General features: G+C 65.7%; 54 protein-coding genes (1 of these 54 cut by a window edge). 26 read left to right on the top strand and 28 right to left on the bottom strand.

Features of this window, described 5'->3' with window-relative positions; genetic code table 11:
• Positions 1-5 precede the first annotated feature (5 nt).
• The 5 genes from ACK4S9_RS04145 to garD form a co-directional block, all read right to left on the bottom strand.
• On the bottom strand, positions 6-383 hold the full coding sequence (locus ACK4S9_RS04145; protein WP_409721840.1) for a cupin domain-containing protein: 378 nt from the start codon (positions 381-383) through the stop codon (positions 6-8).
• A gap of 56 nt (positions 384-439) precedes the next feature.
• Positions 440-2,875 (bottom strand): family 43 glycosylhydrolase, encoded by a 2,436-nt coding sequence (locus tag ACK4S9_RS04140; protein WP_409721837.1) that lies wholly within the window; start codon positions 2,873-2,875, stop codon positions 440-442.
• Positions 2,872-3,747: an aldose 1-epimerase gene (locus ACK4S9_RS04135; RefSeq protein ID WP_409721834.1), complete on the bottom strand. Its 876-nt coding sequence runs from the start codon at positions 3,745-3,747 to the stop codon at positions 2,872-2,874. Before ACK4S9_RS04135 ends, ACK4S9_RS04140 begins: the two co-directional genes overlap by 4 nt.
• Before the next feature lie 15 nt (positions 3,748-3,762).
• The gene (locus tag ACK4S9_RS04130; RefSeq protein WP_409721831.1) at positions 3,763-4,581 is read right to left on the bottom strand and encodes an NAD-dependent epimerase/dehydratase family protein; all 819 of its coding nucleotides are present in this window, start codon (positions 4,579-4,581) and stop codon (positions 3,763-3,765) included.
• A gap of 163 nt (positions 4,582-4,744) precedes the next feature.
• On the bottom strand, positions 4,745-6,286 hold the full coding sequence (gene garD / locus ACK4S9_RS04125; RefSeq protein WP_409721828.1) for a galactarate dehydratase: 1,542 nt from the start codon (positions 6,284-6,286) through the stop codon (positions 4,745-4,747).
• Positions 6,287-6,456: 170 nt separating this feature from the next.
• On the opposite strand from garD, the gene ACK4S9_RS04120 reads away from it, so the two are divergent.
• The 4 genes from ACK4S9_RS04120 to ACK4S9_RS04105 all read left to right on the top strand — a co-directional run bounded on the left by ACK4S9_RS04120 (position 6,457) and on the right by ACK4S9_RS04105 (position 14,001).
• Complete coding sequence (locus tag ACK4S9_RS04120; RefSeq protein WP_409721825.1) at positions 6,457-7,872, top strand: glycoside hydrolase family 105 protein; 1,416 nt, start codon at positions 6,457-6,459, stop codon at positions 7,870-7,872.
• A 23-nt stretch (positions 7,873-7,895) separates the two neighbouring features.
• Positions 7,896-9,110, top strand: a complete 1,215-nt coding sequence (locus tag ACK4S9_RS04115) for a DUF4861 family protein (RefSeq protein ID WP_409721822.1) — start codon at positions 7,896-7,898, stop codon at positions 9,108-9,110.
• An 8-nt stretch (positions 9,111-9,118) separates the two neighbouring features.
• Positions 9,119-10,933 (top strand): glycoside hydrolase family 28 protein, encoded by a 1,815-nt coding sequence (locus tag ACK4S9_RS04110; protein WP_409721819.1) that lies wholly within the window; start codon positions 9,119-9,121, stop codon positions 10,931-10,933.
• 122 nt (positions 10,934-11,055) lie between these two features.
• Positions 11,056-14,001, top strand: coding sequence for a TonB-dependent receptor (locus ACK4S9_RS04105; protein WP_409721816.1), 2,946 nt, complete (start codon positions 11,056-11,058; stop codon positions 13,999-14,001).
• A 74-nt stretch (positions 14,002-14,075) separates the two neighbouring features.
• On the opposite strand, the gene ACK4S9_RS04100 is transcribed toward ACK4S9_RS04105, so the two are convergent.
• The gene (locus ACK4S9_RS04100) at positions 14,076-15,032 is read right to left on the bottom strand and encodes an IS1595 family transposase (RefSeq protein ID WP_409721813.1); all 957 of its coding nucleotides are present in this window, start codon (positions 15,030-15,032) and stop codon (positions 14,076-14,078) included.
• Positions 15,033-15,229: 197 nt separating this feature from the next.
• Here ACK4S9_RS04100 and ACK4S9_RS04095 point away from each other — a divergent pair, with 197 nt between their 5' ends.
• The 3 genes from ACK4S9_RS04095 to ACK4S9_RS04085 all read left to right on the top strand — a co-directional run bounded on the left by ACK4S9_RS04095 (position 15,230) and on the right by ACK4S9_RS04085 (position 16,720).
• Positions 15,230-15,595 (top strand): multiprotein-bridging factor 1 family protein, encoded by a 366-nt coding sequence (locus ACK4S9_RS04095; protein WP_409721810.1) that lies wholly within the window; start codon positions 15,230-15,232, stop codon positions 15,593-15,595.
• A 76-nt stretch (positions 15,596-15,671) separates the two neighbouring features.
• The gene (locus ACK4S9_RS04090) at positions 15,672-16,046 is read left to right on the top strand and encodes a hypothetical protein (protein ID WP_409721807.1); all 375 of its coding nucleotides are present in this window, start codon (positions 15,672-15,674) and stop codon (positions 16,044-16,046) included.
• Positions 16,043-16,720 (top strand): hypothetical protein, encoded by a 678-nt coding sequence (locus ACK4S9_RS04085; RefSeq protein ID WP_409721803.1) that lies wholly within the window; start codon positions 16,043-16,045, stop codon positions 16,718-16,720. Before ACK4S9_RS04090 ends, ACK4S9_RS04085 begins: the two co-directional genes overlap by 4 nt.
• A 91-nt stretch (positions 16,721-16,811) precedes the next feature.
• On the opposite strand, the gene ACK4S9_RS04080 is transcribed toward ACK4S9_RS04085, so the two are convergent.
• The 11 genes from ACK4S9_RS04080 to ACK4S9_RS04030 form a co-directional block, all read right to left on the bottom strand.
• Complete coding sequence (locus tag ACK4S9_RS04080; protein WP_409721800.1) at positions 16,812-17,495, bottom strand: OmpW/AlkL family protein; 684 nt, start codon at positions 17,493-17,495, stop codon at positions 16,812-16,814.
• A 56-nt stretch (positions 17,496-17,551) separates the two neighbouring features.
• Positions 17,552-18,919 (bottom strand): SGNH/GDSL hydrolase family protein, encoded by a 1,368-nt coding sequence (locus ACK4S9_RS04075; protein WP_409721797.1) that lies wholly within the window; start codon positions 18,917-18,919, stop codon positions 17,552-17,554.
• A gap of 240 nt (positions 18,920-19,159) precedes the next feature.
• Entirely contained in the window at positions 19,160-20,203 is a 1,044-nt protein-coding gene (locus ACK4S9_RS04070) for an L-threonylcarbamoyladenylate synthase (RefSeq protein ID WP_409721795.1), read from the bottom strand.
• 2 nt (positions 20,204-20,205) lie between these two features.
• Entirely contained in the window at positions 20,206-21,426 is a 1,221-nt protein-coding gene (locus ACK4S9_RS04065; protein WP_409721792.1) for a 5-(carboxyamino)imidazole ribonucleotide synthase, read from the bottom strand.
• On the bottom strand, positions 21,419-21,928 hold the full coding sequence (purE, locus tag ACK4S9_RS04060; protein ID WP_409721789.1) for a 5-(carboxyamino)imidazole ribonucleotide mutase: 510 nt from the start codon (positions 21,926-21,928) through the stop codon (positions 21,419-21,421). Before purE ends, ACK4S9_RS04065 begins: the two co-directional genes overlap by 8 nt.
• Before the next feature lie 4 nt (positions 21,929-21,932).
• Complete coding sequence (locus ACK4S9_RS04055) at positions 21,933-22,829, bottom strand: phosphoribosylaminoimidazolesuccinocarboxamide synthase (RefSeq protein WP_409721786.1); 897 nt, start codon at positions 22,827-22,829, stop codon at positions 21,933-21,935.
• 292 nt (positions 22,830-23,121) lie between these two features.
• Positions 23,122-24,186: a class II fructose-bisphosphate aldolase gene (gene fba, locus ACK4S9_RS04050; protein WP_409721784.1), complete on the bottom strand. Its 1,065-nt coding sequence runs from the start codon at positions 24,184-24,186 to the stop codon at positions 23,122-23,124.
• Between the two features lie 19 nt (positions 24,187-24,205).
• The gene (pyk, locus tag ACK4S9_RS04045) at positions 24,206-25,666 is read right to left on the bottom strand and encodes a pyruvate kinase (RefSeq protein ID WP_409721882.1); all 1,461 of its coding nucleotides are present in this window, start codon (positions 25,664-25,666) and stop codon (positions 24,206-24,208) included.
• An 84-nt stretch (positions 25,667-25,750) separates the two neighbouring features.
• The gene (locus ACK4S9_RS04040; RefSeq protein ID WP_409721781.1) at positions 25,751-26,956 is read right to left on the bottom strand and encodes a phosphoglycerate kinase; all 1,206 of its coding nucleotides are present in this window, start codon (positions 26,954-26,956) and stop codon (positions 25,751-25,753) included.
• Positions 26,957-26,998: 42 nt separating this feature from the next.
• Complete coding sequence (locus tag ACK4S9_RS04035) at positions 26,999-27,343, bottom strand: AzlD domain-containing protein (protein WP_409721778.1); 345 nt, start codon at positions 27,341-27,343, stop codon at positions 26,999-27,001.
• Positions 27,336-28,097, bottom strand: a complete 762-nt coding sequence (locus ACK4S9_RS04030; protein WP_409721776.1) for an AzlC family ABC transporter permease — start codon at positions 28,095-28,097, stop codon at positions 27,336-27,338. The genes ACK4S9_RS04035 and ACK4S9_RS04030 overlap by 8 nt, the downstream gene beginning before the upstream one ends.
• A 223-nt stretch (positions 28,098-28,320) precedes the next feature.
• Between ACK4S9_RS04030 and ACK4S9_RS04025 the strand changes: the two genes are divergently transcribed.
• Genes ACK4S9_RS04025 through ACK4S9_RS04015 form a run of 3 tightly spaced genes read left to right on the top strand, consistent with a single transcriptional unit; the run spans position 28,321 to position 30,140 of the window.
• Positions 28,321-28,515: a zinc-finger domain-containing protein gene (locus ACK4S9_RS04025; RefSeq protein WP_027865446.1), complete on the top strand. Its 195-nt coding sequence runs from the start codon at positions 28,321-28,323 to the stop codon at positions 28,513-28,515.
• A gap of 34 nt (positions 28,516-28,549) precedes the next feature.
• Complete coding sequence (locus tag ACK4S9_RS04020) at positions 28,550-29,548, top strand: YheT family hydrolase (RefSeq protein WP_409721772.1); 999 nt, start codon at positions 28,550-28,552, stop codon at positions 29,546-29,548.
• Between the two features lie 4 nt (positions 29,549-29,552).
• Positions 29,553-30,140 carry a DUF2946 family protein gene (locus ACK4S9_RS04015; RefSeq protein ID WP_409721769.1) on the top strand — a complete coding sequence of 196 codons (588 nt, stop codon included), beginning with the start codon at positions 29,553-29,555 and terminating at the stop codon, positions 30,138-30,140.
• A 59-nt stretch (positions 30,141-30,199) separates the two neighbouring features.
• Here the strand turns inward: ACK4S9_RS04015 and ACK4S9_RS04010 are convergent, their stop codons facing one another.
• Positions 30,200-31,744 carry a M48 family metalloprotease gene (locus ACK4S9_RS04010; protein WP_409721767.1) on the bottom strand — a complete coding sequence of 515 codons (1,545 nt, stop codon included), beginning with the start codon at positions 31,742-31,744 and terminating at the stop codon, positions 30,200-30,202.
• A 135-nt stretch (positions 31,745-31,879) separates the two neighbouring features.
• On the opposite strand from ACK4S9_RS04010, the gene moaC reads away from it, so the two are divergent.
• Entirely contained in the window at positions 31,880-32,383 is a 504-nt protein-coding gene (moaC, locus tag ACK4S9_RS04005; RefSeq protein ID WP_409721764.1) for a cyclic pyranopterin monophosphate synthase MoaC, read from the top strand.
• An 18-nt stretch (positions 32,384-32,401) separates the two neighbouring features.
• Here moaC and ACK4S9_RS04000 read toward each other — a convergent pair whose 3' ends face one another.
• A complete protein-coding gene (locus tag ACK4S9_RS04000) occupies positions 32,402-33,301 on the bottom strand; it encodes a MerR family transcriptional regulator (protein ID WP_409721761.1) in 900 nt (299 codons plus the stop codon).
• 185 nt (positions 33,302-33,486) lie between these two features.
• Between ACK4S9_RS04000 and ACK4S9_RS03995 the strand changes: the two genes are divergently transcribed.
• From ACK4S9_RS03995 to ACK4S9_RS03985, 3 genes are all read left to right on the top strand, one after another.
• Complete coding sequence (locus tag ACK4S9_RS03995; RefSeq protein ID WP_409721759.1) at positions 33,487-33,942, top strand: fasciclin domain-containing protein; 456 nt, start codon at positions 33,487-33,489, stop codon at positions 33,940-33,942.
• Between the two features lie 170 nt (positions 33,943-34,112).
• Positions 34,113-34,823 (top strand): flagellar brake protein, encoded by a 711-nt coding sequence (locus tag ACK4S9_RS03990; protein ID WP_409721756.1) that lies wholly within the window; start codon positions 34,113-34,115, stop codon positions 34,821-34,823.
• A 50-nt stretch (positions 34,824-34,873) separates the two neighbouring features.
• Positions 34,874-35,548: a hypothetical protein gene (locus ACK4S9_RS03985; protein WP_409721753.1), complete on the top strand. Its 675-nt coding sequence runs from the start codon at positions 34,874-34,876 to the stop codon at positions 35,546-35,548.
• 114 nt (positions 35,549-35,662) lie between these two features.
• On the opposite strand, the gene ACK4S9_RS03980 is transcribed toward ACK4S9_RS03985, so the two are convergent.
• The 6 genes from ACK4S9_RS03980 to recA form a co-directional block, all read right to left on the bottom strand.
• On the bottom strand, positions 35,663-36,136 hold the full coding sequence (locus tag ACK4S9_RS03980) for a pilin (RefSeq protein ID WP_409721750.1): 474 nt from the start codon (positions 36,134-36,136) through the stop codon (positions 35,663-35,665).
• A 322-nt stretch (positions 36,137-36,458) separates the two neighbouring features.
• Positions 36,459-37,340, bottom strand: coding sequence for a succinate--CoA ligase subunit alpha (gene sucD / locus ACK4S9_RS03975; protein ID WP_027865436.1), 882 nt, complete (start codon positions 37,338-37,340; stop codon positions 36,459-36,461).
• Between the two features lie 18 nt (positions 37,341-37,358).
• Positions 37,359-38,528, bottom strand: a complete 1,170-nt coding sequence (sucC, locus tag ACK4S9_RS03970; protein ID WP_409721746.1) for an ADP-forming succinate--CoA ligase subunit beta — start codon at positions 38,526-38,528, stop codon at positions 37,359-37,361.
• Positions 38,529-38,607: 79 nt separating this feature from the next.
• Positions 38,608-39,183, bottom strand: coding sequence for a DUF2889 domain-containing protein (locus tag ACK4S9_RS03965; RefSeq protein ID WP_409721743.1), 576 nt, complete (start codon positions 39,181-39,183; stop codon positions 38,608-38,610).
• Between the two features lie 500 nt (positions 39,184-39,683).
• A complete protein-coding gene (recX, locus tag ACK4S9_RS03960; protein ID WP_409721741.1) occupies positions 39,684-40,142 on the bottom strand; it encodes a recombination regulator RecX in 459 nt (152 codons plus the stop codon).
• Between the two features lie 22 nt (positions 40,143-40,164).
• On the bottom strand, positions 40,165-41,247 hold the full coding sequence (gene recA / locus ACK4S9_RS03955) for a recombinase RecA (RefSeq protein ID WP_409721738.1): 1,083 nt from the start codon (positions 41,245-41,247) through the stop codon (positions 40,165-40,167).
• Between the two features lie 235 nt (positions 41,248-41,482).
• Between recA and ACK4S9_RS03950 the strand changes: the two genes are divergently transcribed.
• From ACK4S9_RS03950 to ACK4S9_RS03930, 5 genes are all read left to right on the top strand, one after another.
• Positions 41,483-42,184, top strand: coding sequence for a response regulator (locus tag ACK4S9_RS03950; protein ID WP_409721734.1), 702 nt, complete (start codon positions 41,483-41,485; stop codon positions 42,182-42,184).
• Complete coding sequence (locus tag ACK4S9_RS03945; protein WP_409721731.1) at positions 42,181-43,764, top strand: sensor histidine kinase; 1,584 nt, start codon at positions 42,181-42,183, stop codon at positions 43,762-43,764. The genes ACK4S9_RS03950 and ACK4S9_RS03945 overlap by 4 nt, the downstream gene beginning before the upstream one ends.
• Positions 43,754-44,059: a DUF4212 domain-containing protein gene (locus ACK4S9_RS03940; RefSeq protein ID WP_409721728.1), complete on the top strand. Its 306-nt coding sequence runs from the start codon at positions 43,754-43,756 to the stop codon at positions 44,057-44,059. Before ACK4S9_RS03945 ends, ACK4S9_RS03940 begins: the two co-directional genes overlap by 11 nt.
• Positions 44,056-46,116, top strand: a complete 2,061-nt coding sequence (locus ACK4S9_RS03935; RefSeq protein ID WP_409721725.1) for a sodium:solute symporter family protein — start codon at positions 44,056-44,058, stop codon at positions 46,114-46,116. The genes ACK4S9_RS03940 and ACK4S9_RS03935 overlap by 4 nt, the downstream gene beginning before the upstream one ends.
• Positions 46,117-46,260: 144 nt before the next feature.
• Positions 46,261-48,306, top strand: a complete 2,046-nt coding sequence (locus ACK4S9_RS03930; RefSeq protein WP_409721722.1) for an alpha/beta fold hydrolase — start codon at positions 46,261-46,263, stop codon at positions 48,304-48,306.
• A gap of 70 nt (positions 48,307-48,376) precedes the next feature.
• Here ACK4S9_RS03930 and purM read toward each other — a convergent pair whose 3' ends face one another.
• The gene (purM, locus tag ACK4S9_RS03925) at positions 48,377-49,420 is read right to left on the bottom strand and encodes a phosphoribosylformylglycinamidine cyclo-ligase (RefSeq protein ID WP_409721719.1); all 1,044 of its coding nucleotides are present in this window, start codon (positions 49,418-49,420) and stop codon (positions 48,377-48,379) included.
• A gap of 223 nt (positions 49,421-49,643) precedes the next feature.
• On the opposite strand from purM, the gene hda reads away from it, so the two are divergent.
• From hda to thpR, 7 genes are all read left to right on the top strand, one after another.
• Entirely contained in the window at positions 49,644-50,327 is a 684-nt protein-coding gene (gene hda, locus ACK4S9_RS03920; protein ID WP_409721716.1) for a DnaA regulatory inactivator Hda, read from the top strand.
• Positions 50,324-50,998 (top strand): HAD family hydrolase, encoded by a 675-nt coding sequence (locus ACK4S9_RS03915; RefSeq protein WP_409721714.1) that lies wholly within the window; start codon positions 50,324-50,326, stop codon positions 50,996-50,998. The genes hda and ACK4S9_RS03915 overlap by 4 nt, the downstream gene beginning before the upstream one ends.
• Positions 50,991-52,388 (top strand): polynucleotide adenylyltransferase PcnB, encoded by a 1,398-nt coding sequence (gene pcnB / locus ACK4S9_RS03910; RefSeq protein WP_409721711.1) that lies wholly within the window; start codon positions 50,991-50,993, stop codon positions 52,386-52,388. The genes ACK4S9_RS03915 and pcnB overlap by 8 nt, the downstream gene beginning before the upstream one ends.
• Positions 52,385-52,858 carry a 2-amino-4-hydroxy-6-hydroxymethyldihydropteridine diphosphokinase gene (gene folK / locus ACK4S9_RS03905; protein WP_409721708.1) on the top strand — a complete coding sequence of 158 codons (474 nt, stop codon included), beginning with the start codon at positions 52,385-52,387 and terminating at the stop codon, positions 52,856-52,858. The genes pcnB and folK overlap by 4 nt, the downstream gene beginning before the upstream one ends.
• A 2-nt stretch (positions 52,859-52,860) precedes the next feature.
• Positions 52,861-53,208 (top strand): DMT family protein, encoded by a 348-nt coding sequence (locus ACK4S9_RS03900; RefSeq protein WP_409721706.1) that lies wholly within the window; start codon positions 52,861-52,863, stop codon positions 53,206-53,208.
• A 66-nt stretch (positions 53,209-53,274) separates the two neighbouring features.
• Positions 53,275-54,123: a 3-methyl-2-oxobutanoate hydroxymethyltransferase gene (panB, locus tag ACK4S9_RS03895; RefSeq protein ID WP_409721703.1), complete on the top strand. Its 849-nt coding sequence runs from the start codon at positions 53,275-53,277 to the stop codon at positions 54,121-54,123.
• A gap of 9 nt (positions 54,124-54,132) precedes the next feature.
• A complete protein-coding gene (gene thpR / locus ACK4S9_RS03890; protein WP_409721700.1) occupies positions 54,133-54,648 on the top strand; it encodes an RNA 2',3'-cyclic phosphodiesterase in 516 nt (171 codons plus the stop codon).
• Positions 54,649-54,709: 61 nt separating this feature from the next.
• Here the strand turns inward: thpR and ACK4S9_RS03885 are convergent, their stop codons facing one another.
• Positions 54,710-54,976 (bottom strand): hypothetical protein, encoded by a 267-nt coding sequence (locus tag ACK4S9_RS03885; protein WP_409721697.1) that lies wholly within the window; start codon positions 54,974-54,976, stop codon positions 54,710-54,712.
• 9 nt (positions 54,977-54,985) lie between these two features.
• Positions 54,986-55,186 carry the 3' end of an MFS transporter gene (locus ACK4S9_RS03880; RefSeq protein ID WP_409721695.1) on the bottom strand. It continues 957 nt past the right edge of the window, so the window shows 201 of its 1,158 coding nt (coding positions 958-1,158); its start codon lies beyond the right edge, outside the window — the gene reads right to left on this strand; it ends in the stop codon at positions 54,986-54,988.

Genomic DNA, 55,186 nt, shown 5'->3' with positions numbered 1-55,186 from the left:
ATCGGTCAGGCCGGCCGGTTCTCGGTCCCTTCGCCACGCGTCACGTGCAGCATGCGGCTGGGCGCGCGCACCTTGGCGGTATGCCAGACGCCGCGCGGCACCACGACGGCGCCACTCCCCTCCAGCACGATCGACTCCACCCCGCTGTCGCGCTCGAGCAGCAGCTCGACGCTGCCTGCCAGCAGGTAGACGAACTCGTCGCCATGCGGGTGCATTTCCCAGCTCGGCCAGTCTTGCGTGAACGAGAATTCGCTGACCAGCCAGCCCTTGCCGAAGGCGTCGAGTTCGGATGGCGGCAATTGCCAGAAGGATTCGCCGGGAACGCTGCGTGCGCTGCCGTCTTCGGCAAGGTGGACATAGGTCTGCTGCGGGTCGATTGGCATGACGGCTCCTTCATCGAGAACGGAAGTCTGCCGATGCTATCACCCGCGATGCGGGCTCAAGGGGTGATGCGCAGGTAGTCGACGTCGGCAAAGCTGCCGGCAGCGCCGGTGGCGAACAGGCCGACCTGCGCGCCGACCCAGCGGCCCATGGCGGCGTCGAACGGCGCCCCGACCTGCGTGTAGCGCAGGCCGTCCACGCTGTACGAGAAGGCGACGCGGGCGCCGGCCGTCACGTGCACGCGCAGGTGGGCCGCGAAGCCGGGCAGTTCCGCACCCACCTCTTCGGCGCACTTGCCGTCCTGCGCGCAGCGCACCAGCACCATGCGCGGCTTGCCCGCGACGCGGCGCAGGCCGAACCAGTGGCTGGCCAGGCCCATCGTGCCCAGGCCAAGCTGGTCGCCGTCGCGCTGCGCCCGCAGTTCGACCTTGGCGGTGACGCCGAAGGCCGGCGCCGGGAACTTCTGGGTCAGCACCGACGGCAGCGAACGCACCGGCAACTCGGGCTGCGCGAACAGGCGCAGGTGGCCTGGGCGGGCACCGAGCGCATACCAGCGCGCATCCGCGTTGGCAGCCCATTGCCACTGCGGTCCCAGGGCTCGCCCATCGAATTCGTCGCTGGTGGCCGGCACGCGCTGCGGGAAGACGCCGGCCACCGGCTTGGCATGCTCGATCACCGGCTGGCCCACGCCTGGCTTGCTTGACGGCGCGCCGATCAGCGGCCAGCCGTCCTCCCAGCGCATCGGCTGCAGGTGCACCACGCGTCCATAGGCGCGCTTGTCCTGGAAGTGGAAGAACCAGTCGCTGCCCTGGGGGGTGTTGACCCAGGCGCCCTGGTGCGGTCCGTTGATCTCGGTGGCGCCCTGCTCCATCACGATGCGCGACTCGTACGGACCCTCGATGCTGCGCGAGCGGAACACCGACTGCCAGCCGTGCTCGACCCCGCCCGCCGGCGCGAACACGTAGTAATAACCGTTCGCCTTGTACAGCTTCGGCCCTTCCAGCGTGCGGTAGCCGGGCAGCCTGTCGCCGTCGATGACCACCTTGCCTTCACTGTCGAGCAGGCTGCGGCCGTCGGGCGCCATCTTGCGCAGCGTGAGCACGTTGTTGAAGCCGGCCCGGCTCTTGGCCCAGGCGTGGATCAGGTAAGCCTGGCCGTCCTCGTCCCACAGCGGGGCCGGATCGATGATGCCCTTGCCCGGCAGGAGCAGGTGCGGCGCGCTCCAGGGACCGCCGAAGTCTTGCGCGGTAGTGACGTAGATGCCGTTGTCGGGGTCGGGATAGAAGATCCAGAACTTGCCGTCGTGGTGGCGCAGCGACGGCGCCCACACGCCCTTGCCGTGCTGGGGCGCGGCGAACTGCGCGCCCGGCACCAGCTGGGGCAGCGCATAGCCCCGCAGCTCCCAGTTGACCATGTCTTTCGAGACCAGCAGCGGCAGGCCGGGCGCATTGGCGAAGCTCGAGGACACCATGTAGTAGGTGTCGCCCACGCGGATCGCGTCCGGGTCGGAGTAGTCGGCATGCAGAATCGGGTTGCGGTAGCGGCCGTCGCCGAGGTCGGGCGACCACGGCGCGCGTGCAGGCACGGGGCCGAACACGCGCTCGAGAAAAGCCGCCATCGCGTCGACGGTCGGCGACACCCAGGGATCGAACAGCCAGAACGAATGCGGGGTGCCGGCCAGCGCCACGGTATCGGAATGGATGCCGTGCGTGGCCAGTTTGGCCGCCATCGCCTCGCGCCCCACCGAGAAGCGCGGCACGCCGCTGGTGATGAAGAGCACCGGCGGGCTGTTCTTGCCTACATGCTGGATGGGCGAAGCGGCGCGCCACAGCGCTTCCTTCTCGGCGTAGCGGCCGCCGAACCAGGCGCCCGCGGCGGAGGGATTTTTCTTCGGGTCGTCCTCGTGCCTGCGCGCTTCCTCCGAGGTGAAATCGGACAGGCCGTCGATGTTCACCACCGCACGGATGGCTTGCGGCTCGAGCATGCCGACCAGCGATGCGATCTGGCCGCCGGCCGAGCCGCCGGCAATCGCCACCCTTGCCGGGTCGATGCCGTGGCTACCCGCGCCCTTGCGCAGCCAGCGCACGGCTTCCTTCACGTCCTCGATCGCGGCCGGGTAGCGCGCCTGTCCGGACAGGCGGTAGCTGACGGTGGCGGCGGCATAACCGCGTGCGGCGAGGCGCGCCGCCAGCGGCGCCATGTTGCTTCGCTCTCCGCTGCCCCAGCCGCCGCCATGGACCAGGACCACCAGGGGCGCCGGTTTGCCGCCCGCGCCGGGCAGGTAGAGGTCGAGCCCCAGGGCCAGGTCGCCACGCCGCGCATAAACGAGGTCCTTGCGCACCTGCACCGGAGCCGGTGCTTCCGGGCTGGCGATGCGGATGTCGGGATAGTCGCGGACCAGCTTGCGGTAGGTGGTGTCGGCGTTGTACGGCGCCTGCGCGACAGCGTTCGTGATGGCCATGCCCAGCAGCACACCGACGGACAGCCGCCTCACAGCGCCGCTCCCCGGAACATGCAGCGGCGGCGCAGGCTCGCGCCGGGCGCCAGCACCGTCAGGCCCGGATAGCCCGGCAGGTTGTGCGCATTGATCGGGTGGTCCACCGGCTCGAAGCAGAAGAAATCGCGTCCCGGCGGCACGTAGAGGATGAAGTAATCCATGTCGGCCTGTACCTCCAGTGCAAGGCCGCGTTGCGGCCAGGTGATCCGGGCGGCACCAATCCAGCCCTCGAATACGTTGTCGACGCCGTCTTGCGGCAAAGGAGCGGGGCTGTCGAAGCGCCACTCGGGCGGAATATCCTGGCGCATGAGCGGCAGCTTGTCGGGGTCGGCCATCCAGACGCTGTGGGCGCCGGCTTCCAGCCGGGCGCCCTGCGGGTCGGGCATCCACGGATGCAAGCCGATCCCGAAGGGCAACGCCTTGTCGCCCGCATTGCGCACGCTCAGTTCCACCACCAGGGCATCGTCAGCCAGGGTGTAATGCAGTTCGGCCGTATAGGCGAAGGGCGCGGCATCCCGGCGCGCGAGGCGCAGGGTCAGGGAAGTAGCGGCATGGGCCGCCACGCGCCAGGGCTGCTGCCAGCCGTCGCCGTGGATCGGGCAAGGCTCCCCGGCCCGGTTCGGCGCCGGCACGTGGCGCCGGCCCTCGAAGGCAAAGCCCGAGGGCGCCATCCGGTTCGACCAGGGCAGCAGCGGGAAGCAGGCCAGCTGCCCGGGCAGCGGGGTGCCGGTCACGTCGGGCGGCAAGGCGCGCAGCAGGGGCTGCGCCTGGCCGCCGTCCAGCCAGTCGAGCCGCGCCAGGCCGCCCCCGATCTGCGGAACGACCTCGGCCAGCAGGCGGTCGTTGCGTAAGGTGAGGCGTTCCAGCACGGTTCTGGTCACCGGTCAGTATTGGGGGCCGTCGAGCAGGAACTTGCCGCCCTGGTACATTGTCGTGACGTCGTCCTTGGCCGGGAATTCGGAGGTGTCCGGGAACAGGTGCGCGAACTTCGACGAGCTGTCCTTCGGCTTGTAGCCCAGGTGCGAGGCCAGGCGGTTATCCCACCACACGCTGTCGTTGTCCGACATGCCGTAGACGATGGTATGGCCGACGCGCGGCGCGAACAGCGAGCAGCGCAGCATCTCGGTCAGGTCGTCGTAGGAGAACCAAGTGCTCATCATGCGCTTGTTGGCCGGCTCCGGGAAGCTCGAGCCGATGCGGATGCAGACGGTCTCGATGCCGAAGCGGTCGAAGTAGTAGCGCGCGATCTGCTCGCCGAAGACCTTCGACAGGCCGTAGTAGCTGTCCGGGCGGGTCGGCGAGTTCGCATCCAGCACGGTGTTGACGTGGTGGTAGCCGATCGCGTGGTTCGAGCTGGCGAAGATGACGCGCTTGGTGCCGGCCTTGTGCAGCGCCTCGTACAAATTGGCCACGCCGAGGATGTTGGCCTGCATGATGGGCTCGAAAGGCTTCTCGGTGGAGATGCCGCCGAAGTGCAGCACGGCATCCACGTCTTCCAGCAGTTTCAGCACCGCTTCCTTGTCGGCCAGGTCGCACTGGACGATCTCTTCGCCCTCGCGCGCCTCGCCCATGTCGGCGACGTCGGACAGGCGCACGACCTCGGCCCAGGGCTTGATACGGTCGCGCAGCACCTTGCCGAGGCCCCCGGCGGCGCCGGTCAGCAGGATGCGTTTGAAGGGTTTGCCTTTTACAGCTTCGGTCATGCTAAATCTCCTTGATTTTTGTGGCGCTGTGCTCTTCGTAGGGTGGGCGGGTCTCCCGCCCACGCGTCCACATTACGTATCCCCGGCCCGCTGGTGGCTCGCATCGGTACGTTGAACGTGCGGACGGCGAAGCCGTCCACCCTACGGAACAGCGCAGTATTCTTCAGGTCACCGGCGCAGGATTGAACAGCGCCAGCGCATTATGCAGTTTCCAGTGTTCGGCCCAGGTCTTGCGCCCGCTGGCCACGTCGAGGATCAGGCGGAACAGCTCCCAGCCCACGTCCTCGATAGTAGCCTCACCGCTGGCGATGCGCCCGGCATTCACGTCCATCAGGTCGTGCCAGCGCTTGGCCAGGTCGTTGCGGGTGGCGACCTTGATGACCGGGACCGCCGCCAGGCCATAAGGAGTGCCGCGGCCGGTGGTGAAGATGTGGACGTTCATGCCGGCCGCCATCTGCAGGGTGCCGCAGATGAAGTCGCTGGCCGGGGTGGCGGCGTAGATCAGCCCTTTTTGCTGCAGCTTCTCGCCCGGCGACAGCACGCCGGTGATCGCCGTGGTGCCCGACTTGACGATCGAGCCCATGGCCTTTTCGACGATGTTCGACAGGCCGCCCTTCTTGTTGCCGGGCGTGGTATTCGCGCTACGGTCGACGCCGCCGCGCACCAGGTAATCGTCGTACCACTGCATCTCGCGCACCATCGCCTGGGCGACTTCCGGGGTGGCGGCGCGCGCGGTGAGCTGGTCGATGCCGTCGCGTACTTCGGTGACCTCGGAGAACATCACGGCGGCGCCGGCGCGCACCAGGAGGTCGGTAGCGAAACCGACGGCCGGGTTGGCGGTGACGCCCGAGAAGGCGTCGCTGCCGCCGCACTGCACGCCGACCACCAGGCTCGCGGCCGGGCAGGTCTCGCGCTTGCGCGCATTCAGCTGTTCCAGGTGCTTCTCGGCGGTCTGCATCAGGTTGTCGATCATCGACATGAAGCCGACGTGCTGCTGGTCCTGCAGGGTGACGACCGAGGGTTCGGCGTTGCCGATCGGGATCGAGCCGGCCGGGAACAGGCGCGCCGGCGGCAGCTTCTCGCAGCCCAGGCTGACGACCATGACGTGGTCGCCGAAATTCGGGTTCCTGGACAGGTTGCGGATGGTCTTGATCGGAATCTCCGCGCCCGGCGCGTCGATCGCGACGCCGCAGCCGTACACGTGCTCGAGCGCGACCACGTCCTCGACGTTCGGGTAGCGCGGCAGCAGCTCTTCCTTGATGCGCTTGACCGCGTAGTCGATCACGCCCGAGACGCACTGCACGGTGCTGGTGATCGCCATGATGTTGCGGGTGCCGACCGAGCCGTCCTTGTTGCGGTAGCCCTCGAAGGTATAGCCCTCGAGCGGCTCGCCGGCCGGGCGCGCGTCGGTGCCGATCGGCAGGTCGTCGAGCGAACGGGCGGCCGGCATGCGCAGCACGCGCTCCGACACCCAGCTGCCGCGCGCGATCGGGCCGTTGGCATAGCCGATGGTCACGCCGTAGCGGATGACCGGGTCGCCATCGAGCAAGTCGGCCAGTGCCACCTTGTGTCCCTGCGGGACGCCTTCCACGAGCGTCAGTCCGTCCGGGAAAACGGTGCCCGCGGGCAGTCCGCCGTCGTTGACGACGATGGCGACGTTGTCGCTGGCCTGCATGCGGATTGTGCGCGGAACTTGGGTGGTCATGATGGTAGTGCCTTGGTCGGTAGGTTCTTTTTCAGTATGCCATACAATTTCGGGTAGTGGCTAGTCCACATTGCTATTTTGGTCGGACCAAATTAGAATGGCCTGACCAATAAAAGTAGTCACAAGTAGCTGGACGTATAAGTTAGACAAATTCGCCCGACTGGAGACATATGAAGACGACCTTGATGGCAGCCTCGCTTGCCACCCTCCTTGGCTGCGCACTCGCCTGCGGCCCTGCCCTGGCCCAGGGTGGCCACTACCGCAACACCGACAACAAGAACCTGCTGGACCATTCCGAAGGTACTTACCCGGTGCCATACAAAAAGCCGGTGGTAGCGGAAGTGACGGCGCAGCTCAAGGCGATCCGCGGCTACATGGACCAGGCCACGCCGACCCGCATCGTCGACAGGAAGACCGGCGACCAGATCACCGACCTGAAAACGCCGCACGCCGACGCCATCTTCGCCCCCAGCGCGGGCGACTACGGCATCCAGGTGTACGAGATGGGCGTGGTCCACTCGGGCCTCCTGAAGGCGGCGGAAGCCACCGGCGACCCGAGCTTCACGGCGATGAGCCAGCGCCACTTCCGGTTCTTCTCCCAGACCCTCCCTTATTTCCGCGCCCAGGAACAGAAGTTCCGCCTCGACCGGGCCAACAGCTTCGCGCGCTTCCTGGATCCGCACTCGCTGGACGACTCCGGCTCGATGTGCGCCGCCCTGATCCGCGCGCGCCTGGCCAAGGTCGGCCCGGACCTCAAGCCCATGATCGACACCTGCAGCGACTGGGTGATCAACAAGCAGTTCCGCCTGGATGACGGCACCATGGCGCGCAAGCGCCCGCAGGAAGTCTCGCTGTGGGGCGACGACATGTACATGAGCATCCCCTTGCTGGCCGAGATGGGCCGCATGACGGGCGATCGCAAGCACTTCGACGACGCCGTCAACAACGTGATGGGCATGAGCAAGCGCCTGTTCAACCCGCAGAACGGCCTGTACACCCACGGCTGGCACGCCAACCACCCGGACGCGCCGCGCTTCTACTGGGCGCGCGCCAACGGCTGGGCGGTGCTGGCCATGTCCGACCTGCTCGACGTGCTGCCGAAGGACCACCCGGGATACCAGCCGGTGCTGAACCAGCTGCGCGCCGCGATCAAGGGCATCGCCGAGCTGCAGTCGGGCACCGGCCTGTGGCACCAGATGCTGGACCGCAACGACTCCTACCTGGAGACCTCGGCCAGCGCCATGTTCACCTACGTGATCGCGCACGCGGTCAACCAGGGCTGGATCCCGGCCACCACCTACGGCTCGATCGCGCAGGCCGGCTGGGTGGGCCTGTCGACCCGCATCACCGCCAAGGGTGAGGTGGAAGGCACCTGCGTCGGCACCACGCTCGCCAGCGACATGGTCTATTACTACAACCGTCCCACCAGCGTGCACGCGCTGCACGGCTACGGCCCGACGCTGCTGGCCGGCGCCGAGATCATCAAGCTGATGAACAATCCGGCGTTCGAGATCCAGCACAAGGTGCGCACGTATCATTACGTGCCCAAAGGGGGCAAGACCGACTACAACAAGCATCAGCAATGATGCATCCATCACCGAGCGAACCCATGAAACGACTGATCCTCGCCGCGGCCGCGTTGTCCACCTGCGCCGCATCGCTGAATGCCTACGCCGCCGAAAAGCTGGCCGTCACCGTCCAGCACGACCTGTCCATCGCACGCCCGTCCGAGACCATCTCGATTCCGTGGAGCGAAGTGAACGCCGCCCTGCCCGGCGCCCTGATCCAGAAGATCGCCGTGAAGGATGGCAAGGGCCGCGTGCTGCCCTACCAGGTGACCAACGTGGCGCCGCTGGCCAAGGACCCGCAGAACGTCGGTATCGCCTACGGCGAACTGCTGTTCCAGCACAGCTTCGCCCCGGGCGAGAAGAGCGCCAGCTTCACCGTCGAGAAGATCGACACGGTGGCGCCGGTGTTCGCCCAGAAGGCCTATGCCCGCTACGTGCAGGAGCGGCTCGACGACTTCGCCTGGGAAAACGACAAGGTTGCGCACCGCACCTACGGTCCGGCCCTGGCCGCACCCGCCCCTGCCGGCGTCACCAAGGAGGTGCTGGTCACCAGCGGCCTGGACCTGTGGTTCAAGCGGGTACCGTATCCGATCGTCGACCGCTGGTACAACAAGGGCCATGACCACTACCACACGGACCAGGGCGAGGGCATGGACATGTACCAGGTCGGCAAGTCGCGCGGCGCCGGCGGCACCGGCGTATGGGACGGCAAGCAGCTCTACACGAGCGTGAACTACGCCAGTTGGCGCGTGCTGGCCAACGGCCCGGTGCGCGCGGTCTTCGAGCTGCACTACGCCGCCTGGGATGCGGCCGGCAAGCCGGTCAGCGAAACCAAGCGCTTCACGGTCGACGCCGGCCATTACCTCGACCGCATCGACTCGACCTTCCAGTACGAAGGCAACGCGCCGATCACGGTGGCCGTGGGCTTGAACAAGAACCCGAGCGACAAGGGCCAGGACCCGGTCATCGCGGTCAAGCGCGAAGGCCCGGTGCTGCTGCAGTGGATCGAGCAGAAGAGCAACGGCGCGTTCGGCACCGCGGTCGTGCTGCCGGGCGCCGAGGGCTTCGCCGAGGACAAGCTGAACGAACTGATCCTGGCCAAAGCCACCTCCGGCAAGCCGCTGCGCTACTACGCCGGCGGCGCCTGGAGCCGCGCCGGCGAGATCACCACGCTCGCCCAGTGGCAGCGCCTGGCGCAAGACACCGCTGCGCGCGCCGGCAATCCGGTGCGCGTGTCACTCCAGTCCAGCAAGTGAGGAGACCGATGAACTTCCAGCCCCGCCGCCGCGCCCTGCTGCGCACCGTTCCCGCCGCCGGCCTGCTGCTTGCCGGCGCCGGTTGCTCCACGCCTTCCGGCACCAGGACCGCGACTGATCCGTGGCAGCGCGCCGCCGATATCGTCGCGCGCTTCGCCACCCCGCTGCGCTTTCGCGAGGAAGACTTCCCGATCACCGCCTTCGGCGCCAGGCCCTGCGCCATGGTCGAGGTCAAGGGACAGACCGCCTCGCTCGTCAATGGCACCCTACGCACACCCGCTAAAGGCGCGCCCGACGCCTATCCGGCGATCACGGCGGCGATTGCGGCCTGCCACGCCAAGGGCGGCGGCCGGGTGGTGATCCCGGCCGGCGACTGGTACTGCGCCGGTCCGATCGTGCTGCGCTCGAACGTGCACGTGCACCTGGCCGCGGGCGCGCGCGTGCACTTTTCCGCCAACCCGGAACACTATGCGCGCCACGGCGAATTCGACTGCGGCCCCAATGGCAAGCTGACCCTGTCGCGCTGGCAGGGCAACGACGTCCTGAACTACTCGCCGCTGGTCTATGCCCGCAACCAGACCAACATCGCGCTCACCGGCGCCGACTGGACCAGCATCCTGAACGGCCAGGGCGGCGTGCCTTTCGAGGACAAGCCGGACGAGTGCTGGTGGGACTGGAAGGGCCGCGGCCTGCCGGCACGCACCCGCACCGAGATCGCGCCGAACCCGGCCAACCAGCCGCTGGACAAGGTGGCGCCCGAGCTGCCCGAGGCGCAACGCGCCCTGATCCAGGGCGAAGGCTGGCAAACCGATTCGCGCTACCTGCCGGCGCTGTCGGAAGCCGGCGTGCCGGTGGCGCGCCGCGTGTTCGGCCACGGCCACTTCCTGCGCCCCTGCATGATCGAGTTCATCGGCTGCAGCAAGGTGCTGCTTCAGGGCTACCAGGTGAATGCGGCGCCGTTCTGGCTGCACCACCCGGTGAACTGCAGGGACCTGCACATGCGCGGCGTGAACATGGAGAGCCTGGGCCCGAACAGCGATGGCTTCGACCCCGAAGCCTGCGACGGCGTGCTGGTGGAGGAATGCACCTTCAACAACGGCGACGACTGCATCGCGATCAAGGCCGGCAAGAACCGCGATACGCAGTTTGGGCCGACCCGCAACATCGTGATCCAGCGCTGCATCATGAACAGCGGCCACGGCGGCGTGACCCTGGGCAGCGAAATGGCCGGCGGCATCGAGCACGTGTATGCGCAGCAGCTCGAGTTCCGCAACATGCACTGGGCCAAGAAGCCGCTGAACACGGCGATCCGCCTGAAAACCAACATGAACCGGGGCGGCTTCCTGCGCCACCTGTACGTGCGCGACGTCACCCTGCCGAATGGCGTGCGGATCGAGCCGATGATGTACAAGCCGCTTCCCGGCGCGAAGGAGATCACGCAGCCGGTGGCCTCGACCGCGGGCGCGATCATCACCATCGACTGCGACTATGTGCCGGGCGACGATGCGGTGCGCATCCGGCCGCCGCAGGTGTCGGACATCGTCATCAGCGGCGTGCGTGCCGGCAACGTGGACGCCGGTTCGGGCAAGTTCTCGTGCTACCAGGCCTTCGTGCTGCTGGGGCCCGTGGCTTCCAGCTTCAATGGCCCGGCCGGCACCCCGATCCTGCCGATCACCCGCGTGCGCATCAGCGATTCGGACTTCGGCACGCCGAAGAACGGCGCCCAGCCCTGGTTCCTGCACAACGCCACCGACATCACCCTCGACCAGGTCACCATCGGCGGCAAGCTCTACAACACGACCCTGTCGTCACGCAATCCCTAATGTGGGAGAGGTCAGGCCAGTTCATGTATTTATTTGAATTGGCCTGACCAAAACTGTCAATATTGTCTTAAAATTCAGTAACTGGCCTGACCAGATACGAATAGAAACGCAATGGAGACAGCATGAAACAACAACAGCCGCGTGCCGCCTTACGCCAACTCACCCTGTGCCTTCTCGGCACTGCCTCGGTGTCCACCCTGTCCATCGGTGCTGCTTTCGCCCAGGACGCCCCAGCCTCCCAGACGCAACAGATCCAGACCGTCCAGGTGACCGGCCTGCGCGCCTCGCTCGAGAGCGCGCTGAACGCCAAGCGCGAAGACAACGGCATCGTCGACGTCATCAAGGCCGAAGACATGGGCAAGTTCCCGGACACGAACCTGGCCGAGTCGCTGCAGCGCGTGCCGGGCGTGGTGATCGACCGTGACGCGGGCGAAGGCCGCAACATCACGGTGCGCGGCCTGGGCCAGGACTTCACCCGGGTGCGCATCAACGGCATCGAGGGCCTGGCCACTACCGGCGGCACCGACAGCTCGGGCGGCACCAATCGCGGCCGCGGCTTCGACTTCAACGTGTTCGCCTCCGAACTGTTCAGCTCCCTCACCGTGCGCAAGAGCTCCTCGGCCGACGTCGACGAAGGTTCGCTCGGCGCCACCGTCGACCTGCAGACTCTGCGTCCCTTCGACCTGAAAGGCTTCAACGCCACCATCGCGGCCAAGGGCAAGTACAACGACGGCTCGGAAAAAATCGACCCGCGCGTGGCCTTCATGCTGTCGAACACCTTCATGGACCGCACCCTCGGCGTGCTGGTCTCGGGCGCCTTTTCCAAGCGCCGCGTGCTGGAAGAAGGCTTCAGCACGGTGCGCTGGGATAACGGCCCCTCGTCGGGCGGCTGGTGCGCCCCGCAAGGCGTCGCCGCCAACCCGGCCAACTCCACCGCCACCACCTGCGGCCCGGCTGCCCAGGGCGTGCCGCGCCTGCCGGCCTCCGCAGCGGCCACCGAGGCCTACAACGCCGCCGGCAGCGCCGGCAACTTCCACCCGCGCCTGCCCAGGTACGGCCGCCTGACCCACGACCAGGACCGCCTGGGGCTGACCGCCTCGGTGCAGTGGCGCCCGCAACGCGGCACCCTGCTCACCTTCGACATGCTGTATTCGAAGCTGGACGCGACGCGCCAGGAAGACTTCCTGCAGGCGATGTCGTTCAGCCGCAGCGCCGCCCAGGGCGGCAAGCCACAGATGAGCGTGGTCGAAGCGCAGTACGCGCCCAACGGCGCGCTTCTGTATGGCCGCTACAACGGCGTGGACATCCGCTCGGAATCGCGCTTCGACGAGCTGAACACCACCTTCAGCCAGCCGACCCTGACGCTGGAACACAAGATCAGCGACACCTGGAGCATGAGCGCCAAGGTCGGCCGCGCGAACTCGAAGTTCCGCAATCCGGTGCAGACCACCGTCACGCTGGACGCGCTCAACGTGAACGGCTACACCATCGACTTCCGCGGCAACCAGCGCCTGCCGGCGATCAGTTATCCGTTCGACCCGATGGCAGCGGGCGGCGCACTCGGCATCATCGGCGTGCCGCAAGTGGCCAGCGGCACCCAGCCGAATACGATTCCGAACACCACGACCAGCGAGATCCGCATCCGTCCGCAGGGCGCGACCAACGTCAACGACGTCGGCCAGTTCGACCTGGCCTGGGAAGCCAGCGAACACCTCACGTTCAAGGGCGGCCTGAACCGCAAGAAGTACGAGTCGGACACCTACGAATTCCGCCGCGTGAACCAGAACGACACGATCTTCGCTCCAGCGGCAGGATCCACCGGCTTGAGCACCACCGTCAGCGGTTTCGGCAAGGGCCTCGACATGCCGGCCGGGAATCCAACCGGCTGGGTGATCCCGAACCTGCGCGCCATCGCCAGCGCCTATGACATCTACTGCAACTGCATCAAGGCCGGCCCCGCCGGCGGTCCGGGCGACTTCACCCTGTCCTCGATCACCAACGGCAATGCGCGCGGCAACAACCGCACCGTCACCGAGCGCGACGATGGCTTCTACCTGATGGGCGAGTTCAAATACGACCTGTGGGACATCCCGCTGCGCGGCAACTTCGGCGTGCGCCACGTGAAGACCGAACTGGAAGCGATCGGCTACCAGGCCGCCGGCGGCGGCACCGCGGTGAAGGTGAACCACGAGTACAAGGACACCCTGCCCTCGATGAACATCGCGGCCAACCTGACCCGCGACTTCATCGTGCGCTTCGGCGCGGCCAAGGTGATGACCCGTCCGCAGCTGGGCTTCCTGTCGCCGGGCGGCACCATCTCGACCACCGGCACGCTGACCATCAACACCGGCAACCCGCTGCTGAAACCCTTCCGCGCCAAGACCTTCGACTCGAGCTTCGAGTACTACTTCGGCAAGAACGCCTTCGTGGGCCTGGGACTGTTCCAGAAGAACATCGACACCTACATCCAGTCGCTGCGCACCAACGTGGCTTTCCGCGAGACCGGCCTGCCGCTGTCGCTGCTGCCGGCGAACTTCAGCGGCGACGAACAGTTCCAGGTCACGGCCCCGATCAACACCGATGGCGGCAAACTGAAGGGCTTCGAACTGAACTACCAGCAGCCCTTTACCTTCCTGCCGGGCTGGGGCCGCAACTTCGGCACGGTGCTGAACTACACCAAGGTAAGCTCGAAGATCGAGTACGCCGTCTCGCCGACCAGCAGCGAGCGCATCGTCGACGACCTGCTGAACCTCTCGCCGAAATCCTGGAACGCGACCTTCTACTATGACGACGGCAAGTTCAGCGCGCGCGTCTCCGGCGCCAAGCGTTCGTCCTTCCTGACCCGCGTGCCGGGCCAGAACAACAACGACGTCGAAGGCAAGAACGAAACCTTCAATGTGGACGTGTCGCTGTCGTACAAGTGGAACGAGAAGCTGGAATTCACGCTGGAAGGCGTCAACCTGACCAACGAGCCGAACGACCAGTTCATCAGCCGCGCGCGCAACAGCGTGGTGGTGAACAACGTCACCGGGCGCGAGTTCCTGGCGGGGCTGCGCTACAAGTTCTGATCGCTTCCTCTCCTCTCCTATGGAGGCTTTGACAGCCCGCGCTTGCGCGGGCTTTTTTATTGGCGCTGTTCCTTTTAAGTGTGGAAGATCCCGATTGCCGCTCTCAGGAAGCGCTCGGGCGATGCGATCCGTTCCCCATCAAGCGCCCAGCGCCAGCCGAGGTAGTTGGGCAGGTAGCGTGAGGCCACGCCGTGAAATCGCGACAGCCAGGCGCGCAGGCGCTGGTGATAGGAGTTGACGTTCTGCACGTGAATTGCGCCGCGCACCCGTTCGCCCAGGCGCACGTTGACGAAGGCGTGCGCGATGCGCGCCTGGCGCGCAAAGTTCCGGTAGGCGGGATGACCGTCGGTTACCAGCAGTACGTCTGGATCGAGCACAGGGAGCAGGTGCCGGTGTAATTGCCTGGCCGTTACTGCGGCCCGTCCCGTGACGAAGGAGCAGGTCTGGCCGCCACGGTCGCGCGCGACCAGCACGCAATCATGCTCATGGGTGATACCCCGGCTGCGGGCCACTCCGCCGCGCTTGCGGGCCGGCCGGTCGAGCTTGCGCGCGCCCTTTTGCGATTCCAGGAGAAACAGTTCGTCGGCCTCGGCGATGCCGGCGAGGCGTTCCGGTTGGTCCCGCCTTGCGCCGTCCAGGAAGCGATGACGCCAGCGAAAGCTGGTCGTGCGGTGCACGCCAATCAGCTTGGCTGCAGCCCGCACGCTGCGCGACTCAAGCATTTCCTTGAGGAAGTCGAGCCATTTGCCGCGGTGGCGCAGGCGTGCCAGCGGCGTGCCGCTCAGGGCGCTGAAGGTGCGGCCGCAAGCCCGGCATCGGTAGCGTTGCAGGCCGCGATTCGTTCCGTGGCGATAGTGGTGACTGCTGCCGCAGTCGGGGCAGCACAGCGGTGCTGTCCGTGCGTCGTCGATTGTCGCGCACACGCTGTCGAGCCCGACCGCCGGCCGCAAGGCCGCCGCAAGTTGTGCGCGCTGCTGCCGGGTGAGCAGCGGCAAGCTGCGAAGCAGTCGGGTAAAACCTGTCGGGCGCACGGATCCTCCTGACAATCGGGTGCAGGTTGGACATCGGCTCGGCTCAACAGTTCAATTTCTACACTTAGCGAGAACAGCGCCTTTTTATTGTAGCGGCAATAGCTGAGCAGTTCCCCTGGGACGACCGTTCAAGTAGCTACTTTCATAGTTTCTTTCGACGTGATAAAGTATCTACTTTCACATAATAAGGAGCCAGCATGCATTCGCTGCCACCAGTGACAGATCCATCTTTTCGCCAGAAATTGCGTGAAGCGCGGGAGGCCCGCAAGCTCTCTCAGTATGCACTTGCGAAGCTGGCCGGGGTAGCGCTCGTCATGCCCCGTCGCTACGAGGATGCCAAGGACAAGTACGCCACCCTGCCCAATCCGGCGACCTGGGCAAAGCTGAATGCCGTGCTGTTCCCTCCCGATCCACAGACTGCCACCGCCACAAGCGGGCAGCCTCCGGCTCCGCTTTCGCACGGCAAGGCGGATAAACACCTTGCGCTGGAGTGTGCCTCGATCGAAGAGATCGTTGGCGAACTCAAGCGTAGGGGCGCGGCTTCCGTCGTCATCAATTGGTAAGAACGACCTTGTCAGGATTGGAGAATGAACATGCATGCAGCTAAAACAGCGATCGAGGCAATGCAAGGAGACTCCCGTGCAACGGCCTAGTTTCCGATTTCTCGCCAGTCTTGCACAGCGAAGCCCGACCATCGTGTATGCCAGCGCATCCCCTTCGCTGTCCGGGCATCCGAAGCTGTACAAGTACTTTTGGCAAGTATTCAGTGTCGAGTCGCCATGGGAGAACGATGAATTTTTCGCCTCGGCGCCGCAGTTATGTACGGCGGACATGGTTCAGACCACCGAACGCCTGTTGGCGGCCGGTCATTCCTGTGTCCTCTACGGATGGAAAAGACCGCGCACAGGTCCGGGCACACCATGGAAGCTCGACCATCCTCGCTGGAAGGACGTGGCCTTTGCGCCCCCATGGGAAGATGACACGGATGAGATCAGCCTGGGAGGACACAAGTGATCGAGCCGACGCAAGCGAGTGAGGTATTTCGTGAAATTCGCGAACTCGACGAACTTCTCCTGCAACTGGTCGCTTCTCCGGACGCAGTCGACTGGCATTGGCCAGGCTATTACCAGCTCTATGTCCAGGTCGACCGGATGGGCTGGTCAATCCAGTCTGCCGCACGGGCAGTGGGACACACATCCAGCATCATCGCGGATGCCATACCGGACGGCACGCACGTGGCGGCAGCAAATGCAGCGCTGGATGCGCTGGGCAAGAACTACATGGCCGTCCTCGGCTGGCTGTGGCAGCATGCGCGCGGCATGAGCAGCGTGATCAAGGAGCCGCGCCTGAAGGCGATCCTCCGCGCCCATCTTCATCCCAAGAGCGGCTGGTACCAGGCATGTTTCGCACAATATTGCGCCGGTAGGATCTCTCCGGATGGCGCACGGCTGGAGCGAACCATCCTGTTACTGGAACCGTCTCCCCCGGAACGCATCGACCAGGCAGTGGATGAAACCTATCTGTTGCGCCGCCAACTATTCGACATCGGGGCCGAAGACAAGCGACGCGCCCTCGCATTGGCTTCGGATGAAGTGCAGGACATGCATGCCCGCGCCACCGATGCGATGCGCAGGCATTTGCTGGCGCATTGCCATATCGGCGACCTGGCGCACCCCTCCTCTATCTGAGCCGGCAAGCCGGCGAAGCTCCCTGCGCGATCGGGCCGCGCCAAAGAAAAAGCCCGCACGCGGCGGGCCTTCGGGCAAAGCACGGTGCGGCTCAGAACTTGTAGCCGACAGCCACCAGCACCGCCACCGGATCCAGCTTCATGTGCTGCTTCTGGCCGGTCGAGAAGTGCACGTCGGTGCGCAGCTTGCTCTTGTTGACGGTCACGTCGGCGAACCACTTCTCGCCCAGGTTCATCGCCAGGCCGATCTGGCCGGTGTAGGTGAACTTGTTGTCGATGCTGAAGGTCGTCGGAATGCCGCTGCCCGGGTTGGTGATCGCGGTCATCTTGGCCGAACCACGTTCCTTCATGAAGTAGGCATAAGTCGCGCCGATACCGACGAACGGACGGAACAGCGAGGTCGGGGCGCCGAAGCGGTACTGTGCGAACAGGGTCGGCGGCAGCGCCTCCACGCTGCCCAGCTCGCCGGTGCCGGCGATCGCGCCCGCGCCGTAGATCTTGTGCTTGTACGGCGTGCCCAGGCAGGTCTGGAGCGAGATGTTGTCGGTCAGGCCGTAGGTGAGGGTCAGCACCGGCTGGATATCCTTGTCGACGTCGGCCTTGGTGCCCGGCAGGGCCGGCGCGCTGATGTCGCCGCTTTCGACCTTCGGGGTCAGCTGGTTGACGCCGAAGCTGACGGTGAGCTGGCCGGCCGACTGGGCCGATGCCGTCGACGCGCATGCGAGCGCAGCGGCCGCGCCCAGCACCTTCACGAGGCTGTTGAAACGTACTTTCATTTTTTCTCCTGATTATTGTAGAGACCCGCCCTGCACGGGCAGGCCTCACTGCAGTTTTACAGCCAGCCCTTGACCGCCATCTCCTTGAGAACAAGGCGCGCAATCAGGTTGTTCTCGAACGGCGTCGGGTGAATGTCGTCGGCGAACATGTAGCGGCTGACGTCACCGGCCACGGTATTGTTGTTGGTGCAGATCAGGGACGTTGTGCCCAGTGCGTTCGGGCCGCAGGCCGGGCTGGTGGTGTTGGTCAGGCCGTACGGCGCCGGATTCTTCACCTGGTCGTTGCTGATGGTGTACAGGTCGACGTAGAGGATACGGTCGTCGGTGCCGATGCCGCTCTTCAGCTGGGTATTGAAGGCGTTGACCATGGCGGTGATCAGCTGCTGGATGTCGGCAGTGCGGGCCTTGCCGGCCGGGGTGCTGGCGACGTCGGGCAGGTTGGCGACGATGACGTACTTGGCGCCCTTGGCCAGGATCTCGTTCTTCACCAGCGCGGCCATCTGCGCGCCGGCGAGGCCCAGGTCCTCGACCAGTTTCTTGCTGTTCGCCGCCAGGAAATCGGCACCGGCCTTGTTGCCGGCAGCGGTCGCGTCGGCCTGGGCCTTGGCGACCATCGGGCCATAGACCGAAGCCTGGGCCACCGCGGCATTGCCCGGCTGGCGCGCGGCGGTGCCGACTGCGGCGGCGACGATGGTCTCCGAGGTGCTGCCCGTGCGTGCGCTCTCGGCCGCAATGGCCGCACCGATTGCCTGGGCTGCGAGTTGCGGGTTGGTGGCGCCTGCCGCCAGTTGGGCGGTCAGTGAGGCGCCGAAGGCCTGGGCGCCGGCAGCGCTGCCGGCGGCGGTTGCCTGGAGCTGCAGGTCGCTGAGCCCCATCAATACGTCGTTACCGCCCGACAGGACGGTGACCAGCTCGGTGCCGCTGAACTTGTTGCCGGTGCGGGACAAGTGATTGGCGATCTGGGTCACCAGCGGCACCGTCGTTTGGCCGATCGGCGACTTGGTGGCCTTGTTGCCCGGGCCGATCGGGTTGGTCACGCGCGAACCACCCTGGGCATAGTTGAAGCAGTTCAGGTTGTTGCTGATTGGTACCGAGAAGCCGCGCGAGGCGTCGCCTTCGAGGCCGGTTTGGGCGGCGCAGGGCGCCGGCAGTTTCAGCTCGGCTGCCAGGAATTCGACCCAGATCTTGCCGTTCAGCTCAGGATTCTTGGCGGTGCCGTCGCCGTTGATGGTGAACTTGCCGCCGCCGGCCTGCTTGATCGTGCCCACGGCGTAGGTGCCGACGTCCGACAGGCTGTCGCCGAAGGAGACCTGCTGGGTGAAGCTGAGTTTTTGCGTTTGGTCGCCGCCGCTTGGGCTGGTTCCACCGCATGCTGCCAGCACCGCTGCCGTCAGCAGGGCGAGCGCGAGTTTGGTTTGACGCATTGTGTCTCCTAGATTGGTTTTATTTGAAACGAACGGGCGTGCTATTCGCTCCATAATAATATGCCAGTGTTCAATTTTCTTGTATAGGAAATGCTAACCCGTACGTCAGTTTTTGGTGACAACTGACCAAGCAGCGGGGGACCGATTATAGTCCTGCGACTGAGCCCGCATGATGCGATTTGTTGAACGCTGTTGTATTGAAGAACGCCCGCAAGTACGGGCGTTCTGGCTGGCGAGACCCTAAGCTGCAGGGCTATGCGGAGTGGATTGATTCAGCAGGCCGTGGACGATGCCGGTCGAGCCGTGGGCAGCGCGGCGCAGGCGGTCGTTGACGCCCAGCCAGGCCCCGTCTTGCGGGGGTGCTTCGACCAGGATCACGTCGGCGCCATGGCCGTCCATCGCGCGCAGCGCGGCGTACAGGGCGTGGGCGAAACCGTCCGGGGTGGCCGGCAGGCGCAGCGCGGCATGCGTGCTTGGCATATCGGAATAATGGATCAGCGCGACCTTGCGTCCCGCCGCCGCCAGTTCGAGCAGGGTCCGGCGCAGCGTGGCGCTGTCCTGCATCGCCACCGGCGTATGCGGCGCATAGTGCGATTCGAGCGTGCCCGAGGCGCGCGGCGCGGCGGCGTCCGCCGCAGCCGGGACCTGGTCGATCACCGCGGCAATGGCTTCGGCGCTGATGTGGCCCGGGCGCAGCAGCACCGGGCCGTGCGTGGCCAGGCGCGACAGGTCGACGATGGTCGATTCGATGCCGACCTGTGAGGCGCCGCCGTCCAGCACCATGGCCACGCTGCCGTCCTGGCCGAATTCGTCGCGCACGTGCTGGGCCAGGGTTGGGCTCACCGCGCCGAACTTGTTGGCGGATGGCGCCGCCACGCCGCCCTTGCCACCCTTGAAGGCGCGCAGCAGCGCGATCGCCACCGGGTGCGAAGGACAGCGCAGGCCGACCGTGTCCTGGCCGCCGCTGACGGCATCCGGGATGTTCGGCGCGCGCTTGAGGATCATGGTTAGCGGGCCCGGCCAGAAGGCCTCGGCCAGCGCTTGGGCCTCGCGCGGGATATCGGTAGCCCAGTAGTCGAGCGGTGCGCCAGGCGCGAGGTGCACGATCACCGGGTGGTCCTGCGGGCGGCCCTTGGCCGCATAGATGGCCGCGACCGCGGCCGGATTCTCGGCATCGGCGCCGAGGCCGTACACGGTCTCGGTCGGGAAGCCGACCAGCGCGCCCTGCTCCAGCGCGCGTGCGGCGGCGATGATGGCGGCCTGGTCGATGTGCTGGTCTTCCATCCTTACTCCGTAATGCCGAGGATGGCGCAGGCCTGGCGCAGGCTGTCCTGCGCCTGCTCGAGCGTCGGCGCCACGAAGGTGACGTGGCCCATCTTGCGCGCGCGGCGCGGGTCGTCCTTGCCGTACAGGTGCAGGTTGGCGCCCGGCAGCGCCAGGATGCGGTCCCATGCCGGTTCGCGCGCCGCAGTCGCATCACCTTCGCTGCCGCCTTCGAACCACACGTCGCCCAGGATGTTGAGCATGACGGCAGGCGAATGCTGGCGCACCTCGCCCAGCGGCAGGCGCGCCATCGCGCGCACCTGCTGCGCGAACTGGCTGGTGACGCAGGCGTCGATGGTGTAGTGGCCGCTGTTGTGCGGGCGCGGCGCCATCTCGTTGACCACCAGGCTGCCGTCGGCAAGCACGAAGAACTCGATGCACAGCACACCCACGTAGCCCAGCTGGGCAACGATGGCGGTGGCTGCATCCTGCGCCTGTTTCGCGCAGGCCGCGGACACGTTCGGCCCCGGCACGGTGGTGGTGAACAGGATGCCGTCGCGGTGCACGTTCTCGGCGATCGGGTAGACCACCGATACGCCGTCATGGCCGCGCGCAGTCAACACCGACACCTCGTAGGCCAGCGGCAGCATCTTCTCCAGCAGGCAGGTGACGCCGTTCATCGCATCGAAAGCGGCGCGCACGTCCTCGCGGGTGCGCACGCGCACCTGGCCCTTGCCGTCGTAGCCCATGCGCACGGTCTTCAGGATGCCCGGCAGCAGATCGTCCTCGATGGCGTCGATGTCGGCATGCGAGGCGATCGTCGCGTGCGGCGCCGGCATCACGCCGGAGTGGGGGGCGCATTCGACGAAGAAGCGTTTTTCCGCGATGCGGTCCTGGGCGATCGAGACGCAGGACGCGTTAGGAGCTACGAATACGCGCTTCTCCAAATACTCCAAGCTAGAAGCGGGAACGTTTTCAAATTCAGTAGTCACGGCCTCGCATTGAACAGCCAAGTCGTGCAAACCCGTGGCGTCGTCATACGAAGCTTCGACCACATGCTCAGCAACTTGGCCAGCAGGACATTTAACCGTCGGCTCAAGAACTGCCACACGATAACCCATCGATTGCGCGGCGTGAGCAAACATGCGGCCAAGCTGACCGCCGCCCATCACTCCCAACCAAGTTGGCGATTCAGCAAGTGGCAAAATAGATAGCAGCGGCGATGAAGGTTTTGAATCACTCATGCGTCAACACGGGAAGGGTCATGGCCTGGGCCGCCGCGGTCTGCTCGGCGCGGAAGGCCAGCAGCTTCTGCGCCAGCGCGTCGTCGGTGGCCGCCAGGATCGCCACCGCGGTCAGGGCCGCGTTGGCGGCGCCGGCTTCGCCGATGGCGAAGGTCGACACCGGCACGCCCTTGGGCATCTGCACGATGGAGAGCAGCGAATCCTCGCCGCGCAGGTACTTCGAGGGCACCGGCACGCCCAGCACCGGCACGATGGTCTTGGCGGCCACCATGCCCGGCAGGTGGGCGGCGCCCCCTGCTCCGGCGATGATGGCGCGCAGGCCGCGCTCGCGTGCGCTCTCGGCATAGGTGAACATCTCGTCCGGCATGCGGTGCGCCGAGATCACCTGCGCCTCGAAAGGCACGCCGAACTGCTTCAGGACATCCACGGCATTCTTCATCACGTCCCAGTCAGAGGACGAGCCCATGATGACGCCAACTAAGGGTTTTGCTTGCTCGGTCATCTGCTTACGCCTTCAGCTTCTCGCCGGTGAGGCGTTCGATGGCTTCGAAATACTTGGCCTGGGTCTTCTCGATGACGTCTTGCGGCAGGCTTGGCGCCGGCGCGGTCTTGCCCCAGTCGGTCAGGGTTTCCAGGTAGTCGCGCACGAACTGCTTGTCGAAGGACGGCGGCGACATGCCCGGTGCGTACGAGTCGGCCGGCCAGAAGCGCGAGGAGTCGGCGGTCAGGACTTCGTCCATCAGGTGCAGCACGCCACTGTCGTCCAGGCCGAATTCGAACTTGGTGTCGGCGATGATGATGCCGCGGGTCGCCGCGTATTCGGCGGCAGTGGTGTAGAGCTGGATGCTGATGTCGCGCATCTTGGCCGCCAGCTCCTTGCCGATGCGCTGCTCCATTTCTTCGAACGAGATGTTCTCGTCGTGTTCGCCGATGTCGGCCTTGGCGGCCGGGGTGAACAGCGGCTGCGGCAGCTTGTCGGCCTGGCGCAGGCCTTCCGGCAGCTGGATGCCGCAGACGGCGCCGCTTTCCTGGTAATCCTTCCAGCCCGAGCCGATGATGTAGCCGCGCACGACGGCTTCGACCAGGATCGGCTTGAGGCGCTTGGCCACGACGGCGCGGCCGCGCACCTGCTCCACTTCTTCCGGGGCGACGACCGATTCGGGTGCGACGCCGGTCAGGTGGTTCGGCACGATGTGGCCGAGCTTCTCGAACCAGAAGTCGCTCATCTGGTTCAGCACCATGCCCTTGCCCGGGATCGGCTCGTTCATGACCACGTCGAAGGCCGACAGGCGGTCGGTGGTGACGATCAGGATCTTGTCGTCGCCGACAGCGTAGTTGTCGCGTACCTTGCCGCGGCCCAGCAGTGGCAGGGACTGGATGGTGGATTCGTAGAGGCTGTTCATAGATGGGATATCAGGGAAACGGGACCGGGATAGTGCCGGTCGAGTGGGTCAGGTCTGGGGGTGGCCTGGGCCAGTGCGTAATTTTACGTCAATTCACGATGCACCGCCGAAGCCGGCACCGTCGCCCCGGTGGAGGCCGGGGCCCAAGTTTCTTCGCGATGCGGCGAGTTCAACCGTAGTGGTATGCGGAAGAAATTGAATCCCGGCCTACGCCGGGATGACGTTGCTTGAGTGCGGTGGTGAAGCTGGCTGCAAGGGCTCCTGCAGCGCAGCCTGATTACATTTCCAACGATTACTGCACGATCTGCGCCAGCTCACCAGCCTTGTAGCGCTCGGCCATCTTCTCCAGCGGCACCGGCTTGATCTTGGCGGCCATGCCTTCGCAGCCGAAGGACAGGTAGCGCGCCTTGCAGATCTCGGTGGCGGCCTCGCGGGCCGGCTTGAGGTAGTCGCGCGGGTCGAACTTCGACGGGTTCTGGAACATGTACTTGCGGATCGCAGCGGTCATGGCCAGGCGGATGTCGGTGTCGATGTTGATCTTGCGCACGCCGTGCTTGATGCCTTCCTGGATCTCTTCGACCGGCACGCCGTAGGTCTCTTTCATGTCGCCGCCGAATTCGCGGATGATCGCCAGCAGGTCCTGCGGCACCGACGAGGAACCGTGCATCACCAGGTGGGTGTTCGGGATGCGGGCGTGGATTTCCTTGATGCGGTCGATCGCCAGGATGTCGCCGGTCGGCTTGCGGGTGAATTTGTAGGCGCCGTGCGAGGTCCCGATGGCGATCGCCAGGGCGTCGCACTGGGTCTTGGCGACGAAGTCGGCGGCTTGCGCCACGTCGGTCAGCAGCTGCTCGCGGGTCATGGTGCCCTCGGCGCCGTGGCCGTCTTCCTTGTCGCCCTTCATGGTCTCGAGCGAACCGAGCACGCCCAGTTCGGCTTCGACGGTCACGCCGATCGAGTGCGCGAACTTGACGACTTCACGCGAGACTTCCACGTTGTACTCATAGCTGGCCACGCTCTTGCCGTCGGCTTCGAGCGAACCGTCCATCATCACCGAGGTGAAGCCCGAACGGATCGCGGCCATGCAGACCGCCGGCGACTGGCCGTGGTCCTGGTGCATGACGACCGGGATGTGCGGGTAGGCTTCGACGGCGGCGTCGATCAGGTGGCGGAGAAAAGCTTCGCCTGCGTATTTGCGGGCGCCGGCCGAGGCTTGCATGATGACCGGGCTGCAGGTGGCGTCGGCGGCGGCCATGATGGCCTGCACCTGTTCCAGGTTGTTGACGTTAAAAGCCGGCAGGCCATAACCGTGTTCGGCGGCATGGTCCAGCAGTTGACGCATCGATACGAGTGCCATGGTTGATTACTCCAAACAATTAAGAAACTATTTCGTCCAGCTCGCCCACGCGCACGATCTTGAGCGCATTGGTGCCGCCGGCCTGCCCCATCGGCGAGCCCCAGGTCACGACGATCAGGTCGCCCTTGCGCACCATGCCTTCGCGAATCAGGACTTCTTCGGCCTTGCGCAGCACCGCGTGGCTGCCACCTTCCTGCAGGAGGTGGAATGCTCGCACGTTCCGGTACAGCGACGCCTTGCGCTGCGTCGTCTGCAGCGGGGTCAGGGCGAAGATCGGGGTGTCGATCGAGTGGCGGCTCATCCACAGCGCGGTCGAGCCCGATTCGGTCAGCGCCACGATCGCCTTCACCTTCAGGTGGTGGGCCGTGAACAGGGTGCCGTAGGCGATCGACTGGTCGATGCGGGTGAACTGGACATTCAGGAAATCTGCGTCCTGCTTGTTGTATTCGGATTGTTCTGCCTCGAGGCAGATGGCGGCCATCATCTCGACGGTCTCGACCGGGTACTTGCCCGATGCGGTCTCGGCCGAGGTCATGACGGCGTCGGTGCCGTCGAGCACGGCGTTCGCCACGTCCGACACTTCGGCGCGGGTCGGCACGGCGTTGACGATCATCGACTCCATCATCTGGGTCGCAGTAATGGCCAGCTTGTTGGAGGCGCGCGCCATCTTGATCATGCGCTTCTGCAGCGCCGGCACGGCCGCGTTGCCCACTTCCACCGCCAGGTCGCCGCGCGCGACCATGATGCCGTCCGAGGCGTCCAGGATTTCCTGCAGCACGGGGATGGCTTCGGCGCGCTCGATCTTGGCGATCATCATCGGCTTGTGGCCGTAGGGCTCGCCGGCGATGTTGGCCAGCTGGCGCGCCATTTCCATGTCGGTGGCGTTCTTCGGGAAGGAGATTGCCAGGTAGTCGGCCTGGAAGCTCATCGCGGTCTTGATGTCTTCCATGTCCTTCGAGGTCAGGGCCGGCGCGGTCAGGCCGCCGCCCTGGCGGTTGATGCCCTTGTTGTTCGACAGCTCGCCGCCCACTTTCACGGTGGTGAAGATCTCATGGTTGACGACCTTGTCGACGACCAGCACGATCAGGCCGTCGTTGAGCAGCAGCTTGTCGCCCGGCTTGACGTCGCGCGGCAGGGCCTTGTAGTCGAGGCCGACGCGGTCCTGGTTGCCCAGCTCGCCGTTCTCGCCCCAGCGGGCGTCGAGGATGAACTTGTCGCCGTTGTTCAGGAAGATCTTGCCCTCTTCAAATTTACCAACGCGGATCTTGGGCCCCTGCATGTCCGCCATGATCGCCACCTCGACACCGCATTCGGCGGCCGCTCGGCGCACCAGGGCGGCGCGATCGATGTGGTCCTGCGCCTTGCCGTGCGAGAAGTTCAGGCGCACGACGTCGACGCCGGCACGGATCATGCGGACGAGAATGTCGAAGTCGGTCGATGCCGGGCCGATGGTGGCAACGATCTTGGTGGCGTTGTACAGGGGGCGCGCAGCTTGCATGTGTCTGGAATCCTTGGTTCTGAAAAGAGAAGCGCAGCCCCGGGGCTGCGCTGGTACTGACGTTTTTTAGTTGGCTTTACGCTGGAGCAGGATCTCGACTGCCGGCAGGGTCTTCCCTTCCAGGAACTCGAGGAAGGCGCCGCCGCCGGTCGAGATGTAGCCGATCTGCTCGCCGATGTCGTATTTGGCGATCGCCGCCAGGGTATCGCCGCCGCCGGCGATCGAGAAGCCGTTCGACTTGGCGATGGCCATTGCCAGGGTCTTGGTGCCTTCGGCGAACTGGTCGAACTCGAACACGCCCACCGGACCGTTCCAGACGATGGTGCCGGCCTTGGCCACCTGCTCGGCCAGCATGGCGGCGGTCTTCGGGCCGATGTCCAGGATCATGTCGTCATCGGCCACATCGGCCACGTCCTTGACGGTCGCGGCGGCGGTCGGGCTGAATTCCTTGGCGCAGACCACGTCCACCGGGATCGGCACCTGGGCGCCGCGCGCGGCCATCATGTCGATGATCTGCCTGGCCTCGCCGACCAGGTCGTTCTCGACCAGCGACTTGCCGATGTTCAGGCCGACGGCCTTCATGAAGGTGTTGGCGATGCCGCCGCCGACGATCAGGTTGTCCACCTTGCCGGCCAGGCTCTGCAGGATGGTCAGCTTGCTCGACACCTTCGAGCCGGCCACGATGGCCAGCAGCGGACGGGTCGGCTGGCCCAGAGCCTTGCCCAGGGCATCCAGTTCGGCGGCCAGCAGCGGGCCGGCGACGGCGACGGGCGCGAACTTGGCGATGCCGTGGGTGGTGGCTTCGGCGCGGTGCGCGGTGCCGAAGGCGTCGTTGACGTAGACGTCGCACAGCTTGGCCATCTTCTGGGCCAGCTCGTCGGCGTTCTTCTTCTCGCCCTTGTTGACGCGGCAGTTTTCCAGCAGCACGACCTGGCCCGGCGCGACGTCCACGCCGTCGACCCAGTTCTGCTTCAGTTCCACCTGTTGGCCGAGCAGCTCGGACAGGCGCGCGGCGACCGGCGCCAGGCTGTCTTCCGGCTTGAATTCGCCCTCGGTGGGACGGCCCAGGTGCGAGGTGACCATCACGGCGGCGCCGGCCTTCAGGGCAGCCTGGATCGCCGGCACGGAGGCGCGGATGCGGGTGTCTTCGGTGATATTGCCAGCGTCATCCTGCGGTACGTTCAGGTCGGCGCGGATGAATACGCGCTTGTTTTTCAGCGCGTCGCGGTCGATCAGGTCTTGCAAGCGGGTGAAACTGAGAACGTCGTCCATTGGCTAGTCAGCAGTGAGATGGTGAAAAACCGTCATTGTACATTAGGCAGGGGGGCCAAAAACGTGCAAGACGCGCAACAGTGTGAAGACCGCCATGCCGAAGATGATCGTCATCAGCATGCTGCGGCGCCACAAATAGAAGGCGAGCGCGGCGAGGCCGGCGATCAGTTTCGGATTGGCCAGCGTGAACTGGGCCTGGCCCTGGGTGTCGACCAGCAGGTCGGGACCGATGATCGCCGCCAGCGCGCAGGCCGGCGCATAGCGCAGCATCTCCTGCACCCGCGGCGGGATGGTGACGCGGTGGCCGATCAGCCAGAACGAGCTGCGGGTGGCGGCGGTGGCGACGCACAGCACGCCGATGGTGACCCAGATTTCCCAATCAGCCATGCTTGGCCTTCCGTTTGGCGAAGCTTTCCTCGACCGCCATGGCCGTCACCATGCCCAGCACGACCGCCAGCAGCAGTCCGAGCTTGTACGGCAGGCCGTAGGCCAGCACCGAGACCGCGATGGCGACCACGACGCCGCACAGCGCCGCATTGTTGATGATGAGCGGCACCATGATGCACAGGATCGCCAGCGTACCGGCAAAGCCCAGTCCCCATTCCGCCGGGATGGCGCTGCCCAGGAAAATCCCGGTCAGCGAGCCGATCTGCCAGGCAAACCAGTTCGGGTACATCAGTCCCTTCAGGTAGGACAGCTTGCCGGCCACGCGTTCGGCGCTCGGATAACGCTGCAGGAACATCGCCACGGTCAGGTCGCCGGAGACGTAGCCGAGCAGGAAGCGCTGCCGCCAATGCAGGTGCGCGAAGTGCGGCCCCAGCAGTGCGGAGAAGATCACGAAGCGCAGGTTGACCACCAGGGCGGTGGCGAAGATGACCCAGATCGGCGCGGCGGCGGCAATCAGGGGAAGCGAAGCGAGCTGGGCGGACCCGGCAAAGACCAGCAGGGTCATGCCGACCGCCTGCGCGGCGGTGAGGCCGCTCTTGACCATCGCGATGCCGACGACCAGGCCCCAGGCCCCGATGCCGAACAGCGTGGGCAGGCCGGTCTTGAAGCCCTCGCGCCAGGCGGCGGGGTCGTGGGCTTCGGCGGGATCCATGGTGGAAACGGCTTGCTGGCCCGGCGGCGAGGCCGGGCTCATGTTGTTTTCCTGCAACGGCCGACAGCGGCGGATGCGGCGACGGGCTTGAAACGGTCGGGCATGAAACGTATCTAAAGGTGCGGCGCCGGGCCGGCAAGGCATGGAACATGCGATGCGCCGGGCTTTATGATGATCAGTTGGCTATTCTACCGAGCATTTCGATATGCATGGCGAATCCGGTAGAATCGTGTTTTTGCCAATTATCCTTGACGGAGCAAACCAGATGAACCAAAAGACGATGCCAGTGGTGGAACTCGAGGCCAAAGACCTGCCGGCACACTGCCCGAATCCGGCAATGCCGCTGTGGTCCTCGCACCCGCGCGTCTTCCTCGATTTCGACCACCATGGCGACGCCAAGTGCCCGTACTGCGGCACCCAGTACCGCCTGGCTCCGGGCGTCGAGCTCAAGCACCACTGATTGTCCCCGGTGCGGCCCCAGCCGCACCCTTCCCATGCACTACCGCGCCCCCGCGTGGCTGCCCGGCGGCCACCTCCAGACCATCTATCCGGCGACCTGCGTCGCCAAACCGCCCGTGGCCTACCGGCGCGAACGCTGGAGCAGTAGCGACGGCGATTTCATCGATGTCGACTTCGTCGACGGCCAGCCGGGCAAGCCGCTGGTCGTGCTGTTCCACGGTCTGGAAGGCTCGTCCAACAGCCATTACGCGCGCTCGCTGATGGCGGCGCTGCGCGAGCGCGGCTGGTCCGGCGCGGTGCCGCACTTCCGCGGCTGCTCGGGCGAAGCCAACCTGATGCCGCGCTTCTACCATTCCGGCGACGCCGCGGAAGTGGACTGGGTGCTGAGAAAGCTCCATGCACGCGCCCCCGGCCCACTGTTCGCGGCCGGCGTGTCCCTGGGCGGCAATGCGCTGCTGCGCTGGCTGGGCGAGTCGGGCCATGGGGCGGAAATCGTCGAGGCCGCCTGCGCGGTGTCGGCCCCGCTCGACCTGGCGCGCGGCGGCGAAGCGCTGTCGTCCGGCCTCAACATGCTGTACACGCGCATGTTCCTGCAGACGCTCAAGCCCAAGTGCCTGGCCAAGCTGGAACGCTATCCCGGCCTGTTCGACCGCGCCGCCCTGATGGCGGCGCGCGACCTGTACGCCTTCGACAACGTGGTGACGGCGCCGCTGCACGGCTACAAGGACACCGACGACTACTGGCACCGCGCCAGCGCCCGCCACGTGCTGCACGCGATCACCGTGCCGACGCTGGTGCTCAATGCCCGCAACGACCCCTTCCTGCCCGGCCGGTACTTGCCCGAGTCCGCATCGACAGCGGTGACGCTGGAGTATCCTGACGAAGGTGGGCACGTCGGTTTCGCCGTCGGGCCCCTCCCCGGACGCATCGACTGGCTGCCGCGGCGCATCCTGGCCTTCTTCGACGCCGCCGCCCCTGCCGTGACGTGCCGTACCTGCCGCGCGCCCGGCGCGCACGAACCATGCGAAGCTTGAGACTATGGACGACATCGTAAAACAGGCAATGGCCAAGTGGCCGAACGTGCCGCACTGCTACGGCTGGCTGGCCTTGGATGCGCGCGGCAACTGGCGCATGCGCGACGAAGCCGCGCAGCGCGCGGGCGCCCCGGGCGACAAGCTGGCGAATGCGGCGCTGGTGGGCTTCATCAACCGCAACTACGCGCACGACGACAAGGGCCGCTGGTATTTCCAGAACGGCCCGCAGCGCGTGTACGTGAACCTGGAAGCGACGCCCTTCATCGCACGCACCGACCCGAGCCAGGGCTTCGTGCTGCAGACCGGGCAGACGCTGGCGTCATTGGAAGCGGCCTACATGACCGACGCCGGCGCCGTGATCCTGCAGGCCGGCGAAGTCGTCGCCCAGCTCGACGACCGCGACGTGGCCCAGGTCCTGGGACGCATGGAACTCGATGGCCAGCCGGCCTCGGTGGAAGCGATCATGGCCTGGCTGGAAGACGACTCGGCCGCGCTGGCGCTGGCCTTGCCGAGCGGGCGCGTGCGCGTCGAACGGCTGTCGGCCGACGCGCTGCAGCGCCGCTTCGGCTACGTGCAGGCGCCGGGAATGTAGGGTGGGCGGCTATACCCGACATCGACCGCAGCCCGCATCGTTCACGCCGCCCCCTACGGCTAGGGGAAGTCTTTCTCGCCTTCTTTCTCGGCCTTCTGGCGCGCCTTCAGCTCGCGCTCGCGCGCATCGATGACGGCCTGGTCGTAGAAGGACACGTCGCCCGCCTTGCGCGCCAGCTCGAGCTGCGCGACCGCCGCCGGCAAGGCGCCGGCCAGCGCATACGATTCCGCCAGCGACATGTGCTGCAGGGCGATCTTGCCCTGCTTGGCATAGGTGCGCGCCAGCATGTCGTGCAGCTTCGGTTCCTGGCGGTAGAGCTGGGTCTGGTCGCGCAGGAAGCGGGTGGCCTCTTCAAACTTGGCGGCCGCGATCAGGGCCTCGCCGTACTGGCGCGCGATGGCACGCGACAGCGGATAGCGCTGGCGCGCGGCATCCGCTTCCTGCACCGCCTGCTCCGCCATGGCCGGCGACTGTCCCGGCGCCAGCTTGATCTCGATGGACAGGCCGGCGAACATCGCCGCCCCATCGCCCGCGTTCGATTCGCTGGAGAGCACGCCCTCCTTCGGCGTGACGGTGGCGCGCGCCTTGTCGAGCCAGTCCTGCGCCTCGCTGAGATTCCCCTGGCGCAGCGCCAGCAGCGACAGCCCGTATTGCGCGCCGGCCTGCAGGTGGCGGTGCGATTCCTTGAGCTGGGTCTCGAACACGTTCCGGGTTTCGCGGCGGCCGCTGACGCTCTCGTCCTGCAGCACGCGGGCGCGCGCCCGCACCAGCTGGAAGTCGAGGTTGTCCACCCGCGGCTTTTTCGGGATCTCGCGGATGCGCGCCTGCATGTCGGTGATGCGCTCGGCCGTCAAGGGGTGGCTGCTCAGGTGGGCCAGGTTCGCGGGAATGTCGCCCGACAGCTTGGTGGCGCTCTGCAGGCGCCTGAAGAACCCGACGATGCCGGTGACGTCATAGCCGCCGGCGGCCATGATCTGGAAACCCACGCGGTCGGCCTCGCGCTCGGCCTCGCGGCTGAAATTGAGCTGGCGCTGCACCGCCAGGCCCTGCCCGCCCATCAGGACGCCCATCGCGGCATCCGAACTCGCCTTGGCGGCAAGGGCGGCCAGGATCATCGAGGCCAGCGGCAGCAGCACGTCCTGCTTCTGCTGCCCGATCATGCGGGCGATGTGGCGCTGCGATACGTGGCCGATCTCGTGCGCCATCACGCCGGCCAGTTCCGACTCCTTCTGCGCCGCCACGATCAGTCCCGTGTGGGCGCCGATGAAGCCGCCCGGCAGGGCGAAGGCGTTCAGGTTGGCGTCGCGCATGGCGAAGAACGTGAAATCGGCATTAGTCTCGCCGCGCGCCCCGGGCACTGCGGACAGCAAGGCGTTGCCGAGGTTGTTCAAATACTCGGTGATCTGGTCGTCGTCGAGATAGGCGGGGTCGCGCCGGACGTCGCGCATGATCTCTTCGCCGAGCTTGCGCTCGATCACGGGCGACAGGTCCTGGCGCGCGGTGTCGCCGAGCGTCGGCAGGCGCAGGTTGTTCGGCTTGTGGAGCGGCTCGGCGGGTGCGGCAATCGCGAGGGCGGCCACCGTGCACAGGGCAATGGCGGTCAACGCAGGGCGCCAGCGGCGCGCCGATGCTGGGCGGGGAGCGGTGTTCACAATGCTATGATAACCCTATCCGCAGCCGCGTTGCTGCACCCGAAACACTTTGTTCCACGCCCTTATATAAATGAAAATGAGCCGGCAATGAGTACGCCCAACCCGCCCGCAGAGCACCTGACCCACTTCGACGCCAGCGGCCAGGCCCACATGGTCGACGTCGGCGCCAAGCAGGACACCCACCGCATCGCCGTGGCCGCCGGCACCATCCGCATGAAGCCCGACACCCTGGCGCTGATCGAGTCGGGCAATGCGAAAAAGGGGGACGTGATCGGGATTGCGCGGATCGCCGCGATCATGGCTTCGAAGCGCACGGGCGACCTGGTGCCGCTGTGCCACCCGCTGCCGATCACGCGGGTGGCGGTGGATTTCGAGGTGGACGCGGCAGCCAGCAGCGTGCATTGCCGGGCGCAGGTCGAAACCATCGGCAAGACCGGGGTCGAGATGGAAGCGCTGACCGCGGTGCAGGTGGGACTCCTGACGATCTACGACATGTGCAAGGCGGTCGACCGCGGCATGGTCATGACCAACGTGCGCGTGCTGGAAAAGCATGGGGGCAAGAGCGGGGACTGGACGGCGCAGCTGCCCTGAGCCAGCCAGCTCCGTCAGTCATCCCCCCTTCGTCACCACGCTAATGCCTTCGGCCAGCGCGAGCCGTTCCAGGGCATCTTCCAGCAAGGCGCGGGCTTGCCCCGCGCTGCGTTCCAGGGTCGCGTGGAGCTCGGCATCTTCCGGGCTGCGCACCGCGCACTGGGCGCTGTAGCGCTCGAAACTCCCCACGGTCAGCAAGACCTCGGCCAGATGGCGCGGGCACTCGCAGCTCACGCGCCCGCTGGCTTGCGCCAGCATCGCCAGGCTGTCTTCCGCATAGCGCGGCGCAGGCACGGCGGCTGGCGTGTGCGACAGGGGTAGCCGCTGCCCCCGCATGGCAAGCCGGCACAGGAGTGCCAGCTCGTTCAGGTCGGCCGGCAGGCGAGCCACCACGCATCCGGCGCTACGCAAGGCCCGGATCGTCGCACTCGACGAGAACCGATACAGCACCAGCCTGGCCGCTGGAATGCGCTCCCGCAGGGCATCGATGCGGGGCAGTACGCTATCGTCCAGCTCCGCTTTTTCAAGGATGAGGACCTCGGCGTCGCCGTCGGGTTCCTGCTCGTTCAGCTCGGCAAGCGTGGCGCAGCGAACGCGCAGGTCGAGGCCGATCGCCTCGGCGCCGAGCGCCACCACCCTGCGCGGCAGGCTTGTTCCCACGACCACGACACGTATCGGGGCAGCCGAAGACGAGGACTGCACTGGATTGTGCTGCTCCAGCATCAACTGCAATTGTTGACGTGACAGCCCGGCCAGCAGGCCGATACCGTGGCCCTGGTCGACCAGTTGCTTGAGCAAGGCAAGACGCTCGACCTGCTCGGCCGAGTAGAGACGTTGCCCATGCGAGGAGCGCCTGGTGTCGGATATCTGGTAGCGGCGCTCCCATACGCGCAAGGTCTCGACTGGCAAGCCAGCCATGCGGGCGGCGCCGGCACGATAAACGACAGCGTGATGAACCGCTTTGCGAGGTGAGTTCATGGCAATGCACCGTTTTTGAACCATTTAGTTAAGAAATTATAGGTTCATCACTTAGACATTTCGCCAAAATTTTCTATATTATCGGGACAAGTTCATTTCATTCCCCCCACCACCAGGAGCGCATCATGAAACGATTCTTCCTCGCAGTCCCGTTTGCCCTGGCCCTCGGCTCGGTCCAGGCTGCCGATATCGTCGACACCGCCAAGTCGGCCGGCAGCTTCAATACGCTGGTCACCGCCGTGCAGGCGGCAGGCTTGGTCGACACCCTGAAAGGTCCGGGTCCGTTCACGGTGTTCGCGCCGACCGATGCGGCATTCGCCAAGATCCCCAAGGCGAAGCTGGATGCCCTGCTCAAGGACAAGGCCGCATTGACCAAGGTGCTCACTTACCACGTGGTCCCGGGCAAGGTGATGGCGGCGGACGTCAAGCCAGGCATGGTCAAGACCGTCGAAGGCAACGCGTTCAAGGTCAGCACCAGCGACGGCAAGGTCATGGTCGACAAGGCCACCGTCACGAAAACCGATATCGCAGCGGACAATGGCGTGATCCACGTCATCGATACGGTCATCATGCCGAAATGAGCGGCGCTTCCACCGCCGGTCGCAGCATCGGCGGTGGTGCTTGCAATGAATTCTCCAGGTCGAATCTCACCAATATTCACCGCCCTGATCGGTTCAGCCGGCATACATATAAGCTGATATGATGCCGCCTCTCGCCAGTCGTCCCGACGGCGAAACAGGCCACGCATCGCATGAACAGTGAACCAGCACGCGAACTCAAGCCCCAGGAATTCGAGTTCGAAACCATGAACCTGCAGGTCGGCGTCCGGCTGCAGGTGATGACCCACCGGCACCTCAAGCCCGCCCAGTATTTCTCGACCCTGATCGGCTACGTCAAGGACGAGTACCTGATCATCAAGATTCCGGCGGAGAACGGCGCGCCGATCGCGATGACCGAAGGCGACCGCCTGACGATCCGGGTGTTCTCGGGAGTGAACGTGTGCTCGTTCGCGTGCTCGGTCGAGCGGGTGTTCGCGCGGCCATTGAACTACGTGCACTTGTCCTTCCCTACCTCGATCCAGGGCACCAGCCTGCGCGGCGCGATGCGGGTCAAGGCCGAGATTCCGGCGCACGTGTCCAAGGCGGGGAGTGCTTCGCCGATCGCCTGCACCCTGGCCAACGTCTCGGTCACGGGCGCCAGGATCGATGCGAGCTATCCGCTGCCGGCCGGCAGCGAAGTGCTCACGCTGGCATTCACGCTGGCGACGCCGCCTGCCAACGAGGAAGTGCGGGTGGAGACGCTGGCGGCGATCAGGAACATGACGGTTGCCCGGCCGGCGCCGGACAAGCCCGACGTCTACAGCTACGGCGTCCAGTTCGTCGACCTGGATCCCGTGCACTACACGCTGCTGCAGAACATGACCTACGAGGCGCTGCTGGCGGATCGGCTCAAGATCGTCTAGGCAGGCACACTTGCGGCAGATCGCCGCCGGGCCCTGCGCGTGGTTCCACAATGAAGTCCGGCCAGGCCACGCGCGAGGACACGATGATCGTCAGGATGTCAGTGATCGGGATACTGCTGGCGGCAGCCTTGGCCGCCTGTGCACGGCAGGCACAGTCCTCCATGGATGGGAAGACGCGCCTCCATAGTGTGTTCGGGTTTTCCTTCCTGCCGCCGCCTGGCCAGAACTGGACCGCGGAAGCCACCGACACGCGGATCACCTATCACAAGCGTACCGACCCGAGACAGCTCACGTTTTATACCCTGGTGCTCGCTGCAAGCTGCACGCCATCCATTCCCGGCGAGGAAGCCCGGCTTGCCTTCGTGCGCGAGCGGAAGGACCAGTGGGGGTCGGACGGCCGTTTCACGCCGGTCTTCTCGAGCTTCGTTCCCGATCCTGCACAGGCGGCATGCGTGCGCTATCACATGCGCGTGAAGGATCACGGCGCACGCAATCTCGGAACGCATCCTTTCCTGCTGCTGGACGTCGTCGGACGTTACTGCCCCCTTCCACAGCATCCGGCGGTCGCCGTCGATATCGTTTATTCGATCCGCCATGTGCCGGGTTACGATGCCGCCCGCTACCAGGCCGAGGGCGAAGCCTTTCTCGACAGCCTTGCACTCGATCTTCGCCCGGCAGATGCCGGCATTGCAGTTGGCGCTGCCCAGCCATGCGACGCCCAATGACCCGCGCTCTGGTGATCCTGCCGCACGCAAAGCGCGGGCGGAAATGAAAAGAGACCGCCGGGGGCGGTCTCTTCTAGTGCTGGCCGTGTGCTCGGCCAGGCGTCAGGTCGCTGATTAGTTAGCTGCGGCAGCGGTGCAACCAGCCGGGGTGTACTTGGTGTCGTTCGTTGGGAAGCCGGTGGTCTTGCAGCTGTAGATGCCATCGTTGTTGCGGTGCAGTGCGATGGTCGGGGCGCTGCCGATACGGCCCGGGTTACGGATGGTGCAGGTCAGAACGGCGGTGTCGTTGCCCGGAGCGGCAGCGGTGATCGCGGAGCAGTTGCCGGTGTCGGCAGCCAGACCAGCTTTCGCGCGGTAGTCAGTGGCAGAGGCGTTTGCAGGCATGCCTTCGACGACGGCCATCTCGAAGCCGGTCTTGCCAGCGGCGATATCGGCGTAGGCAGCTGCGGCCTTCGACTTGGCTATGTAGTCCTGGTAAGCCGGAATTGCGACAGCAGCCAGGATACCGATGATCGCGACGACGATCATCAGTTCGATCAGGGTGAAACCGCCTTCAGCTTTTTTGGTTTGCATTTGCTTGATGTTCATTTCTATCTCTCCAGGGTGGTGTTTCAGGTAATTGGGATACTGCTTGTTGCCACGCTTTCCTATATGCAAGTGGTGTGCCAGGCCCAAAAATGCTGATTTTATTAGTGCGGAGATAAGAAAACGGCGTGCCAGGACAGGTTTTGGCTTGAGCAGTGACAAAATTTGTCACTCGGGCTCAGCAATTTTTGTCAGCTGGACAGTTTATGGAACGTAATTTGTCATGCATACCAGCTACACGTCGTGGCATGCCCAAAATTTTACCAACTGGTAAAAAAAACGGGGAGCTTGCGCTCCCCGTCCTCGTCGACCGATGGTCGCTAGATTACAGCATGGCCTTCAGCAGGCGTGCCATTTCCGACGGGTTCTTGGTGACGGTGATACCGCAGGCTTCCATGATTTCCAGCTTGGCTTGCGCGGTGTCGGCGCCGCCCGAGATCAGCGCGCCGGCGTGGCCCATGCGCTTGCCCGGAGGCGCGGTGACGCCAGCGATGAAGCCGACGACCGGCTTCTTCATGTTGTCCTTGATCCACTGAGCAGCGTTCGCCTCGTCCGGGCCGCCGATCTCGCCGATCATGATGACGGCGTCGGTGTCCGGATCGTCGTTGAACATGCGCATCACGTCGATGTGCTTCAGACCGTTGATCGGGTCGCCGCCGATGCCGACTGCCGACGACTGGCCCAGGCCCAGTGCGGTCAGCTGGCCGACTGCTTCATAGGTCAGGGTGCCCGAGCGCGACACGACGCCGATGCGGCCCTTCTTGTGGATGTGACCCGGCATGATGCCGATCTTGATCTCGTCCGGAGTGATCAGGCCTGGGCAGTTCGGGCCCAGCAGCAGGGTCTTCGAACCGGCCTTGGCCATGCGGTCCTTGACTTCCATCATGTCACGGACAGGGATGCCTTCGGTGATGCAGATTGCCAGGTCCAGTTCGGCTTCTACAGCTTCCCAGATCGCGGCGGCTGCGCCTGCCGGCGGAACGTAGATCACCGACACGGTGGCGCCGGTTTCCGACTTGGCTTCCTTGACCGATGCGTAGATCGGGATGCCTTCGAAATCTTCGCCGGCTTTCTTCGGGTTCACGCCTGCCACGAAGGCTTCACGGCCGTTCGCGTAGTCACGGCACATGCGGGTGTGGAATTGACCGGTCTTGCCGGTAATACCTTGGGTGATGACTTTGGTGTCTTTGTTAATCAGAATCGACATTTTTATTTCCTTCGCGAATTAGGCTTGGCCAGCGGCAGCGGCAACGACCTGCTTCGCTGCGTCTTCCATGGTGTCTGCGGAGATGATCGGCAGGCCGGAATCAGCCAGCATCTTCTTGCCCAGGTCTTCGTTGGTGCCCTTCATGCGGACGACCAGCGGCACTTGCAGCGAGACAGCTTTCGATGCGGTGATGACGCCTTCGGCGATCACGTCGCAGCGCATGATGCCGCCGAAGATGTTGACCAGGATGGCTTTCAGGCCCGGGTTCTTCAGCATGATCTTGAAAGCTTCGGTAACCTTTTCTGCGGTTGCACCGCCACCCACGTCCAGGAAGTTGGCCGGCTCGCCGCCGAACAGCTTGATGGTGTCCATGGTGGCCATGGCCAGGCCGGCGCCGTTCACCAGGCAGCCGATGTTGCCGTCGAGCGAGATGTAAGCCAGGTCGAACTTCGATGCTTCGACTTCAGCCGGATCTTCTTCGTCCAGGTCGCGGTAGGCGACGATTTCCGGATGACGGAACAGGGCGTTCGAGTCGAAGTTGAACTTGGCGTCCAGGGCGATGACCTTGCCCGAACCGGTCAGGATCAGCGGGTTGATTTCGGCCAGCGATGCGTCGGTTTCCCAGTACGCCTTGTACAGGCCCTGCAGGTTGGTGCGGGCGTCGACGATGGATTCTTCCGGCACGCCGATCTTGCGGGCGACGTCGTCTGCCTGCTCATCGGTCAGGCCGACCGACGGTTCGATCACGACATTGTGGATCTTTTCCGGGTTGCTGTGCGCGACTTCTTCGATGTCCATCCCGCCTTCCGACGAGGCCATCAGCACGACCTTCTGGGTGACGCGGTCGGTCACCAGGGAAACGTACAGTTCCTTCTTGATGTCCGCGCCTTCTTCGATCAGCAGACGGCGCACTTTCTGGCCTTCCGGGCTGGTCTGGTGGGTCACCAGCTGCATACCCATGATCTGGTCGGCATATTCCTTGACCTGTTCCATCGACTTGGCAACTTTCACGCCGCCGCCCTTGCCGCGGCCGCCTGCGTGAATCTGTGCCTTGACGACCCAGACCGGGCCGCCCAGCTCTTCAGCGGCCTTGACCGCTTCTTCGACGCTCATGCACGGGATGCCGCGCGGAACGGTCACTCCGAATTTTCGGAGAATTTCTTTGCCTTGATACTCATGGATTTTCATGCTGGCTTCCCTTCTTCTATTACTGAATTAGAAATACGGTTGATTTAATAAATAACTACTATCGACAAAACAGCGAATCCTAACCCGACACGGCTTTGATCGACCAGCGCGGATAGTAGGTGGCCACGGCGGGTCCGTCGCTGCGCAGCGCATGGCAACGGTCGAGCTCGAAAGGCCGTTCGGCCGCGCTTTTACCAGGATCGGCGTCGGCACCGCCGCGATCGTCGAACTCATCGTCGGCGTAGGCCTGCAGCGCTGCGGTAGGCAGCACTTGGGCCAATTCGGTCAGGTGGGTGCAGCCGAGCACGCCGGAAAGGCGGTCTTTCAGGTGCAGCCGGAAGTGGTTCATGAGCGACAGGCCAATCAGCTTCTTGTAAGCAGGGCCGATGGTCTCGCAAAAACCGGGATACGGAACGGCATCGGACGCGGCTTCAGCGTCCACGATGGTCAGATTGCGGTCGATGGTGACGCGCAACTTGAGGTCGTGCACAGGGCACCCTCCCGGGCGGGTGCCGGAGAGAAGCGGAATGTCACGGGTTTTGACGTCGCGGATACTGGCGTCCAGATCCCACAAGCCATCGTCGCGCGCGTAGGCATCGACGGTGATGGCGCGCGTATGCCGGAGCGAGCGCGATACGGGAGGAGACAGGGGCATAAAAACCAATGCCGCTTACGCGGCGGTTAGTGGCGCAGCCAGTGTGCTTCATGCACGTTGCCGTAGCTTCTACGACAACAACCGCTCATGCGGCGCTGCTTAAACCGTGAAAGTTTAGCACAGGTGTGTTGGCCGTTGCACTGCAACAGAAGCCTTTTTGCCGGGTTGCGGGTCAGATGGGCCCGGATTCTTGCTGAGCCGTCAATATTGCTTTGGCTGGACGGGTTCGGCCGGTGGCAAGACCAATCATGGTAGGGGCGCCTGGACCGTCCCGGTAAACGCACAGCGCCAGCGTGCAGCGCCATCGTCCGTTGAGGAATATGCCTGGGCATATCGGGGATGACGCTCCACGCTGGCGCCGGAGCAAGGCTTCTCATTATAGAGAAGCGTGAACGATCGAAGGGTGATACATCAGGCCTGCGGCCACGCCTGGCATATCGTCAGAGCAAGCCTGGGGCCAGGCCGGCTCATCAAGACAACAGGCTTGAACCCGAGCCTGTTTACAGCTCGTCGTCGTCGGGAGCGCCCTGCATCGCGGTCCGCGCAGCGCGTTGGGAGAAACCACGCTGCAGCAGGAAACGCATCTGCTTGGCACGCTCAGCCGCATCGACGGCGACGGTGCCGAACTTGCGCCGCCAGACTTCGATGGCGCGCGCCGTTTCGCTGTCGGCGAGCGCGGCCTTGATCTCATCCAGCGCTTCACCGTTGACGCCGTGGCTTTGCAGCTCGGCCATCACGCGGCTGTTGCCGAAGCGACTTGCCTTCCTGTTAATCAGGGATTCGGCAAAACGCTCCTGCGACAGCCAGTTGTTCTTCTCAAGGAAATCCAGGAGGGCTTCCACGTCATCGCCCTCCTCGGCATAACGGGCCAGCTTGCGCCCCAGCTCGAGCCGGCTGTGCTCGCGCATCGACAAGTAGCGAAGCGCGCGCGCTTTCAGGCTCAGCTGGGGTGCAGGCATAGGCACTCTACAAGCTCAGCGATTACTCGCCGACTGCCTTCAGCTTGTCCTTGCCGCTGTCTTCGACAGCAGCCAGGACCGGCGGCAGCTCGCGCACGCCCAGCGCGGCACGGACCTTGTTCTCGATTTCGCGTGCCAGTGCCGGACGCTCTTTCAGGAACTGACGGGCGTTGTCCTTGCCCTGGCCGATGCGTTCGCCGTTATAGCTGTACCACGAACCCGACTTCTCGACGATCTTGTTGTCGGCGCCCAGGTCCAGGATTTCGCCTTCGCGCGAGGTGCCTTCTCCGTACAGGATGTCGAAGTGGGCTTCCTTGAACGGCGGCGCGATCTTGTTCTTGACGACCTTGACCTTGGTTTCATTACCGATCACTTCGTCGCCCGACTTGATCGAGCCGGTACGGCGGATGTCCATGCGCACGGAGGCGTAGAACTTCAGCGCGTTACCGCCGGTGGTGGTTTCCGGGCTGCCGAACATCACGCCGATCTTCATGCGGATCTGGTTGATGAAGATGACCAGGGTGTTGGTGCGGTTGATCGAGCCGGTCAGCTTGCGCAGCGCCTGCGACATCAGTCGCGCCTGCAGGCCCGGCAGCGAGTCGCCCATGTCGCCTTCGATCTCGGCGCGCGGGGTCAGTGCCGCCACCGAGTCGATGACCACGAGGTCGACCGAGCCCGAACGCACCAGCGCGTCGGTGATTTCGAGGGCTTGCTCGCCGGTGTCCGGCTGCGAGATCAGGAGGTCGCCCAGGTTGATGCCCAGCTTCTGCGCATAGGTCACGTCGAGCGCGTGCTCGGCGTCGATGAAGGCGCAGGTGCCGCCCAGCTTCTGCATCTGGGCGATGGTCTGCAGCGTCAGGGTGGTTTTACCCGACGACTCCGGACCGTAGATCTCGACGATACGGCCGCGCGGCAGGCCGCCGACGCCCAGCGCGATGTCCAGGCCCAGCGAGCCGGTGGAAACAGTCTGCACTTCCTCGACCGGTGCGTTGGTGTCCATGCGCATGACCGAGCCCTTGCCGAACTGCTTTTCAATCTGCGCCAGGGCAGCTGCCAGCGCTTTGCCTTTTTCGGCAACGTTTAATGCGAGTTTTTTGTCGTCCATGATGTACTTTCAGCTGTGGAGTAGGCAAGGTAGGGGCGCTACCGCTTAAATCAAGAGAACTGCTGTATAAAAATCCAGTGTCCCCGCACGCGAAATCAAGCCACTACTGTATATAAATCCAGTGGTTTAGGCAAGCGAAAAAAATCGCGGTGTTGTTATATGCGAGGCTCGCATTGTTGCGATAAATCAAACACAATAAGGCCTGTTGATGGTCTAACGTTTTACAGGTGCCCCCATGCGAATTCTGCTCGCCGAAGATGATAGCGTACTTGCCGATGGGCTAACGCGTTCCCTGCGCCAGTCCGGCTATGCCATCGATTGCGTCAAGAACGGCCAGGATGCCGATACGGCCCTGTCCACCCAGGAGTTCGACCTCCTGATCCTCGACCTCGGCCTGCCCAAGCTGTCCGGCCTGGAAGTGCTGCGCCGCCTGCGCGCGCGCTCCTCGCTGCTGCCGGTGCTGATCCTCACCGCCGCCGACTCGGTCGAGCAGCGCGTCGAGGGCCTCGACCTCGGCGCCGACGACTACATGGCCAAGCCCTTCGCCCTGTCCGAACTGGAGGCGCGGGTGCGCGCCCTCACCCGGCGCGGCGCCGGCGGCGGCCCCACCGTGGTGCGCCACGGTCCGCTGGTGTACGACCAGGTCGGCCGCAGCGCCTACATCAACGACCAGATGCTCGACCTGTCGGCGCGCGAGCTGGGCCTGCTGGAAGTGCTGCTGGCGCGCACCGGGCGCCTGGTCTCCAAGGAGCAGCTGGTCGACCACCTGTGCGAATGGGGCGAGGAAGTCTCGAACAACGCCATCGAGGTCTACGTGCACCGCCTGCGCAAGAAGATCGAGGTCGGCGGCGTGCGCATCGCCACCGTGCGCGGCCTCGGCTACTGCCTCGAGAAATACTCCGACGCCCCGCGCGCCACGGCCCCAGAAAACAAGTGAACGAGCACGAACGCGGGCTTGCCGACACGCCGCCAGGCGCGGGGCAGGACCCGTTCGCGCCCTTCCCGGCGGCCGGGCAGCGGCCCTGGGTCCCGCCCAATCCCGAACCCGACGAGAACATCCGCCATTCGCTGTTCGGCGAGATCCTCGACTGGATGCTGGCCCCGCTGCTGCTGCTGTGGCCGATGAGCATCGCGATCACCTACCTGGTGGCCAAGTCGATCGCCAACCAGCCTTTCGACGACGCGCTGGAAGACCGCGTCACCGTGCTGTCGCAGCAGATCCGCACGGTGGCCGGGCGGCCCGTGGTGCAGCTGCCCGGCAGCGCGACCGACGTGCTGCGCGCCGACGACGTCGACAGCGTCTACTTCCAGATCAGCGGGCCGGACGGCGCCCACCTCGACGGCGACCGCGACCTGCCGCGCCCGCGCAATGGCATGTTCGAGGAAGGCGCCCACGGCGGCGCCGTGCTCTTCCGCAATGACAACATCCACGGCACGCCGGTACGCGTCGCCTACTCCTGGGTCAACCTCGACCCGCTGCGCACGCGTCCAATGGGCACGCCGCCCAGCCTGGCCCTGGTGCAGGTCGCCGAAACCCTCGACAAGCGCGCCCACCTGGCCAACGAGATCATCAAGGGCGTGATCCTGCCCCAGTTCATCATCCTGCCGGTGATCCTGGCGCTGGTCTGGTTCGCCCTGTCGCGCGGGCTGTCGCCGCTGGCCGAGCTGCAGGAACGCATCCGCGCGCGCCCGCAGGACGACCTGTCGCCGATCGACCCGCGCCAGGTGCCGGAAGAGATCTCGCCGCTGGTCGGCTCCTTCAACGACATGCTCGAGCGCCTGGCCCAGACCGTCGAGATGCAGAAGCGCTTCATCGCCGACGCCGCGCACCAGATGAAGACGCCGCTGGCCGGCATGCGCATGCAGTCCGAGCTGGCGCTGCGCCAGGTCGACCCGGACGAGATCCACCGTTCGCTGGAGCAGCTGGCCAAGAGCTCGGAATCGGCCACGCGCCTGGTCAACCAGCTGCTGGCTTTGGCCAGGGCCGAAAACCAGCCGCACGCCGGCCTCGCTTTTGAAGACATCGACCTGGCCCAGCTGGCCCGCGCCACCGTGCAGGACTGGGTGCAGGCCTCGTTCGCGCACGGCATCGACCTCGGCTACGAATCGCCCGATGCGCCTTCGCAGGAAACCCTGCATATCGCCGGCAACGCGCTGATGCTGCGCGAACTGCTGTCGAACCTGATCGACAACGCGCTGCGCTACACCCCGCAGGGGGGCAGCGTGACGGTGCGCGTGCGGCGCGACGGCGAGCATGCCTTGCTCGAGGTCGAGGACACCGGGCCCGGCATCGCGCCGAGCGAGCGCGCCAACGTGTTCGAGCGTTTCTACCGCATCCTCGGCAGCAACGTGCAGGGCAGCGGCCTGGGGCTGGCGATCGTGCGCGAGATCGCGCAGCAGCACGGCGCCGAGATCGACATCTTCAACAATCCGCGCAGCCATTCGTCCAAGTACCCGGGCAGCCTGTTCCGGCTGACCTTCCCGCCTCCTGTCCATGAACCCATCGATGCCGACTGATTCTTCGTCTACTTACAGCGATCCGCATGCGCGCCTGGCCGCCGCCCGCGCCGCGCACTGGCAGGCGACGCGCCGGCTGACCGCGGCGCTGCTGGTGGTGTGGCTGTGCACCGGCTTTTGCACCGTGTTCTTCGCGCGCGAGCTGTCGCGCTTCACCGTGTTCGGCTGGCCGCTGTCCTTCTACATGGCGGCGCAAGGCGCCTCGCTGGTGTCGCTCGTCGTGATCGTGTTCTACGCCTGGCGCATGCGCCGCCTCGACAGCCTGCATCCCGAGGCCGCGCGGGAGAGCGCATGAGCGCCGTGAAGCCGCCCTACTTCCGCAAGCTGTCGCGCTACTACCTCTGGTACACCGCCTGCTTCGCCCTGTTCCTGGTCGCGCTGGCCCTGCTCGAGCAGGAAGGCATGCCGCGCCTGTGGATCGGCTACATCTTCATGTTCGCCACCATCGTCCTGTACGCCACCATCGGCGTGGTGGCGCGCACCTCGAACGTCACCGAATACTACGTGGCCGGGCGCCGGGTGCCTGCCCTGTTCAACGGCATGGCCACGGCCGCCGACTGGATCTCGGCGGCCAGCTTCATCAGCCTGGCCGGGGGGCTGTACCTGTACGGCTTCGACGGCCTGGCCTACATCATGGGCTGGACCGGCGGCTTCGTGCTGGTGGCCCTGCTCATCGCGCCCTACCTGCGCAAGTTCGGGCAATACACCATCCCCGACTTCCTGGCGGTGCGCTATGGCGGCGGCGCGGGTGGGCGCGGCGGGCCGGTACGGGCGCTGGCGGTGGCCGCCACCATCCTGGTTTCCTTCACCTACGTGGTGGCGCAGATCTACGCGGTCGGCCTGATCGCCTCGCGCTTCACCGGCGTCGATTTCTCGGTCGGGATCTTCCTCGGCCTGGCCTCGATCCTGGTGTGCTCGTTCCTGGGCGGGATGCGCGGCATCACCTGGACCCAGGTGGCCCAGTACATCATCCTGCTGGTGGCCTTCCTGATCCCCAGCATCTGGCTGGCGGCCAAGCATGCCGACAACCCGGTGCCCCAGGTCGCCTACGGCTCGCTGCTGCCGAAGCTGGCAGCGCGCGAGCAGCAGCTCGACAAGGACCCGCGCGAGGAACAGGTGCGGGCCGAGTTCCGGCGCCGCGCCGACGAATACGCGGCGCGCCTGGCGGCCCTCCCGGGCTCCTGGGAAACCGGCAAGCTGGAAGCGCAGCGCAAGCTGGCCGCGGTGCGCGCCAGCAACGCCTCGCTGGTCGAGGTGCGCCAGGCCGAGCGCGCCCTGAGTACCTATCCGGGGTCGGCCGACGAGGCGCGCGCCGTGTGGCTCGAGCAGCGCGACGCCAACCTGGCGCGCGCCCGGCCGCCGGTGCCGCACACGGTGCCCTTCCCCGGCGCCACCGAGGAAGAATCGGACAAGCGCCGCAACAACTTCCTGGCCGTGGTGTTCTGCCTGATGTTCGGCACCGCCGCCCTGCCCCACATCCTGATGCGCGCCTACACCACGCCCTCGGTGAACGAGACCCGGGTGTCGGTGTTCTGGACCCTGTTCTTCATCCTGCTGATCTACCTGACCATTCCGGCGCTGGCGGTGCTGGCCAAGTACGACATCTATACCGCGCTGGTGGGCAGCGATTTTTCGGCGCTGCCCACCTGGGTCTCGTACTGGGCCAGCGTGGACAAGGTCAATCCCCTGCTCAGCATCGCCGACATCAACGGCGACGGCGTGGTGCAGCTGGCCGAGATCGCGATCGACGCCGACGTGCTGGTGCTGGCCACGCCCGAGATCGGCGGCCTGCCCTACGTGATCTCGGGCCTGGTGGCGGCCGGCGGCCTGGCCGCGGCCCTGTCCACGGCCGACGGCCTGCTGCTGGCGATCTCCAACGCGCTGTCGCACGACGTGTACTACAAGATGGTCGACCCGGGCGCCTCGACCCAGAAGCGGGTGACGATCTCCAAGCTGCTGCTGCTGGCGGTGGCCTTCATCGCGGCCTACACCGCCTCGCAAAAGCCCGCCGATATCCTCTCCCTGGTTGGCGCGGCGTTCTCGCTTGCCGGTTCCACTCTTTTTCCGGTGCTGGTGCTGGGCGTGTTCTGGAAGCGCGCCAACCACATGGGAGCGATGGCCGGCATGGTCACCGGCTTCCTGGTCTGCCTGTGGTACATGCTGCGCGCCAGCCCGACCCTGGGCGGCAGCCTGGACCAGTCCTGGCTCGGCATCCAGCCGCTGGCGGCCGGCGTGTTCGGGGTGCCGGCCGGGCTGCTGGCGACCGTGGTCGGCAGCCTGCTGAGCGCGCCGCCGAGCCATGCGAGCATGGGCATGGTGGATTACATCCGGGCGCCGGAGGAGGAGCCGTAGCAGGGAGAGCGTTGCGCACTGCTGCGCCGGCGCGACAGCGCATATGCATGGCGCATGGATGTCATCCGAAAGGTTTCGTTGAGCGGCGGCTGCTGCTATTGTTGGGTCGCCATTTTTCCGAAACGATACACTTCAAGATTTGACATGACACCATCCCTCCTGCGTGCACTGGCCGGCGCCGCACTGGCCGCCGGCGTCGCCTGCGCCCTGCCTGGCGCCCACGCGCAAACACAGGCGCCGGCCCCGGCCGTGGCTGCCTTGCCGCCGATCGCCGATTTTTTCTCCAGTGACCCGATCAGCGGCGCCAAGCTGTCGCCGAACGCGCGCTACCTGGCCGCGCGCTCGGGCGCCCCTGGCCGGCGCGACGCGCTGGTGGTGGTGGACCTCCAGGCCAACAACGCCAAGGTGGTCGCCTCGTACAACGATGCCGACATCGGCGACTTCCAGTGGATCAGCAACGAGCGCCTGCTCTTCAACACCCGCGAGAAAGGGGTGGGCCAGGGCAACATGCGCTATGCCCCCGGCCTGTACGCCGTCGACCACGACGGCGGGCGCTTCGTGGAACTGGCCGACCGCACCGGCTATCGCGCCACCCACGGCACGCGCAGCACGCGCAAGGTCCTGCCCTGGCACACCTTCATGCTCGGCCAGGAAGGTGCCCAGGATTCGGAATACGTGTATGTCACCAGCGTCAACCTCGACCCCGGGGGCGAGGCGCGCAGTGTCGACCTGCTGCGCCTGAATACCCTCACCGGCTCCACGCAAACCGTGCCGCGTCCCGTTGCCAACGTGCGCAGCTGGGCACTCGACCACAAGGGCGAACCGCGCCTGGCGATGGCGCAGGAGCGCGACACCACGACGCTGCATTACCGCGATCCGTCGAGCCAGGCGTGGCGCGTGCTGGCCAGCTTCCCGACCTTCGGCGATGGCAGCAAGGCGCTGGCTCCGATCGGTTTCGCGTCGGACGGCAAGCTGTTCGTGCGGGCGCGCAGCGGCGGACGCGATACGACCTCGGTCCACGTCCTCGACCCGGTCACCGGCAAGATCGACCCGCAGCCGGTGCTGGTCACCGCCGGCTACGACTTCGACGGCAGCCTGGTGAGCAACCGCGACAAGGTGCTGGGAGTGCGCTTCCGCACCGATGCCGAGTCGAACGAATGGTTCGACCCGGGCATGAAGACGATCCAGGGCTCGGTGGACAAGCTGCTGCCGTCGACGATCAACATGATCTCGGTCCCGGCCCAGGCCGACTCGCCGTGGGTGCTGGTGTGGTCGTACTCGGACGTCATGCCCGGCACCTATTCGCTCTACAACACCCAGACGAAGCTGCTGAACAAGATCGCCGACGTGCGTCCGAAGATCAGTCCCGGGCAGATGGGACGCCAGCAGTTCATCCGCTACAAGGCGCGCGACGGCATGGACATCCCGGCGCTGCTGACGCTGCCGCCTGGCGCGAAGCGCACCGGGCTGCCGATGGTCGTGCTGGTCCACGGCGGCCCGTGGGTGCGCGGCGCCTCCTGGGGCTGGCACCCGTATTCCCAGTTCCTGGCTTCGCGCGGCTACGCCGTGCTCGAACCGGAATTCCGCGGCAGTCTGGGTTTCGGCATCAAGCACTTCAAGTCCAGCTTCAAGCAATGGGGCCTGGCGATGCAGGACGACGTTGCGGACGGCGTGCGCTGGGCGGCGGACAAGGGCATTGCCGACATCAAGCGCGTCTGCATCGCCGGGGCCAGCTATGGCGGCTACGCCACCCTGATGGGGCTGGTGAAAGACCCGGACCTGTACAAGTGCGGCATCAACTGGGTGGGCGTGACCGACATCGGGCTGCTCTACAACGGCGGCTGGAGCTTCACCAACGATACGTCGGACGAATACAAGGCCTACGGCATGCCGCACATGGTGGGCGACCCGGTCAAGGACGCGGTCCAGCTCAAGGCGACCTCGCCGATCGAGCAGGCCGCCCGCATCACCCAACCGCTGCTGCTGGCCTACGGCGGCGTCGACCAGCGTGTGCCGATCAACCACGGCACCAGGTTCCGCGATGCCGTCATGAAGACCAACAAGAACGTCGAATGGATCGAGTATCCGGAAGAAGGGCACGGCTGGTCGCTGCCGAAGAACCAGGTCGACTTCTGGGGCCGGGTCGAGCGCTTCCTCGACCGCCACATCGGTGCGGGTGCGGCGAAATAGCAAGGCAGGGCAGCACCGCAAACAAGAACGGACGCCTCGGCGTCCGTTCTTGTTCACATCGGAAGATCGCTTACTGCACGATCGTCTGCGCCTGGCCTTCCTCGCGCGCACGGATCTCGCCGATGCGGTACACGGTCTCGCCGGCCGCCTGCAGTTGCGCCATGGCGGCGTCGGCGTTGTCCTTCGAGACGATCACGGTCATGCCGATGCCGCAGTTGAACACGCGGTGCATCTCCGCATCCGCCACGCCGCCGTGCTGCTGCAGCCATTGGAACAGCGGCGGCATGGTCCAGGACTTGGCGTCGAGGACGGCGGTGAGATCATCGGCCAGCACGCGCGGGATGTTCTCGACCAGGCCGCCGCCGGTGATGTGCACCATGCCCTTCACTTCCATCGATTGCATCAGGGCGAGCAGCGGCTTGACGTAGACGCGGGTCGGGGCCATCAGCACGTCGGCCAGCTTGCGGCCGTGGAAGTCGGCTTCCAGGTCCGGCTTGGCGACCGAGATGATCTTGCGCACCAGCGAGTAGCCGTTGGAGTGGATGCCCGACGAGGCCAGGCCCAGCACCACGTCGCCCGGGACGATCTTGCTGCCGTCGATGAGCTGCGATTTTTCCACCGCGCCGACGGCGAAGCCGGCCAGGTCGTATTCGCCGTCCGGGTACATGCCCGGCATCTCCGCGGTCTCGCCGCCCAGCAGGGCGCAGCCGGACTGTTCGCAGCCCTGGGCGATGCCCTTGACCACGGCGGTGGCGGTCGGCACGTCCAGCTTGCCGCAGGCGAAGTAGTCGAGGAAGAACAGCGGCTCGGCGCCCTGCACCAGGATGTCGTTGACGCTCATCGCGACCAGGTCGATGCCGACCGTGTCGTGGCGATTCAGCTCGAAAGCGAGCTTGAGCTTGGTGCCGACACCGTCGGTACCCGACACCAGCACCGGTTCCTTGTACTTCTTGCTGATCTCGAACAGCCCGCCGAAACCGCCGATGCCGCCGAGGACACCTTCGCGCATGGTGCGCTTGGCAAAGGGCTTGATCGCTTCGACCAGGGCGTCGCCCGCGTCGATGTCGACGCCGGCGTCGCGGTAGGAGAGGGAAACATTAGATGGTTGGCTCATGGTATTTGGCAGCGGAGGCGGTAAAATAGAAGGCGGCGACCCAAACCTGGTCAATCCGCTATTTTAGCAAAACAGCCTCTATCGAACTTCCGTTTCTACCTGGCTTAACAGAATAACAATATCGGCATGCCCTTTTTCCTGATCCCGGAGCCTACACAATCCGCGTTCCGACTGGCGCTCCGGCTGGCGGTGCAGCGATGAAGTCCAGCACAGGACCGACACCATGAAACAGCTGGTGCTCGATTTAGGCGCCGAACCGGCGCACAGCCTCGACACCTTCCAGGTGGGCGAGAATGCCGAACTGGCGCACCTGATGCACCAGTTCGCGCAGCGTGCTTCGCGCGAGCATTTCGCCTACCTGTGGGGCGACACCGGCGCCGGCAAGACCCACCTGCTGCAGGCGCTGGCCGCCAGCCCGGCCTCGCGCTACATCCCCTTCGATGCCCCGGAAGACCAGTTCGTGCACAGCCCGGACGTCAGCCTGTATCTGCTGGACGACTGCGACCGCCTGTCGCCGCAGCGCCAGATCGACGCTTTTGCCCTGTTCAACCAGATCCGCGAGCACGGCGCCTACATGGTGAGCACCGGTCCGGTGCCGCCGGCGGTGCTGGGAGTGCGCGAAGACCTGCGCACGCGCATGGGCTGGGGCCTGATCTACCAGATCAAGGGCCTGTCGGACGACGAGAAGATCGCGGCGCTGACCCAGGCGGCCGAAGCGCGCGGTTTGACGCTGTCGGCCAGCGTGTTACCCTATTTATTGTCTCACTTCAAGCGCGACATGCGGTCGCTGGCGACGATGCTGGACGCCCTCGACCAGTATTCGCTCGAGACCCAGCGTCCCGTCACCCTGCCGCTGCTGCGTGATTTGTTGCTGCAAGAAAACCAGCAGTCGGAAACCAAAGAATGAAAAACCTTGCGCTGTTCGATCTCGACCACACCCTGATTCCGATCGATTCGGATTACGAATGGGGCGAGTTCCTGATCCGCATTGGCGCGGTGGACGAAGCCGCCTTCCGCCGCCGCAACGACGAATTTTTTGCCCAGTACAATGCCGGCGTGCTCGACCCGGTGGAATACCTCGAGTTCGCCCTCGGCACCCTGGCGCGTTTCCCGCGCGCCGAACTGGACGCCCTGCTCGCCCGCTACATGGCGGAAGTGATCGATCCGGCGATCAAGCCGCAGGCCCTGGCGCTGGTGCGCGAGCACCAGCAGGCCGGCGACCTGGTGGCCATCATCACGGCCACCAACCACTACATCACGGCGCCGATCGCCGCACGCTTCGGCGTCGAGCACCATATCGGCGCCATGCCGGAGTACGACGCCGCGGGCAATCTCACCGGCAGGCTGCTCGGCACGCCGACCTCGGGTCCCGGCAAGATCACCCACATGCACGCCTGGCTGGAGCGCCTGGGTGCGCGCTTCGAGGACTTCGAGCGCTGCCACTTCTACAGCGACTCGCACAACGACCTGCCGCTGCTGTCGATCGTCAGCCACCCGGTCGCCACCAACCCGAGCGCGAAGCTCGCCGCCCACGCGCAATCGCAGGGTTGGCCAACTATCCATCTCTTCAATGATTAAGAAATTCATCCGCAAGATCCTGGGCGTCAAGGACGACGGCCGCGACCCGACCCAGGCAGTCATCCTGGGTCCTGAAGAGCACAAGATCGACCCGCGCAACGTCTCGCGCAACGCGGTCACGGTCACCCAGACCCTGCAGGAAGCCGGCTTCAAGGCCTTCGTCGTCGGCGGCGCCGTGCGCGACCTGCTGCTGGGCGTCAAGCCCAAGGACTTCGACATCGCCACCGACGCCACGCCCGAGCAGGTCAAGCGCCTGTTCCGGCGCGCTTTCATCATCGGGCGCCGCTTCCAGATCGTGCACGTGATGTTCGGCCAGGACCTGCTGGAAGTGACCACCTTCCGCGGCAACGGCAGCGACAATGCCCCGAAGGACGAGCATGGCCGCGTCCTGCGCGACAACAACTTCGGTCCGCAGCACGAGGACGCGGCGCGCCGCGACTTCACCATCAACGCCATGTACTACGACCCGGCCACCCAGACGGTGCTGGACTACCACGGCGGCATCGAGGACATCCGCGCCAAGACCCTGCGCATCATCGGCGTGCCGGAAGCGCGCTACCGCGAGGACCCGGTGCGCATGCTGCGCGTGGTGCGCTTCGCCGCCAAGCTCGGCTTCACCATCGAGCCGACCACGCGCGCGCCGATTCCCGTGATGGCGCCGCTGATCGACAACGTGCCGGCGGCGCGCGTGTTCGACGAGATGCTCAAGCTGCTGCTGTCGGGCCATGCGCTGGCCTGCCTGAAGGAGCTGCGCTCGGCCGGCCTGCACCATGGCCTGCTGCCGCTGCTGGACGTGGTGCTGGAACAGCCGATCGGCATGAAATTCGTGACCCTCGCCCTGGAATCGACCGACGGCCGCGTCAAGGCCGGCAAGGGCGTGTCGCCCGGCTTCCTGTTCGCTTCGTTGCTGTGGCACCAGGTGCTGGAAAAGTGGAACGCCTACCGCGCCGCCGGCGAGGCGCCGATCCCGGCCCTGCACCTGGCGGCCGACGACGTGCTGGGCACCCAGACCGAGAACCTGGCCCTGCAGCGCCGCATCGCCACCGACATGCGCGACATCTGGGCCATGCAGCCGCGCTTCGAGCGCCGCACCGGCAAGGCGCCCTTCAAGCTGCTCGAGCACCCGCGCTTCCGCGCCGGCTACGACTTCCTGCTGCTGCGCTGCGAGTCGGGCGAACTGCCGGGCGAGATCGGCGAATGGTGGACCGCGTTCTACGCGGCCGAAGGCGGCGAGCGTGAAGCCCTGCTGGCGACCGCCAACCAGCGCGAACGCGGCGAAGGCCGCGGCGAGGGCCAGAAGCGCAAGCGTCCGCCGCGCCGCGGGCCGCGCCGCCGCAACGACGGCGAGGCAGGACAGGCGCAAGCCACGCAGGGCGGCGGCGAGGAATGATCGCTTACGTCGGCATCGGCGCCAACCTGGGCGACGCCCAGGCCAGCGTGCTGGACGCGCTGCGCCGCCTGGCCCTGCTGGACGGCACCGCCGTCATCGAGACCTCCGGCCTGTACCGCACCGCGCCGGTCGACTCCAGCGGCCCCGACTACATCAATGCGGTCGCCTGCATCGACACCACGTTCGATCCCTACCAACTGCTGGCGGTGCTGCAGGAGATCGAGCAGGCGCACGGCCGCGAGCGCCCCTACCGCAACGCGCCGCGCACGCTCGACCTCGACCTGCTGCTCTACGGCGAACAGCACATCGCCACCGAATCGCTCACGGTGCCGCACCCGCGCATGCATGAACGCGGCTTCGTGCTGGCGCCGCTGGCCGAGATCGCCCCCGATCTCGTGATTCCCGGCGTCGGTCCCATCCGCGACTACCTGCCGCTGGTGGCCAGCCAGGCGGTCGACAAGATAGGATGAACATGGGGCTCCCCGTCTGGTTCCAGACCGCCGGCCTCCTGGTGCTGTCGAACATCTTCATGACCTTCGCGTGGTACGGCCACCTGAAGAGCCTCAACAACCGCGCCTGGTACGTCGCGGCCCTCGTCAGCTGGGGCATCGCCCTGTTCGAATACCTGCTGCAGGTGCCGGCCAACCGCATCGGCCATACGCAATTCAGCCTGGCCCAGCTCAAGATCATGCAGGAGGCGATCACGCTCAGCGTGTTCGTGCCCTTCGCCATGCTCTACATGAACGAGCCGTTCAAGCTCGATTACGTGTGGGCGGCGCTGTGCCTGGTGGGCGCCGTGTACTTCATCTTTCGCGGCTAGCACTGCAGGTTTGCGTCCGCCGCATTACACTACGCATTTCCGAACGACCGTATTACAAGGATTTCCATGAGCGCTTACCTGCAAGGTCAGGAACCGTCTGCCAACGATGCCCCGAAACCCGTCCGCAAGGCCGTGACCGCGCCCGCGCTGCTGGCCATGCGCGCGGCCGGCGACAAGATCGCGATGCTTACCGCCTACGACGCCAGCTTCGCCTCGCTGATGGACCGCTGCGGCGTGGACGTGCTCCTGATCGGCGACTCGCTGGGCATGGTGTGCGCCGGCTACGACTCGACCCTGCCGGTGACGGTGCAGGATGTGGCCTACCACACGGCCTCGGTCGCGCGCGGCAACAAGCTGGCCCTGGTGCTGGCCGACATGCCCTTCGGCAGCTACACGACCCCGGTGGAGGCCTACAACAACGCCGTCACCTTGATGCGCGCCGGCGCCCAGATGGTCAAGATCGAAGGCGGCGCATGGCTGGCCGAGACCGTGCGCTTCCTCGTCGAGCGCGGCATTCCGGTGTGCGCCCACATCGGCCTGACCCCGCAGTTCGTGCACGCCTTCGGCGGCTTCAAGGTGCAGGGCAAGACCGACGCCGCGGCCGAGCAGCTCAAGGCCGACGGCCTGGCGCTGCAGGCGGCCGGCGCCTCGCTGGTGGTGCTGGAAGCGATTCCCGCCGCGCTGGGCAAGGAAGTCACCGAACTGCTGGCGATTCCGACCATCGGCATTGGCGCCGGCCCGGATTGCTCCGGCCAGGTGCTGGTGATGCACGACCTGCTGGGCGTCTTCCCCGGCCGCAAGGCGCGCTTCGTGCGCAACTTCATGGAAGGCCAGACCAGCATCGACGCTGCCGTGAGCAGCTATGTGGCGGCGGTCAAGGACGGCAGCTTCCCGGCGCCGGAACACTGTTTCTGAGGGGCGCACATGGACGGGCTGACGAAGACACCTACCACCCGTCTGTTCCTGGCCCTGTGGCCTGATCCGGGCGTGCGCCGTCTCCTGAGCGAACGGCGCGACGCCTGGGCCTGGCCGGCAGGCGCCGCTCCGGTCCAGGCCGACAAGCTGCACGTCACCCTGCACTTCCTCGGCGGCCTGCCGAGCGATCGATTACCCCAACTGCTGGACGGCCTTGCCGTCCCGTTCGAACCGTTCGGCCTCGAGCTCACGCGCGCCGCGCTGTGGCCTCACGGGATCGCCGTGCTCGAACCCGGTCTCACGCCACCCGGCCTCGCGGCCCTGCACGCTCGCCTGTCGGAGGCGCTGACGGCCCTCGGCCTGCAGCCGGAAGCGCGCCGCTACCGCCCGCACGTGACGATGGCGCGCCGCGCCGGCGGCGCCACCGTGCCCGCGGACGGTCCGCCGCTTCCATGGGACGTGCGCGGCTATGTGCTGGTGGAGTCGAAGAACGGCGTCTACACGGTATTGCGCGAATACGCCTGACATACGCCTGACATACGCCTGACGGTCGATCGGGCAGGTAGCGCAGCCCGATCGCGGATCCCTACGCGGACAAGCCTTTTTGCAGCAGCTCTGCGACCAGCTCGTTCAGCTCGACGCCGCGTTCCTTGCTCAGCGCTTGCAGCTGCTTTACCAGGTCGCCGTTGAGCTTGACGGCGAAGGGCACCAGTCCGAGCGCGCGCTCACGCTCGCGCTGCTCGCGCCGGTCGGGCACGGCGTTCCTGGCGGCGCCGCCGAAGGCCGCGTTCTGCGTGCCCATCTGGTTCTTGAGTTTTTCGGCTTCCCGCTTTGCCAGGTCAGTGCGTTTCATCGTGTGCTCCTAGGTTGTAGGAGCGGATTGTACCTTGATGACGCCCGCGCTCGCTGCAATGACCAGCCCCGACAGCGACAGCAATCCCAGCGCCACCATGATGCTCGCGTGCGAGGCGATATAGCCCAGCACCGGCGGTGCCAGCAGCAACCCGCCGTAGCCCAGCGTCGCCACCGCCGCCACGCCCGCGCCGGCGCTCATGCCGGGGAT

This window comes from Massilia sp. (genome assembly GCF_046293535.1).
Classification (GTDB): domain Bacteria; phylum Pseudomonadota; class Gammaproteobacteria; order Burkholderiales; family Burkholderiaceae_D; genus Telluria.
The sequence above is the reverse complement of the archived record's forward strand: the minus strand, read 5'-3'. Positions and strand labels throughout refer to the sequence as shown.

Excerpts from the sequence above, each read along its gene's own strand:
- ACK4S9_RS04035 (WP_409721778.1), bottom strand. The coding sequence starts at position 27,343 with ATGGCTGATTGGGAAATCTGGGTCACCATCGGCGTGCTGTGCGTCGCC.
- ACK4S9_RS04055 (WP_409721786.1), bottom strand. The coding sequence starts at position 22,829 with ATGAACAGCCTCTACGAATCCACCATCCAGTCCCTGCCACTGCTGGGC.
- ACK4S9_RS03900 (WP_409721706.1), top strand. The coding sequence starts at position 52,861 with ATGGGGCTCCCCGTCTGGTTCCAGACCGCCGGCCTCCTGGTGCTGTCG.
- ACK4S9_RS03985 (WP_409721753.1), top strand. The coding sequence starts at position 34,874 with ATGAAGTCCGGCCAGGCCACGCGCGAGGACACGATGATCGTCAGGATG.
- ACK4S9_RS04040 (WP_409721781.1), bottom strand. The coding sequence starts at position 26,956 with ATGGACGACGTTCTCAGTTTCACCCGCTTGCAAGACCTGATCGACCGC.
- ACK4S9_RS04020 (WP_409721772.1), top strand. The coding sequence starts at position 28,550 with ATGCACTACCGCGCCCCCGCGTGGCTGCCCGGCGGCCACCTCCAGACC.
- folK (WP_409721708.1), top strand. The coding sequence starts at position 52,385 with ATGATCGCTTACGTCGGCATCGGCGCCAACCTGGGCGACGCCCAGGCC.
- purM (WP_409721719.1), bottom strand. The coding sequence starts at position 49,420 with ATGAGCCAACCATCTAATGTTTCCCTCTCCTACCGCGACGCCGGCGTC.
- ACK4S9_RS03935 (WP_409721725.1), top strand. The coding sequence starts at position 44,056 with ATGAGCGCCGTGAAGCCGCCCTACTTCCGCAAGCTGTCGCGCTACTAC.
- ACK4S9_RS03940 (WP_409721728.1), top strand. The coding sequence starts at position 43,754 with ATGCCGACTGATTCTTCGTCTACTTACAGCGATCCGCATGCGCGCCTG.
- ACK4S9_RS04120 (WP_409721825.1), top strand. The coding sequence starts at position 6,457 with ATGAAGACGACCTTGATGGCAGCCTCGCTTGCCACCCTCCTTGGCTGC.
- ACK4S9_RS04065 (WP_409721792.1), bottom strand. The coding sequence starts at position 21,426 with ATGAGTGATTCAAAACCTTCATCGCCGCTGCTATCTATTTTGCCACTT.
- purE (WP_409721789.1), bottom strand. The coding sequence starts at position 21,928 with ATGACCGAGCAAGCAAAACCCTTAGTTGGCGTCATCATGGGCTCGTCC.
- ACK4S9_RS04030 (WP_409721776.1), bottom strand. The coding sequence starts at position 28,097 with ATGAGCCCGGCCTCGCCGCCGGGCCAGCAAGCCGTTTCCACCATGGAT.
- recX (WP_409721741.1), bottom strand. The coding sequence starts at position 40,142 with ATGCCTGCACCCCAGCTGAGCCTGAAAGCGCGCGCGCTTCGCTACTTG.
- ACK4S9_RS03965 (WP_409721743.1), bottom strand. The coding sequence starts at position 39,183 with ATGCCCCTGTCTCCTCCCGTATCGCGCTCGCTCCGGCATACGCGCGCC.
- ACK4S9_RS03950 (WP_409721734.1), top strand. The coding sequence starts at position 41,483 with ATGCGAATTCTGCTCGCCGAAGATGATAGCGTACTTGCCGATGGGCTA.
- sucD (WP_027865436.1), bottom strand. The coding sequence starts at position 37,340 with ATGTCGATTCTGATTAACAAAGACACCAAAGTCATCACCCAAGGTATT.
- pcnB (WP_409721711.1), top strand. The coding sequence starts at position 50,991 with ATGATTAAGAAATTCATCCGCAAGATCCTGGGCGTCAAGGACGACGGC.
- sucC (WP_409721746.1), bottom strand. The coding sequence starts at position 38,528 with ATGAAAATCCATGAGTATCAAGGCAAAGAAATTCTCCGAAAATTCGGA.
- ACK4S9_RS04025 (WP_027865446.1), top strand. The coding sequence starts at position 28,321 with ATGAACCAAAAGACGATGCCAGTGGTGGAACTCGAGGCCAAAGACCTG.
- ACK4S9_RS04095 (WP_409721810.1), top strand. The coding sequence starts at position 15,230 with ATGCATTCGCTGCCACCAGTGACAGATCCATCTTTTCGCCAGAAATTG.
- fba (WP_409721784.1), bottom strand. The coding sequence starts at position 24,186 with ATGGCACTCGTATCGATGCGTCAACTGCTGGACCATGCCGCCGAACAC.
- ACK4S9_RS03885 (WP_409721697.1), bottom strand. The coding sequence starts at position 54,976 with ATGAAACGCACTGACCTGGCAAAGCGGGAAGCCGAAAAACTCAAGAAC.
- ACK4S9_RS04130 (WP_409721831.1), bottom strand. The coding sequence starts at position 4,581 with ATGACCGAAGCTGTAAAAGGCAAACCCTTCAAACGCATCCTGCTGACC.
- garD (WP_409721828.1), bottom strand. The coding sequence starts at position 6,286 with ATGACCACCCAAGTTCCGCGCACAATCCGCATGCAGGCCAGCGACAAC.
- thpR (WP_409721700.1), top strand. The coding sequence starts at position 54,133 with ATGGACGGGCTGACGAAGACACCTACCACCCGTCTGTTCCTGGCCCTG.
- ACK4S9_RS03995 (WP_409721759.1), top strand. The coding sequence starts at position 33,487 with ATGAAACGATTCTTCCTCGCAGTCCCGTTTGCCCTGGCCCTCGGCTCG.
- ACK4S9_RS04110 (WP_409721819.1), top strand. The coding sequence starts at position 9,119 with ATGAACTTCCAGCCCCGCCGCCGCGCCCTGCTGCGCACCGTTCCCGCC.
- ACK4S9_RS04070 (WP_409721795.1), bottom strand. The coding sequence starts at position 20,203 with ATGGAAGACCAGCACATCGACCAGGCCGCCATCATCGCCGCCGCACGC.
- hda (WP_409721716.1), top strand. The coding sequence starts at position 49,644 with ATGAAACAGCTGGTGCTCGATTTAGGCGCCGAACCGGCGCACAGCCTC.
- ACK4S9_RS04075 (WP_409721797.1), bottom strand. The coding sequence starts at position 18,919 with ATGCGTCAAACCAAACTCGCGCTCGCCCTGCTGACGGCAGCGGTGCTG.
- ACK4S9_RS04105 (WP_409721816.1), top strand. The coding sequence starts at position 11,056 with ATGAAACAACAACAGCCGCGTGCCGCCTTACGCCAACTCACCCTGTGC.
- ACK4S9_RS03990 (WP_409721756.1), top strand. The coding sequence starts at position 34,113 with ATGAACAGTGAACCAGCACGCGAACTCAAGCCCCAGGAATTCGAGTTC.
- recA (WP_409721738.1), bottom strand. The coding sequence starts at position 41,247 with ATGGACGACAAAAAACTCGCATTAAACGTTGCCGAAAAAGGCAAAGCG.
- ACK4S9_RS03980 (WP_409721750.1), bottom strand. The coding sequence starts at position 36,136 with ATGAACATCAAGCAAATGCAAACCAAAAAAGCTGAAGGCGGTTTCACC.
- ACK4S9_RS04000 (WP_409721761.1), bottom strand. The coding sequence starts at position 33,301 with ATGGCTGGCTTGCCAGTCGAGACCTTGCGCGTATGGGAGCGCCGCTAC.
- ACK4S9_RS03930 (WP_409721722.1), top strand. The coding sequence starts at position 46,261 with ATGACACCATCCCTCCTGCGTGCACTGGCCGGCGCCGCACTGGCCGCC.
- ACK4S9_RS03915 (WP_409721714.1), top strand. The coding sequence starts at position 50,324 with ATGAAAAACCTTGCGCTGTTCGATCTCGACCACACCCTGATTCCGATC.
- ACK4S9_RS04145 (WP_409721840.1), bottom strand. The coding sequence starts at position 383 with ATGCCAATCGACCCGCAGCAGACCTATGTCCACCTTGCCGAAGACGGC.
- ACK4S9_RS04115 (WP_409721822.1), top strand. The coding sequence starts at position 7,896 with ATGAAACGACTGATCCTCGCCGCGGCCGCGTTGTCCACCTGCGCCGCA.
- ACK4S9_RS04015 (WP_409721769.1), top strand. The coding sequence starts at position 29,553 with ATGGACGACATCGTAAAACAGGCAATGGCCAAGTGGCCGAACGTGCCG.
- moaC (WP_409721764.1), top strand. The coding sequence starts at position 31,880 with ATGAGTACGCCCAACCCGCCCGCAGAGCACCTGACCCACTTCGACGCC.
- panB (WP_409721703.1), top strand. The coding sequence starts at position 53,275 with ATGAGCGCTTACCTGCAAGGTCAGGAACCGTCTGCCAACGATGCCCCG.
- ACK4S9_RS04080 (WP_409721800.1), bottom strand. The coding sequence starts at position 17,495 with ATGAAAGTACGTTTCAACAGCCTCGTGAAGGTGCTGGGCGCGGCCGCT.